The organism is Candidatus Thermoplasmatota archaeon (assembly GCA_038884455.1).
Classification (GTDB): Archaea; Thermoplasmatota; E2; order DHVEG-1; family DHVEG-1; genus JAWABU01.
Genome location: JAWABU010000015.1, coordinates 1 through 41,388 on the forward strand (window position 1 = coordinate 1; position 41,388 = coordinate 41,388).

31 protein-coding genes, 1 tRNA gene, 1 other RNA gene and 1 riboswitch are annotated in these 41,388 nt (G+C 38.0%); of the genes, 12 read left to right on the top strand and 21 right to left on the bottom strand.

Annotation, left to right across the window (positions count from 1 at the left end; translation table 11 throughout):
- The first annotated feature begins 211 nt into the window (after nt 1-211).
- The gene (locus QXL17_03765; protein ID MEM4258254.1) at nt 212-379 is read left to right on the top strand and encodes a hypothetical protein; all 168 of its coding nucleotides are present in this window, start codon (nt 212-214) and stop codon (nt 377-379) included.
- Here QXL17_03765 and QXL17_03770 read toward each other — a convergent pair.
- Nucleotides 374-1,426, bottom strand: a complete 1,053-nt coding sequence (locus tag QXL17_03770) for a low specificity L-threonine aldolase (protein ID MEM4258255.1) — start codon at nt 1,424-1,426, stop codon at nt 374-376. The two genes, QXL17_03765 and QXL17_03770, sit on opposite strands and share 6 nt — an antisense overlap.
- A gap of 403 nt (nt 1,427-1,829) precedes the next feature.
- On the opposite strand from QXL17_03770, the gene QXL17_03775 reads away from it, so the two are divergent.
- Entirely contained in the window at nt 1,830-2,348 is a 519-nt protein-coding gene (locus QXL17_03775; protein MEM4258256.1) for an Hsp20/alpha crystallin family protein, read from the top strand.
- A 364-nt stretch (nt 2,349-2,712) separates the two neighbouring features.
- Here the strand turns inward: QXL17_03775 and QXL17_03780 are convergent, their stop codons facing one another.
- Together QXL17_03780 and QXL17_03785 are read right to left on the bottom strand one after the other, a co-directional pair.
- Nucleotides 2,713-3,207 (bottom strand): transposase, encoded by a 495-nt coding sequence (locus QXL17_03780; GenBank protein MEM4258257.1) that lies wholly within the window; start codon nt 3,205-3,207, stop codon nt 2,713-2,715.
- A complete protein-coding gene (locus QXL17_03785) occupies nt 3,149-3,430 on the bottom strand; it encodes a transposase (GenBank protein MEM4258258.1) in 282 nt (93 codons plus the stop codon). The genes QXL17_03780 and QXL17_03785 overlap by 59 nt, the downstream gene beginning before the upstream one ends.
- Before the next feature lie 640 nt (nt 3,431-4,070).
- On the opposite strand from QXL17_03785, the gene QXL17_03790 reads away from it, so the two are divergent.
- From QXL17_03790 to QXL17_03800, 3 genes are all read left to right on the top strand, one after another.
- Nucleotides 4,071-4,141 (top strand) — tRNA-Cys (locus QXL17_03790).
- Nucleotides 4,142-4,166: 25 nt separating this feature from the next.
- On the top strand, nt 4,167-8,036 hold the full coding sequence (locus QXL17_03795; GenBank protein MEM4258259.1) for a phospholipase D-like domain-containing protein: 3,870 nt from the start codon (nt 4,167-4,169) through the stop codon (nt 8,034-8,036).
- Complete coding sequence (locus tag QXL17_03800; GenBank protein MEM4258260.1) at nt 8,027-8,977, top strand: rhomboid family intramembrane serine protease; 951 nt, start codon at nt 8,027-8,029, stop codon at nt 8,975-8,977. The genes QXL17_03795 and QXL17_03800 overlap by 10 nt, the downstream gene beginning before the upstream one ends.
- Here the strand turns inward: QXL17_03800 and QXL17_03805 are convergent.
- Together QXL17_03805 and thiC are read right to left on the bottom strand one after the other, a co-directional pair.
- Nucleotides 8,974-9,909: a presenilin family intramembrane aspartyl protease PSH gene (locus tag QXL17_03805; GenBank protein ID MEM4258261.1), complete on the bottom strand. Its 936-nt coding sequence runs from the start codon at nt 9,907-9,909 to the stop codon at nt 8,974-8,976. The genes QXL17_03800 and QXL17_03805 overlap by 4 nt on opposite strands.
- Before the next feature lie 75 nt (nt 9,910-9,984).
- Entirely contained in the window at nt 9,985-11,268 is a 1,284-nt protein-coding gene (gene thiC / locus QXL17_03810) for a phosphomethylpyrimidine synthase (GenBank protein ID MEM4258262.1), read from the bottom strand.
- Nucleotides 11,269-11,571: 303 nt separating this feature from the next.
- Between thiC and QXL17_03815 the strand changes: the two genes are divergently transcribed.
- From QXL17_03815 to QXL17_03835, 5 genes are all read left to right on the top strand, one after another.
- The gene (locus tag QXL17_03815; protein MEM4258263.1) at nt 11,572-13,242 is read left to right on the top strand and encodes a DNA-directed DNA polymerase II small subunit; all 1,671 of its coding nucleotides are present in this window, start codon (nt 11,572-11,574) and stop codon (nt 13,240-13,242) included.
- Nucleotides 13,243-13,344: 102 nt separating this feature from the next.
- Complete coding sequence (locus QXL17_03820; protein MEM4258264.1) at nt 13,345-16,773, top strand: DNA polymerase II large subunit; 3,429 nt, start codon at nt 13,345-13,347, stop codon at nt 16,771-16,773.
- Nucleotides 16,774-16,839: 66 nt separating this feature from the next.
- Nucleotides 16,840-17,121: a hypothetical protein gene (locus tag QXL17_03825; protein MEM4258265.1), complete on the top strand. Its 282-nt coding sequence runs from the start codon at nt 16,840-16,842 to the stop codon at nt 17,119-17,121.
- A 31-nt stretch (nt 17,122-17,152) separates the two neighbouring features.
- An RNA gene (gene ffs / locus QXL17_03830) (signal recognition particle sRNA) lies at nt 17,153-17,467 on the top strand.
- Nucleotides 17,468-17,537: 70 nt separating this feature from the next.
- Complete coding sequence (locus QXL17_03835) at nt 17,538-19,643, top strand: minichromosome maintenance protein MCM (protein ID MEM4258266.1); 2,106 nt, start codon at nt 17,538-17,540, stop codon at nt 19,641-19,643.
- Nucleotides 19,644-19,772: 129 nt separating this feature from the next.
- On the opposite strand, the gene QXL17_03840 is transcribed toward QXL17_03835, so the two are convergent.
- The 5 genes from QXL17_03840 to QXL17_03860 form a co-directional block, all read right to left on the bottom strand.
- The gene (locus tag QXL17_03840; GenBank protein ID MEM4258267.1) at nt 19,773-20,129 is read right to left on the bottom strand and encodes a hypothetical protein; all 357 of its coding nucleotides are present in this window, start codon (nt 20,127-20,129) and stop codon (nt 19,773-19,775) included.
- A gap of 81 nt (nt 20,130-20,210) precedes the next feature.
- The gene (locus QXL17_03845) at nt 20,211-22,409 is read right to left on the bottom strand and encodes an elongation factor EF-2 (protein MEM4258268.1); all 2,199 of its coding nucleotides are present in this window, start codon (nt 22,407-22,409) and stop codon (nt 20,211-20,213) included.
- A 59-nt stretch (nt 22,410-22,468) separates the two neighbouring features.
- Nucleotides 22,469-23,065 carry a 30S ribosomal protein S7 gene (locus QXL17_03850; GenBank protein MEM4258269.1) on the bottom strand — a complete coding sequence of 199 codons (597 nt, stop codon included), beginning with the start codon at nt 23,063-23,065 and terminating at the stop codon, nt 22,469-22,471.
- Between the two features lie 2 nt (nt 23,066-23,067).
- On the bottom strand, nt 23,068-23,499 hold the full coding sequence (locus QXL17_03855) for a 30S ribosomal protein S12 (protein MEM4258270.1): 432 nt from the start codon (nt 23,497-23,499) through the stop codon (nt 23,068-23,070).
- A gap of 146 nt (nt 23,500-23,645) precedes the next feature.
- Nucleotides 23,646-27,404 (bottom strand): PKD domain-containing protein, encoded by a 3,759-nt coding sequence (locus QXL17_03860; GenBank protein MEM4258271.1) that lies wholly within the window; start codon nt 27,402-27,404, stop codon nt 23,646-23,648.
- A 305-nt stretch (nt 27,405-27,709) separates the two neighbouring features.
- Here QXL17_03860 and QXL17_03865 point away from each other — a divergent pair, with 305 nt between their 5' ends.
- Entirely contained in the window at nt 27,710-29,566 is a 1,857-nt protein-coding gene (locus QXL17_03865; GenBank protein ID MEM4258272.1) for a C25 family cysteine peptidase, read from the top strand.
- A gap of 307 nt (nt 29,567-29,873) precedes the next feature.
- Here QXL17_03865 and rpl12p read toward each other — a convergent pair whose 3' ends face one another.
- From rpl12p to QXL17_03885, 4 genes are all read right to left on the bottom strand, one after another.
- Nucleotides 29,874-30,185 carry a 50S ribosomal protein P1 gene (rpl12p, locus tag QXL17_03870; protein MEM4258273.1) on the bottom strand — a complete coding sequence of 104 codons (312 nt, stop codon included), beginning with the start codon at nt 30,183-30,185 and terminating at the stop codon, nt 29,874-29,876.
- Nucleotides 30,186-30,200: 15 nt separating this feature from the next.
- Complete coding sequence (locus QXL17_03875; GenBank protein ID MEM4258274.1) at nt 30,201-31,085, bottom strand: 50S ribosomal protein L10; 885 nt, start codon at nt 31,083-31,085, stop codon at nt 30,201-30,203.
- A gap of 23 nt (nt 31,086-31,108) precedes the next feature.
- On the bottom strand, nt 31,109-31,753 hold the full coding sequence (locus QXL17_03880) for a 50S ribosomal protein L1 (GenBank protein MEM4258275.1): 645 nt from the start codon (nt 31,751-31,753) through the stop codon (nt 31,109-31,111).
- Between the two features lie 128 nt (nt 31,754-31,881).
- Entirely contained in the window at nt 31,882-32,841 is a 960-nt protein-coding gene (locus tag QXL17_03885) for a transcriptional regulator (GenBank protein MEM4258276.1), read from the bottom strand.
- A gap of 41 nt (nt 32,842-32,882) precedes the next feature.
- Here QXL17_03885 and QXL17_03890 point away from each other — a divergent pair, with 41 nt between their 5' ends.
- On the top strand, nt 32,883-34,223 hold the full coding sequence (locus QXL17_03890; protein MEM4258277.1) for a tRNA(Ile)(2)-agmatinylcytidine synthase: 1,341 nt from the start codon (nt 32,883-32,885) through the stop codon (nt 34,221-34,223).
- 10 nt (nt 34,224-34,233) lie between these two features.
- On the opposite strand, the gene QXL17_03895 is transcribed toward QXL17_03890, so the two are convergent.
- The 7 genes from QXL17_03895 to QXL17_03925 form a co-directional block, all read right to left on the bottom strand.
- Complete coding sequence (locus QXL17_03895; protein MEM4258278.1) at nt 34,234-36,522, bottom strand: DEAD/DEAH box helicase; 2,289 nt, start codon at nt 36,520-36,522, stop codon at nt 34,234-34,236.
- A gap of 112 nt (nt 36,523-36,634) precedes the next feature.
- Nucleotides 36,635-37,750, bottom strand: a complete 1,116-nt coding sequence (locus QXL17_03900) for a glycosyltransferase family 2 protein (GenBank protein ID MEM4258279.1) — start codon at nt 37,748-37,750, stop codon at nt 36,635-36,637.
- 50 nt (nt 37,751-37,800) lie between these two features.
- Nucleotides 37,801-38,229, bottom strand: coding sequence for a phosphate-starvation-inducible PsiE family protein (locus QXL17_03905; protein ID MEM4258280.1), 429 nt, complete (start codon nt 38,227-38,229; stop codon nt 37,801-37,803).
- Between the two features lie 74 nt (nt 38,230-38,303).
- Entirely contained in the window at nt 38,304-39,110 is an 807-nt protein-coding gene (locus QXL17_03910) for a prenyltransferase/squalene oxidase repeat-containing protein (GenBank protein MEM4258281.1), read from the bottom strand.
- A gap of 21 nt (nt 39,111-39,131) precedes the next feature.
- Nucleotides 39,132-40,385, bottom strand: coding sequence for a cation:proton antiporter (locus QXL17_03915; GenBank protein ID MEM4258282.1), 1,254 nt, complete (start codon nt 40,383-40,385; stop codon nt 39,132-39,134).
- Between the two features lie 90 nt (nt 40,386-40,475).
- A riboswitch (Fluoride riboswitch) is annotated at nt 40,476-40,551 on the bottom strand.
- 99 nt (nt 40,552-40,650) lie between these two features.
- Nucleotides 40,651-40,848, bottom strand: coding sequence for a helix-turn-helix transcriptional regulator (locus QXL17_03920; GenBank protein ID MEM4258283.1), 198 nt, complete (start codon nt 40,846-40,848; stop codon nt 40,651-40,653).
- 6 nt (nt 40,849-40,854) lie between these two features.
- On the bottom strand, nt 40,855-41,241 hold the full coding sequence (locus QXL17_03925; GenBank protein MEM4258284.1) for a DUF2178 domain-containing protein: 387 nt from the start codon (nt 41,239-41,241) through the stop codon (nt 40,855-40,857).
- Nucleotides 41,242-41,388: the final 147 nt, after the last annotated feature.

The window sequence follows — 41,388 nt, forward strand, 5'->3', positions numbered from 1 at the left end:
GATGGTTTTGTTGAAAAAATCTGTAAAAAAGCTTGTTGAATTATGATTTTTTCTGTTTGCTGTGCGTGATTCTCACAGCAAAATGAGACGTTATGCTGAATTTATGGATTCATTTCGGGATGTAGCCAGATCAGTCGATAATTATAAATAGCATCTCAACATACCGCGTTAAATCAAAACGATATACTCTTTTGTCAATCGAGGTGATCGGATGCATACGATAGATAACTATAAGAAAATTAAACCAGAAAACTGCGCTTGCTGCGGAAAAAATTTTGAAAGCAACGAGATGAAGGTCAGCTATGATTTTGAGCATTTCTACTGCATTCAGTGTGATGATAATCGGCAAACACTAGCAGCACATGCTACTTGTTCATAAAGTAGAGCAATTACCTTTTTTAATTAAAGCATGGACTGTTTGTACAAGACGCATTACATCATCTTCTTTGGTCTGAAATGAACAGACAAAGCGGATCTCTGATGTTCTGCTGTTGAACATATGGAAAAAATATTTTTTTTGTAATACGGTTATGATTTTCTTTGGAAGCACTGCAAAGACCATATTTGCTTGAATTTTCTGGGTGATTTTTACAGAGGGAATTTCAGCTAATTTTTCTCCAAGAAGTTGTGCCATCTTGTTTGCATGTGTCGCATTGTGCAACCAGAGATTATCGGTCATGAGTGCATCAAATTGAACAGCGATGAACCTCATTTTTGAAGCAAGTTGCATACCTTGCTTTCGGATATATCCAAAATTTTGAGCGAAATTTTTTTGAAAAAAAATGACAGCTTCACCAAACATTAGGCCATTTTTCGTGCCGCCAAAAGAAAGGACATCTACACCAGCATCACCAGAAATTTCAGCAAGCGACGTTTGTAAAAAAGCAGCAGCGTTACTAAGTCGTGCCCCATCCATATGAAGAATCATCCCTTTTGAATGGATAAAATCAGCGAGTGTTTTGATCTCATTAGATGTATACACAGTTCCTTGTTCTGTTGCCTGAGTTATCGAAACAACATGAGGTTGCGCCATATGGACATCATCATGCTCAACCAGATAAGGTTTTAGTAGATCGACGGTGAGTTTTCCATCAGGTGTAGGAACAATCGTAAGTTTACAACCAATGAAATGTTCAGGACCACAACATTCATGAACGTTAAGATGTGCGGTTTCCGCGCATAGAACACTCTGAAAGGATTGTGTTACATTTTTTAATCCTAGAATGTTTGCTGCGGTTCCATTGTACACAAAAAAGATATCAGCTTTTTGTCCCAAAATTTTTTTTAATTTTTTTATTGCCCTCTCAGTATAAGGATCATCACCATAAGCAACTGCGTATCCGGTATTTGCAGCATGCAGAGCTGATAGAATATTGGGATGAACTCCTGCGTGATTATCGCTTCCAAAACCATCAAATCGAGTCATACATCCTGCAAAGATACTGTGTTATAAAAAATCTTCTTAGCTAATTATTCTTTCAAAAGAAATTAAATTCTTTTGTATTCTTTTCTCAATCTAGATGTATAAAGAGGATCTTTCTACAAGGATCAATTTCTTTACCTCATCTCGGATGCGTTGATATTGGACTGAAGATGCAGAAACTGGGGTAATGATCAACGCCCGGGGTTTATGACTGAAATACTGCCAGTTTTTATTTATGACATCAAATAAACCACTCGTTAGATATCCTAAAAAAGACTACGCGAGACTAATTGATTCTGATTCATATTTAAGAATTATTGATTAACAAAGTCAAGCAATGGTAAAGTTTTTATAGAAGTGTATATATATCTATTTTATATAATAACAAAAATGGAGGTAGGAACCTATGGCAATAATTGGAAAAAAAGACAAATTAGCTATTCAACCAACAGAAGGAAAAACACGTGAAATTAGTGATCGAAGACCATATGATCTTTGGGCAGAAATGGACAAACTCTTCGAACAATTCCGCAGCAATTTCGACGACCTCTTCTGGAGACCTCATACTAGCCTATGGAGTTCAGGAAGTAACCAGCGACTACCTATGATGGACGTTGCAGATCTTGGCGATAAATATGAAATGAAATTAGAATTACCTGGAATACCTAAAGACAAAATCAATATTGATGTTTCTCCAACAGGAATTGAAATCTCAGCCCAGCATGAAACAAGTCACGAAGATAAAAACAAAAACTGGCTCAGACGTGAACGCAGTAGCATGAGTTTCTATAGAAACGTTGAGTTCCCAGAAGAAGTAAAAACTGATACTGTCGAAGCCGAACTAAAAGACGGGGTACTCCACTTATCTATTCCAAAGATGGAACCCAAACCCGAATATAAAACAACAAAGGTAAAAATAAAGTAAAAATTTTCTTCTATTATTTTTTAATGTGAACCCCAGGATTTTTCGACCAATACAGGTTCATCATCAATTTTATTGGGGTAATACTTAGAATTTTCTATGGTTTTTTGCCTATGATTTTTCATATACCATCTCACCATACTAATTTGTTAAAAATCATCTATTTATAGATATGGTGTAAAAATATCATAGTGAAAAAGTATCATCAATTTAAATACCATCAACATAAAGAAGAATTTTCCTTCATGTTATCAGTTTAAAACAAAACAAAAAAAATGAATTGAAAAATAGTATGTGATAGATATGATGTTCCCTACACCCTCTTTTACGAGCCTTTTTCTTTTTAAAGGGCTTGATTCATAATTCATCATCCTAATGAAATTCTCCTGATATTACAGTCCCGATCTTTGTAATATCTTGCGATGGCAATCGCAAGACGCAGAATCAAAATAATGAATACGTGGATCTTCACCGCATTCCATCCTTTCACGTGGAGATCTTCAAGTCCCATTTGTTTGAGGACATTGTTGGTGTTTTCAACAGCTGCTCGTTGTTTGTATGTGTTATCAAGTTCTTTCTGGTGCAATGTGATCTTGTTGGTTCTTCTGCGAACAAGGTCTTCAACTCGGTATTTGATATCGAGTGGTTTATCAGTATTCCTTGGATTGTAGGAGATGACGGGTAGCACATGTTCGTCGATGAGTTGCTCTTGCATCTCAACGATATCCAACCCAGAATCACCAAGTAATACGGTTGGTTTTTTCACAAGCATTCCTTCCCTAATAACCATTGACCATTCCTCCTTAGATGCTTGTTTCCGCTGCACGAATCGTGCAAGCGATGGGCAGCTGCGTTTCAACATCTACAACAAGCAGCAGACCATACCCAAAGTAATATTCTTTCTTGGTTGCATCATAGCTCCATACCGCATCAGGGTCATCGAGGTATGGTGTGGAGATACTCGTACTGTCTACTGCTTGAACGGTTCCGAGTATCCCAAGACTTTTGACTATCTGTGCAAATTCTTTGAACACCGATTCTGCAACAGTAGCAAATTTGATGCCAGAATCGTTCCAAGGTGGCATAGCTCATGCCACCTTGTTCAAATCCAAGAAAGACTTGATCCACAGATGTTTGAATAGTTCTTGAAATCCCTCGTAGCGTGTCTTTTCCTTCAGCAAGACCATAAAGCAATGCCTTTAAGTTATCACTAGGAGGATATACTCTTGGTCTTCCTTTTCTTGTCTTCTTGCTCTGTGCAAATAGTTGATCTACATAGGATAGATCAAGATGTTGGAGAACTGCCTTGCCCTCATTTTTCAAAATATCTAAAACCTCTTGCATGATAGGGCTTTCGAGCAAGAGCTGAAGTTGCTCTTGCGAGTGCATCCTTTTGTTTCACCAAAATAAATGGATGCACTCATTCCATATTAATGGAAATCCTCCTGAGTGGAATTATGAATCAAGCCCTTTTTAAAATTAAAAATCCACATAAATAAAGCATAATCCTTAAATATGATAAAAGATACTATAAAAATAAAAAATTGTATGCGAGAAACTCTAGCGGAACAAACATCCCTCCGCTACGATTCAGCAGGTTATTGGTACCAAGAATCATCGAACGAATAACTTTCTAATGATGAAAGAGCACCTCACTAAAAATATCAAAAACTATGGATATTGAAAAACCTTTAATTAATGCTGTCTTCATTACACTTCAGCTGTGGGCGGGTAACAAAGCGGCTATGTGGCGGACTGCAGATCCGTATACGTGGGTTCAATTCCCACTCCGCCCTCTTCTATATATGGAGTAGGAGTCTTATGAAACAGATAATCACAGGAATAAAACTCTTTGTGATTATTTTTATTTTATTTTTTATATTTATATTTATAAATGAAAAAATAGTTGTATCTATAAACGACCATACCTTACCGTGTATATTCATTAACGAAGTTATGTACAATCCCATCTATGATGACAATTATTACGAATGGGTAGAACTCTACAATCCAACAAACCAATCTATCAATATATCAGGATGGACAATAACTGATAATTACTCAGAAGATCTTCTCGAAGGAGATAGAGATCATGGAAACGGAACAACCATCATTCCTCCAAATGGATATGCACTCATAACAGATCATGGAACAATGTTTTATGAAAACTGCACTACCCCAGACAACACAGTACGACTCTATGTACATGACAATAGCATCGGCAATGGTCTGAGCAACACAAAAGATAAACTCATATTAAAAAATCAACAACGAATCATCATCGATGCAATAGAATGGGGAGAAGATTATCCAGATATACCTGGAACTCCTTTTCACCTCATTGACGAAAACCATTCCTTATCAAGGTACCACCTCCAACACACTAATGATACTTCAATCGATTTCTATGATGAACTAAACCCAACACCCGGAAGCCAAAATAATAACATACCATTTGTAGAACCAGAGATTGCCTGCGAGCTCTATCCACAGTATATTGCAAAAATACCAAGAAACAAACAATATAGTTCGCCATTCCTCATCAAAATTACCCTTAAAAACATCACGCTTCTATCACAACTTCAATTGAAAGCCTACGTTGTAGGAAATGTCTCCCACAATTATCCAGCAACACAAATATACATGAATCATCTTTGGCAATATGCATATTACTATCAAAATATCACTGTCGATAACAAAGATAAATATACACTCTATGTACCACTCAGATTTAAAAAAGATTACCAAGAATATCAACAATACATCAGAGATAGCACAAGAGCATATCTGGTCATAAAAATAAAAATCGACCTGAAAACATACGAACATCTAACTACTGTTACTCTTATGGACCTGGATAATACAACAACCAACGGAACAGCAGGGGGATACATTGTCGGTATCGCAAAAAAGAATGACACAATTCTTGAAAATACACTCATCTGCGTAAAAAACAGTTTAGGCCAATGCACCGGTTTTTACAGAACTGAAAATAATGATATTGACGATAATGCAATAATCTATAATGGATACTACAAAATCCCAACACCAATTGGAACTAATTATTCACTCCAGTTTATCGACGACAATAATAGTATTGTCTACGAGATAACAAATATCACAGTAGAACCAGGAGAATACGATGTCCGTCTCAGCAGTTCCACAACTTTTTATCAAGTACTGCGAGGAAAGAACATAACAATACCAATCAACATTACAAATACAGGAAAATTTCCCGATAACTATCTCATAAAAATTAACGATATTCCTCCTGAGTGGTCGGTACTCATACATACCTCACTAGTCTACCTTCATCAAAATGCTACCTGCGAAGTAAAACTTACTGTATTTCCGTCTCTAAAAAAAGAGTATTCATTAGGTATCATTACGCTTCATGCAACATCATCAACAGATCCAATTATGACAACATCATTACAGATAACAATAGAGGTGCTTGCACCAGATCTGGTCATACCAACAATTAAATGTCTCAATGAAAATAATAAAGAAAATTACACCTACAATCATGGAGAAATAATCACTATTAAAGCATTTACAAAAAATCAAGGAAATTACAATGCAACCAACGTCACGGTAACGTTTTATTATGACCAACAAGACCGAAATCATTTTCTTGGGAGGAGATCATTCGATTCAATCGGAAAATATCAAAAATATCCATCCCTTGAATGGGACACCCAAAATGTTTCTCCTGGGCTGCATACTCTACTTGTTGTCGTTGATGAAGAAAACAAAATCGAAGAATTTAACGAAACAAATAACAATAACTCTGTTCAAATACTTCTCCATAAAACACTACCTGACCCAGGCAAAGATATCCTCATTACTGAAATTTATTATCATACACATCCATGTATAAAAAATGAGTTTATCACCATCTACAACCCAACAGAAAAATTTATCGACATATCGGGTTGGTATCTCACAAATAATCCACAAAAGCCGTATCAAAAACAAACAAAAATTTTTTTCCCAAACAGAACTATTCTTTTTAGCCAATCAAAACTCCTCATAACACAAAATGCTACAGATTATCTTTTTGAAACAGGACTGCAACCTGATTTTGAATATCTCCATGATTCGATTTTCAATATTCCAAACATGATAGCGCAAAAAGCATTTAGTCTTAGTAATATAGGAGAAGCGCTTGCGTTAAAAGACCCGTGGAATCATACTATCGATTTGATCATATATGGAAAGAGCAACCTGACGCTTGTTGGATGGAGCGGCCCTCCAGTAAATGCATCAGGTGCTGGCGTTATTTTAAAACGAAATTTTAAGAATAATAGACCGTGTGATACTAATACCTCCGTAGATTGGATTCACCCTCGCCGATATGGGATAGGCCAATCAGATTTTCCGCTTGTATCGTATAATGTTTCAGCATCGGTCACAACTTTCGTTTCACCTGATTGTAGCTATTTTGCAGTATGTAATGAACTTCGAAATGCAACAAAATCTATTGTTTTGAATATGTATGAATTTACCAATCCATCTCTGGGTGATGAGCTACTAGCAGCATTACAACGAAATATATCAGTTCGTATTTTTATGGAAGGATCACCTGTAGGAGGTATCGACAACCAACAAAAAATCATTTTACAGAAACTGCATGACCTTGGAGCAGAGATTCGCTTTATCGTTAGTGACCCTAAAAACAATGTGTATGCGCGGTATCCCTATAATCATGCAAAATATTGTATTATCGATGATCAGTCAGTTATCGTTCAAAGTTGCAACTATGTAAAAACAGCAGTTCCGTGTAATCCAAGTTTTGGTAATCGAGAATGGGGAATTATAATGAGAAATACAACTATTGCTAATTCTTTTACTTCTGTATTTAATGATGATTGGAATCCACAACGCTGCGATAGTTACACCTTCGAGGCAATGAATTTTTCGATATCTCTGGACGACATTGATCTTGATACCTCAATTCCAACAGGTCGTTATACTCCTCGATTTTCACCAAAAACCTATATAACTCACTGTACAATAACACCGATATTTTCCCCAGATACAAGCGAGCAAGCAATATGTCATCTCATCGATTCTGCTCAACAAACTATCTATATTGAACAACTCTATATCTACAAAGACTGGGAGGCAACAATAAATCCTTTTGTTCAAAAACTTATCCAAAAAGCACAGGAAGGTGTTGACGTAAAAATTCTTTTAAATTTCAACCCAAAATATGATTCAGGAAATTCACAACAAATGAAAGTAAAATCGTACATTGAGCAATTTGGCATACAAGTACGTTTCTTTTATACGAATTGGTCGATTTTTACGAATATCCATAATAAGGGCGTGATTGTTGATAATACATCTGTACTCATTTCAAGTATAAACTGGAATGAAAACTCTGTACGAAAAAATCGAGAAGCAGGAGTAATCGTTGAAAATCAAGATATTGCAACGTATTATGCTGAGGTTTTTTTCTACGACTGGAATTACAATCAGAAAAAAAATCATCAAGAAATAAAACAACAATCTAAAAATTTTGAACGTAATACATCATTTGACATCTTTGGGATATTATTAGATCGAAGCAATCAAAACCCGCAAGAAACTACAGGAGAGTATAAAAACATCTTAGCTATTGTCTGTATATTTATTATAACGGTCGTTATCATCATGAATGACTGGAGAAAACGTTCATGGAAATAATCATTAACACCCTCTCAGCAGCGTCGCTCATCTGCATAGGAATCATTATCATATCATTACTTATCACTCGCTTAAAAAACATAAAAATAACTTTTGGTCTCATTATTGCAAATATTGTTGTTTTTATTGGTTCTTTTTTTATTGATCGTGGCCTTATTGCCGAACTTGGATTCCGACCGATGTACTTTTCTTTGGAACAAGCACCACAACTGTATACCTTATTTACCTCTATGTTTCTCCATGCAGATCCAATCCATATTTTTGGAAATATGCTCGTTTTTTTCTTCATGGGAATTGCATTGGAAGACCGTATCGGATGGAAACGATTTTTCATAATATATATCATAACTGGCATGTGTGGAGCGTTGGCTCATTCGCTACTCGATCTCACCTCGACAACACCACTTATTGGGGCTTCAGGTGCAATCTTTGGCATTCTCGGAGCATTTGCTGCTGCCTACCCACATGATGAAATCGTTATGCCTGTACCCATAGGAATTATGTTTATCATGCGGATTAAAGTCATTTATGCAGCAATGCTCTTTGCACTTATGGAAACTTTGTTTGTTTTTATGGGAGGACAAAGTAACACGGCACACTTTGCGCATCTCGGTGGTTTAGTTAGTGGTATTGTTCTTGCAATGATACTTCTAGGCGGACAAGGGCAGAAAATTAACGACGAAAAAATCAAAGTATCGTATGCTTCACGGTATGTTCCAAAAATAAAAAACATTAATATCTCAAATTTAAGAAAACTTGCAGTCACGCCACAGCTTCAAGAAATGATTCATCGAATTGAACACGAATCAGTTCCACAAGTACGAGATCTCTGGATCGAACATTTCATCGAAAAGACTCGATGTCCAGTATGTCAAAAGCCATTACATCATTTTGATCGGAGAGTCTGGTGTGAAGATAATCATTTTCGGACAGAATATTAAAAAACATATGAGAGACCTACAAGTTCTCCAAAAAAAAGAAAACTTCCAACAATATAGCCAAAGATAGCACCGCCACACAGACACGGAAGTCCTGCTTGCGGTTTCCCTTTTATTACAAAGATCATAAGAACAGCAAAACCAACGAGAGTTCCTGCAATAACTGACAACGCAACAGGTAATGCATATTCTACAGAATGATACACTGAAACAACTAAGATACCAGGCATGACAACATCACCTAGACCCATAAAAAATGCATCGCGTTCTTGATTTTCTTTTAATTTTTCCTTCAAACTTTTTGTTTCTTGGAGCAGAGAATAACGCCATATTTTTGGTACAACTAACAAGACCGGGAGTTTTAAATCCATAACTGTATCTGCAAGATCAATCATATGTTTGGTTTTATAGACCGATATTGCATCATACAGCGCTAAAATGATAAGTAAAATGATAACCAAGAAAACAGTCAGTGACATACCTAAAATAGCAATAGCGCCTGCACCGACAAGAACCCCACAGATATCTATGATATACCATTCAGGATATTTATATAATACAATGAGAAGAGAAACAGTTATAAGAACCGCTAAAAGAAACGCAATCAGGTCAAGTGTCTCTCCGAAAAAAAACAAAAGCAAAGGATACAGAATAAAAAACGATGTATATCCAACAGCTCCAAGAATAATAATCTGGATCACTTTTTTTTTCCAAAAACGAGCAATCAGAAGGATAATCCCTGTCGTCGCAAGGAGAAGAGTAAAAATGATAACAAGATTCATCGGATCGTTAGGTTCCTCAAAAGCAGGTTGAACACCAACATCTTGAAATGGTCTAATAACAAGTAGACCTAAACCATGAATTATTAGGAAAAAACAAGCCATGAGAACAATCGGAGCGACCAGATGTCTATTGCAAGCAGTTTCATCATGCATAAGAAACCAAGAATAGCAGAGGTGTATTTAATGCAATTGATATTCTATCCAACAATACACGAGCATAAAAAAGCATTATTGTTTCTTTTCAAGATGTTTTTGCACAAGCTCAAGTGCACAAAGTGAACCACACATAGAACACGCATTTGTATCTTCACAGGGGAATCGCTTTGTCCGATACTCCCGAGCTTTAACAGGATCAATACAGAGCTTAAACATCTTCTCCCAATCAAGCTTCTCGCGAGCAACACTAAAAGAGTGATCAATATCTCGATCAAGACCCCGAGCAATATCAGCGGCATGTGCAGCAATTCTCGTTGCAATCACTCCTTCACGAACGTCATTTTTATCTGGTAATGCAAGATGTTCAGCTGGAGTCACATAGCACAAAAAGTCAGCACCATAAAAACCTGCAAGAGCACCGCCGATACCGCCTACAAAATGATCATAACCTGGCGCTATATCGGTCACGAGTGGCCCGAGAACAAAATACGGAGCGCCTTGAGTAACAGCTTTCATGACTTTGATATTTGATTCAATATCTGATAACGGCATGTGACCAGGACCTTCCACCATGCATTGGACACCAGCCTCTCGACAACGATCAACTAATTCACCTATAATCAAAAGTTCTTGGAATTTTGCCCGATCATTTGAATCATGTATCGCACCTGATCGCATTCCATCACCAAGACTTAAGGTAACGTCATATCGCTTAGCCAGTTCCAAAAGGTATTCAAAATTCGAGTACAACGGATTCTCTTTTCCATGATGTAGTATCCATGCCATATGAAAAGAACCTCCGCGAGAAACCATGGGTATTAATCGCTTTTGTCGCTGAAGTCGAAGTATACTTTCCTTGGTGATACCAGCATGAACAACAAGGAAATCAACTCCCTGTTTTGCATGTTTTTCAATATTGTTAAAAATATCATCCTCAGACATATCAACAATTGCACCGTGTTTCTCAACTGCCTCGATACCTGCTTGATACACAGGAACTGTACCAAAAGGAATTTGTATCTTTTTTAATATAGAACAACGGATACAATCAAGGTCACCTCCTGTTGATAAATCCATTACTGCATGAGCACCTGCCTCTGCAGCAACTACGGCTTTTTCAATTTCTTCATCAATATTACAATGTTCACGAGACGAGCCAATATTTGCGTTAACTTTAACCCGTAAACCTTGCCCAATACCAAGAGAACAGGGATCATGAATCGGATTATATGGAATGACAATACGTCCTGCGGCAACACCTCGGATTATATCATCAATCTCAATATGTTCAGATTTCGCGATTTGTTTCATCTGAAAAGTCGATTTTCCTTGCTTTGCAACAGTTAACTGAGTCATAAGGACTCCTATAATCAACTTCCCCTTTATATCTCTTTAACCATACCTTAAAAAAAACAAAATACTTGATTATGGCCCAGGGGTACTTTTGATATTCTTATAACTTCGATTTCAAGATAAGAATCAAAATAAATGATATAATAATTCAGATAACAAAATAACAGCAGTACTCCAAATAAAGTTTAGCTGTTTGAGAACTATTTGAATCATATTTGGTGATTGATCCTAAAAAAACCAAGATAGACCATAATGCTAAAAATATAAACTTCGATTCAGTATCAAAAAAAATAATTGGGGCAAGATATGAACAACATTCTAAAAATATTCTCAGAACATGGAACTTTCATTCAACCAGATGCATTTGAGTATATTTCATCAAAAGAAAAACCTGACGAATTTGCCTCAATTTTACTTCAAAATCTCAAAGAATATCCTTTGGTTCTAACCGTTGAAACAGTAAAAGATCTCGAACAAAATCTTCAACCGTTCAGATCCCTAGATCAAAAAAAACCAGAAGAAAACATTATTTTAAAGAAAGAAGTACAAAAAAAACTTCTTTCTGAAGTGTACGGTGGTAAAATAAAAATTGGTGAACTTTCTGAAGAACTTGAAGAAGATGAAGAAGATTCTGAAGAACAAAGCTCAGAAAATGACAAACCAGTAATAACCCATCTGCAACCTTTAAAAATATCGCCAAGCAGAGGATGGAAACCCCTTGCTCAAGAATACGCCCCTGAAATCAATATCATCAAAGACATCACAGGAAACAGTATGTGTGAAGGAACAACACAAGATTTCGTTAAACTCTTCAGAGATCGATATGAATCTATATGTAAAATTATCCGTTCACAACGACGGGAAATCTCAAATATTCAGCCCATCGGTAGAATCAAAAAAAATCAAACTGAAATACAGCTTATCGGCATGGTTAAAACGGTTAAAACTACGTCAAATGGTCATAAACTCATCGAACTTGAAGATGAAACAGGAACTGCAACACTACTTGCGTTAAAAAACAACCCTGAAGCATTCTCCCTTGCATCTGAAGTTCTTACTGACGAAATTATCGGTGTAGTTGGAAAGATCAGTAAAAATGGTGATTTAATTATTATTCAAAATATTATTTTTCCTGATATTAGAATCCATAACGAAAAAAAGAAAATAGAACTGCCACTCTGTGCTGCATTTCTTTCAGATATTCACATCGGAAGTAAAATGTTTATGCACAATGAATGGACGCAGTTTCTGCAGTGGATCAACGGAAATCTGGGAAACTCTCGACAAAAAGATGTTGCAAGTAGAATTAAATATCTCATCCTTCCAGGAGATCTTGTCGATGGCATCGGCATTTATCCAAATCAAGAAAAAGAACTCGCCATAAGTAATATCTATGCGCAATACGAAGCATTAGCCCAGCAGCTCAGTCTCATTCCTGATCATATTACAATCCTGCTTCAGCCAGGAAATCATGATGCTGTACGGCCTGCTGAACCTCAACCCACGTTTGAAAAAGAAATCCGTGATCTTTTCCAGGGAAAAGATTTCCGATTTATTGGAAATCCGTGTTACTTCACCATACATTCTGTTGAAATACTGTCGTATCATGGGCAAAGTTTGCTTGATTTTGCAACCCAGATTCAACACGTGAATTACAATGAACCAACTGAAGCTATGAAAATCATGCTGAAAAAAAGACATCTCTCACCAGTGTATGGAGGGTACACCCCACTTGCCCCAGAACATATCGATTATATGATTATTGATCGCGTTCCCGACATCTTTGTTACCGGACATGTTCATACTGCAAAAATAGACACGTATCGAGGAGTAACTCTTATCAATGCTTCTAGCTGGCAGGCACAAACAACTTATCAAAAAATGCTGAACTTTGTCCCAGATTCTGCTAAACTTCCAATCGTCGATCTGAAAACAGGAACTGCAACAACTATGGATTTTAGTAAAAGTATCTCTTGAACACCAAAAGAAAAATTAAAAAGTTATAACAAAACGAACGCAAAAGTTTAAACATATGCTTTCTATTTCTACTATCAATCATTTTTTCGGGCGAGAAAAGATATGGATGGGGAGTTAACCAGCAACGTCGTGGCAAGTTCAACGATGCAACAATATTTCTCAGAGTTGCAACAAGAGATCAACCGATGCTATTCAATTGCACAACAAGCAAGAAAACAAGGAAAAGATCCGACGTTTTCAGTAGAAATTCCACAAGCACTTGATCTTGCAGCTCGTGTTGAACAACTCGTCGGACCTGAAAATATTGCACCGCTTATTAGAACCATCACAAAAAAAATTAACAACCGTGAATTAGTATCACTAGAGATCGCAAAACAAATCGCAAGTGGAACAATCTATACATTCCATTCCACTGAAAAAGCTCTTGATCAAGCGATTAGAACCGGTCTTGCTATTCTCACAGAAGGTGTCCTTGTTGCACCTCTCGAAGGAATCGCAGAAGTAAAACTCGGAACAAATAAAGATGGTACAAAATATGTTGATCTATATTTTTCAGGTCCAATCCGAAGTGCAGGTGGAACCGGACAAGCGATGAGTGTACTCCTTGCTGATGTTGTCAGACGGCAACTTGGTCTTGCTGCATACCAACCAACAACTGGTGAAATTGAACGATATAAAGAAGAAATTCCTCTCTATAAACGCGTTCAACATCTTCAATATTTACCAACAGCAGATGAGATCGAATTAGTTGTGAAAAACTGTCCCATTTGCATCAATGGTGAAGGAACAGAGGATGAAGAGGTAACAGGATACCGTGATCTACCTCGAGTCGAAACCAACCGTCTTCGAGGTGGTGCTTGTCTTGTTATTGCTGAAGGACTCTGTTTAAAAGCTCCAAAAATCTATAAACATATTAAAAAACTTAATCTGACAGGTTGGGAATTTCTTGAAACCTTCGTAAACAAAGGCGTAGAACCTGATAAAAAAACTTCTGAAATCCCTCCAATACCACCATCGTCAAAATATATTGGAGAAGTGATAGCAGGACGACCTGTTCTTTCACATCCTTCACGAAAAGGAGGATTTCGACTTCGATATGGACGTGCACGAACTGCAGGTCTTGCATCTACTGCAATAAACCCTGCAGCTATGTACATTCTCGATGGTTTTATTACAGTTGGAACACAGATGAAAACAGAACGGCCAGGAAAAGGAACAATCGGGACCCCCTGTGATAGTATTGAAGGGCCTATTGTTCTACTTACAAATGGTGATCTCGTCCAAATCAATAATATAAGCAACGTGCCAAAAGATATAAAAAAAATTATAGATCTTGGAGAAATACTCATTCCGTTTGGGGAATTTATTGAAAACAATGCACTCTTGCCTGATGCAAGTTACACCTATGAATGGTGGATACAAGAACTTCAAAAATCATTATCGATCCAGCCGCCACAATACACGTATCATCATATTCTCCAGGCAGATCAAGCTTGTCAGAAAAAAATTCAAGGAGATCTTCAAAAAACTATCAATCTTGAGCATCCAACTGCAGAAGAAGCATTTCTCATTTCAGAACAGTATCGCATCCCCCTGCACCCTAAGTATAATCTTTTTTGGCATGATATCTCATCGGAAGACATTGTACAACTTGCAACATATATCAAGCAGCATGGAAAACTCAGCAAAGAAGAAAACATACACCATCTGGTAATTCCGCATGATGAAAAAATAAAAAACATCCTTATCGAACTTGGAGCATTACATCGTCAACGAGAGGGAAAACTTATTTTTGATACCTATACGTATTCATTGTTGAGATGTCTTGGTTTCGATATCCAAGATAATACGATTGTTGAAACAAAACGATTCTCTTACCTAACTGAATCAACTGATAGTATTTCTCTTGTTTCAAAACTCAGCGGCGTCACAATCAGGCCACGAGCGCCAACACGTATCGGGACAAGGATGGGACGGCCAGAAAAAGCAGCAGCGCGAAAAATGCGCCCCCCACCTCATGTACTTTTTCCACTTGGAAACTACGGTGGCAACCAACGATTGTTCTCAACTGCTGCTGAAAACGCAGTAATTGAAGTAGAAGTAGGAAAACGAAAATGTACTCAATGCCACGCAACCACCTATAAAATATCGTGTAGCTGTGGAGGACACACAGAACCTATTGAAGGACGTATTGAAACCCACCAAATCAATATCGGTGAAGAACTAACAATTGCCAAAGAGAACATCAAAGAACGAAACCTGCCCGAGACAATCAAAGGTGTCATCGGCACAATATCAAAATATAAAACACCAGAACCTCTAGAAAAAGGTATCCTTCGCGCAAAACACGATGTTCATGTTTTCAAAGATGGAACAATCCGTTTTGATATGACCGACGCCCCGCTTACACATTTTAAACCAAAAGAGATTAACACTCCAGTGAAACGACTACGAGAACTTGGATACACTAAAGATTATCTAGGAAATAATCTTGAACATGATGAACAAATCTGCGAGTTAAAAGTACAGGATGTGATTATCTCCAATACTTGTGCAGATTTTTTCATTCAGGTTTCAAAATTCATTGATGATCTTCTGGCGAAATTCTACGGTTTAGATCGATTCTATAAAGTGAAAAAACCTCAAGATCTCACAGGTCATCTTGTTGTAGGACTTGCCCCACATACCTCTGCAGGAGCTTTAGGAAGAATCATTGGTTATACCAACGCTCAGGTCTGCTATGCTCATCCTTTTTATCATGCAACGAAGCGCCGGAACGCAGATGGCGATGAAGATGGTTTAATGCTTCTTATGGATGCTCTGCTCAATTTTTCTTTATCGTATATCCCTGATAAACGGGGGGGAAAAATGGATTTGCCACTTATTCTTACAACCCGTCTTGATCCCTCAGAAGTCGACAAGGAAGCGCATAATCTTGACACCTTATCTCGATATCCATTAGCATTCTATGAGGCAACTCGAAGACATGAACAAGCAAAAAATCTGGAATCAATCATGGGATTAGTGTCTTCACGACTCGGTACAGAGCTACAATATGAACACTTTGGATTTACTCATGATACTACAGATATTGCTGCTGGTCCTAAAGAATCCTTGTATAAAACATTGAAAACGATGATGGATAAAATGAATGTTCAACTCAGTCTTGCTGCAAAAATTCGTGCTGTCGATGAAGCAGACGTTGCCTACAAGGTGATAGAACGTCATTTCCTTCCAGATATCCTTGGAAATCTTAGAGCGTTTAGCAAGCAATCAGTTCGCTGTCCAACCTGTAATATAACCTACCGGCGGATGCCACTCCAAGGTTCTTGTTTGCAATGCAACGGAAAACTTACCTTAACTGTCCACGAAATGTCGGTGAAAAAATATCTAGAGATTTCACGAGAAATCGCTGATCGGTACAATCTTCCCATGTACGCGCGCCAGAGAATAATTCTGGTTGAAAAATCAATCGATTCTTTGTTTCAGAGCGATAAAATAAAAAACACAAAACTAACAGATTTTTTCTAAGAAGGTACGAAGCACAATGTTGATATAGCTATTTTTGAATCATCTTTTAGAACGGAATGGATTGTTATGATTGAAACAAAACCACAACAAATCGATAAGCAGACGTGGAACAAAGTATCATTTTATGTTGACATTATTGTTTTTATTGTCATCGCAATCTCAATTTATCTCTTGATTCTGAATGCTTATGAGGCCGGTAAACTTGCATCGACTCAATATGGTGGTGATCAATTGTCAAGTGCATGGATTAATGTTGCTCGAGATATCGCGTTTTTAGCTTTTGGTTTAGCATGGATATTCTTTCGGTTGTATTCCTATCGAGGTATTGTTGCACGGAGATACTGGTAAACATATACGTTCATAGTCATAGTGGCGAAAGGTGTAGAATAGACTGGGGAGTTAGGCGTTCCCTGCAACCAGAAATCGCCGATACGCTGGGGTCGAATTCAAAAGGCGGTGTTACGAACAACTATTGATCCGTTTGTTGACGATGAAACCTTGTCCTTTGGGATCAGAGGTGATGATCGCATACAGCCGGAGGGTTGTATGCTCATCTTTACTGTGGGAACCGGGTCAGGCACGGAAGTGAGCAGCCTTACCACAGACTGCCGATGCTCAAGGGGTGAACGGGGTTAAGAATACAGACGGGGCGTCAATGGTATGTCACGTGCACCCACTTGCGAAGCTTCTACACCCGCTAAAACTTATATAGGAATTATTGGTTATCAAAAGTCCGGCTAACTCAGGGGAGTTGAACTTGATCTATGGTTCGATTACTAAAAGATGAAAATCTCGTTGCATCTTGGAAGAATTTCCTCGAGGAAAAATATCGCTCTGAGATTGAAACAGTTGCCCTTGAATATCCTGAGAAAAGAAGTGTCTTTGTAGATTATTGGGATGTCGATCAATTTGATTCAAAATTATCTGAATTACTCGTAAAACAACCATACAAAGCATTATTTAATGCAGAAGCTGCATTAAATAGTATTGACGTAGCTGTAGAACATAAGGTAAATTTACATCTCCGTATCAAAAATCTATCTGAAGAACATAAAATTGCTATTCGGAAAATACGAGCAATGCATCTCGGCAAACTTGTTGCTGTAGAAGGTCTCGTCAAGAAAAGAACCGAAGTCCGTCCGAAGTTACAGGTTGCTGCATTTCAGTGTCAGAAATGCGGTGCAGTATTGAAAATTGAGCAGGATGAAGATATTTTAAAAGAACCTGCTGAGTGCTATGAGGATCAGGGTGGTTGTGGCCGTGTTTCCTCTTTTAAACTCTCGACGAATCTTTCAACATTTATTGATTCTCAAAAAATTGAAATACAAGAGAACCCAGAGGGCCTTCGCGGAGGAGCTCAACCTGAACGTATCAGCTGCTTTCTTGAAGATGATCTCGTCGGTGAGATTGCACCTGGTGATCGGATTATTGTCAACGGTATTTTACATTCATTGCAACGTCGTGTTGGTGCACTTCGATTGACTTCCTTTGATAAAACCATGGAGGCAATCAGTATTGAAAGCCAAGAACAAGCTTTTGAAGAAGTAGAGGTCACCGAAGAAGATGAAAAACTGATTTTAAAAACAAGTAAAGATCCAGAAATTTACGAGAAGATGAAACAAAGTATAGCTCCAACCATTTATGGTTTGGAAACTGAGAAGGATGCATTGGTGTTGCAGTTGTTTGGTGGTCTTTCAAAAGAGATGCCTGATGGTACCCATATCCGTGGTGATATCCATATGTTGCTGGTTGGCGATCCAGGTACTGCAAAGTCCCAGATGTTAACGTATATGTCAAAAATCGCACCGCGAAGTGTGTATGCCTCAGGAAAAGCATCGTCAGCTGCAGGTCTTACCGCTGCTGCGGTCCGAGATGAATTCGGTGAAGGTCAATGGACGCTTGAAGCGGGAGCTCTTGTTCTCGCAGATATGGGTATTGCCTGCGTCGATGAAATCGATAAAATGGATGAAACAGATCGAAGTGCTCTCTATCAAGCGATGGAACAGCAAGAAATCTCTGTTGCAAAAGCAGGGATTAACGCCACGTTAAAATCGCGGTGCTCTCTTCTGGCAGCAGCAAACCCAAAATTGGGTCGTTTTGATGATTTCAGTCCAATCCATGAACAGATTAACATGCCGCCTGCGCTTCTTTCCCGTTTTGATCTGATTTTTTCAATTCTTGACAAACCAAACAGAAAACAAGATACAGAACTTGCAAGTCATATTCTTCGTTCACATAAAGCCGGAGAAATACGAGAAAACATTTTAAAAGCAAAAAAATCAAAATTTACAAAGGCAACTGAAAATGAAATGATGAAAATTGTTATGCCTGTTTTTGAACCAGAGTTTCTCCGGAAATATGTTGCTTACGCAAAACGCAATGTGTTTCCAGTGATGAGCGATGAAGCAATGGAGATCCTACAGAATTACTATGTGGACTTTCGAAGTTCCTCTGAAGGTTCTGTTCCGTTTACTCCACGTCAACTTGAAGCTTTTGTTCGTCTCTCTGAGGCAAGCGCACGGATTCGACTTAGTCAGGAAGTTACTGTGGAGGACGCAAAACGTGCGCTCTCGATTATTGATCAGTATCTCCGTCGCGTCGGTATGGATCGTGAAACCGGTAAATTTGACATTGACATTATTGCAACTGGTATCAGTCACAGTCAACAGGAACGCATGCGTTCTCTTATTGACATCATAAAACGATTAAGTATGGAATCACCTGAACAGAGTGCTGCAAAAAGTGATATTATTACAGAAGCAGAACTGCATGGTCTTGAATCTCGAAAAGTTGAAGAAGCGCTTGATCGATTGAAACGAAACGGTCAAATCTATGAACCAAAGCAGGGAAGATATCGGATAGCAGAATAAGAGACCGTCGACTTAAGTATTTTATGACGTGTTTCTTCTTCTGTTGATTTTAACTACAAGAATCTTTAAGTTGACATTCCCGCAGAATAATACGACAAAACTAAAAATACTATAACCTGTAAAAAGAAATCATAACTTTGGTGATAAAAGTTTTGCCACCGCTTTTTTGATATCATTTTTATTTTGAGGACCTGTTTCTGCGATAAGTACTTGAGTAAAATTTTCTTTAATGTCGTTCCAATTTAGAGTGGTTACCCCGAAATAAAGTTTTTTTGCTACATTGTCTTTTTTATGAATGTGCGGTGCCCATTTTCCATCGGTTGTATCGCAGTTGTCCATATGCAGCATGTAGCTTCGATGCATACCGTTTCGTTGGATGAGGTAGATTTCAAATTTCCGGTTAAAATATCGATACTTTTGATCTTTCTCATAATACCGGTATTCAAGTTCATAGTCTTTGTTTATAGGGATAACTCCTCGATTCACTGTGCATCACCACGGTGTATTGGGTGAATTCTGATTTTCTATTTAAAAATTTGGGAAAAATGAAAAATTTGATTTTCCTAGTTAATCCATGTAGTATTCAGGTGGATATGGTTCTGGTTTGAGTCCTTTTCGTTCTCGTATTGACTTAACAATATTTGCTTGGAGGTTTCGTGGTAATGGCTCAAAACCTTTGTTTTCAGTGTTCCACAGTACTCGCCCACCGGTTGCAGACCGTATTGCTGAAGCAAATCCAAACATTTCAGCAACAGGTGCTTGCGCCTCGATAGTAACCATATCTCCTTCAGTGGTCATATCCTTAACAACAGCTCGGCGGGTGTTAAGCTCTCGTGTCGCATCACCCATAAGTTCTTGAGGGGTGCTGATAAATACTTTTTGAATGGGTTCTAACAGTATTGGATCTGATATCGTAATAGCTCCGTAGATGGCATTGCGAGCTGCTGGTATAACTTGTGCAGGACCTCGATGAATTGCATCTTCATGGAGTTTTGCATCAACGAGTTTTACGAGCAATCCTTGGCATGGTTCTGCGGCAGTCGGTCCGTTTTTCATAACCTCATCAAACGCTTCTTTTATAAGTTCTCGTGTTTCAAAAAGATGTTGAATACCTTTTGTTACATCAGTAATAATATTTAATCCTTTTATTCCAAATACTCCTTTTGCGACTTCTTTATCAAGCCCGAGATCTTGGAGTTGTTTTGCTACTTCTTTTTTAAATTTTTTAACATTCTCAGGGATTTCATTGTTATAGATGGCTTTGACAACTGCTTCTGGGAGCGGTTCTACTTCAATGTAAAAACGGTTGTGCTTGTTTGGTGATTTTCCTTCGAATTTATACGGGCTTTTCTTCCCAACGGTTTCACGATAGACAACAATAGGTTCGGAGCAGATAATGTCGAGTTTATGATCATTTCGTATTCGATACTCAGTGATTTCAAGGTGAAGCTCACCCATACCTGACATGAGGTTTTCACCGGTTTCTTGATTGATTTGAACTTGGATGCTCGGATCTGCCTTTGAGACCGATTTTAAAACCTCGACAAGCCGAGGGAGATCTTTGGTGTTTTTTGCCTCGACAGCAACTGTAACAACCGGTTCTGACACGTGGACGATCCGTTCAAACGGCTCAGCATCAGGATTATCGGTTATGGTGCTTCCGGCGATTGCATCTTTTATACCGGTTACAGCAACAATATTTCCCGCACTAACAAATTCAACAGGGATACGATCCGCGCCAACCATCAAGTTGACTTGCTGGACACGGTTTTTATTCGGCATACCTGCAACAACTACTTCTTGACCTCGGGTGATTTTTCCGCTAAACATACGTCCAACAGCTACTTCACCTGCATGAGGGTCAAGAATAATTTTTGTGATCATGAGCGCAAGAGGACCATTTGGATCACACGTCAGCATACTTTTTCCAAGAGGACTTTCAAGATCTCCACGCCAGATATGAGGTATTCGATATTGTTGTGCAACTTTGGGTGAGGGAAGATGACGGATAACCATGTCGAGAACAACTTCATGGATTGGGGCTTTCTTTGCAAGTGTTTTCTGATCATTGTTTTTACAGTATTCATAGATATCTTTGAAACTCATCCCTGTTTTTTTCATAAATGGAACTGATATTGCCCAGTTATGAAATGCTGATCCGAAGGCAACACTGCCATCTTCTACTTTAACATTCCATTTCCCTTTGAACTCTTCAGGAACCATTTTGTTGAGAAGTTCATTGAACTTTGTAATAATCCTAATGAATCGTTGTTGCATTTCCTCAGGAGTTACTCGGAGTTCGTTAATCAGGCGGTCAACTTTATTGATAAAGAGTACAGGCCGTACCTTTTCTCGAAGTGCCTGTCGTATCACTGTTTCTGTTTGCGGCATTGCTCCTTCTACTGCGCACACAAGAACAATACAACCGTCAATTGCTCTCATTGCTCGAGTGACGTCACCACCGAAATCGACATGACCTGGTGTATCGATAAGGTTAACGAGGTATTGGTTGTTTTCAAAAGTGTGAACCATGGATGCTGAAGCTGCATTGATTGTAATACCACGTGCTTGTTCCTGTTCATCAAAATCAAGGACAAGCTGTTTTCCTGCGAGATCCTCACTCATCATCCCACAGCCTGCTAGAAGGTTATCTGAAAACGTAGTTTTTCCATGATCGATATGCGCTGCTGTTCCAATATTTCTAATAAAATCAAGCTTATTCATAAGGCTTGTCGCTTTTTGGATGTTATCTTCTTTTCGACCCATAGATGATTACCTCGAAAATATTCTCATATTCTCCTTGAGTTAATTTTAAGAGACAAGTATTATCGAGCTGATTTTGCAACTCGTTCAACATCGTTTTTCTTTGCAATGGCAAAGGATGCCGGATCATTTTTACTTGCTTTGATGATTTCATCTGCAAGACATTCTTGCATCGGCTTTGCACTTTTATGACTTGAATTCATAGCACCAAGACAGATATTCCTCAACGCAATGTCAAGACGTCGTTGTGGTGCAACATCAACTGCTTTTGGAACCATGATGCCGCCGTAGCGAAGACGTGTTGTTTCTTCTTTTGGTGCTGCGTTTTGTAATGCATCAACAAGGATTTGCATCGGGTTTGTTTTTGTTTTCCGGTCGATAATGTCAAAAGCATCTCGAACAACTTTGTAGGCTTTGGTTTTTTTTCCAGTATACACTTCGGTTTTCATAAGTATATTCATAAGTCGTTCGATAATGCTGATTTTTGATTTTCCAAACCATTTATTCGCATGAGGTGCACCAAGGAAGAAATCCTTATTTTCTAGGTTGATGTATCGTTCAAGGCCCTTATCTTCAATATGAACCGTACTCATGTCGTATTTTTCCAGGCTTGGAAAGAATCCAGAACTGATCATTTTTGTTTCTTTTTTATCAGTCATAGTTATCGTCTCATTGGTTTTTCAATTTTCTTTTTAACAAGCATATCAAGTGACACATCGTTAACTTTAATAACCTTGTAGCGAACACCAGGGATATCACCATAACTTCGTCCCATTCTTCCACCAATTCCTTCAACAACTACCTCATCGTGTTCATCGATGAAACCTATTGCATTGTTTCCTGGAGCAAATGCAGTTATCTGTCTGCCGTTTTTGATCAGTTGTATCTTGACGCATTTTCTAATGGCTGAGTTAGGTTGTTTTGCCTCGACACCGACTTTTTCAATGACAATGCCTTTCGCCTGAGGGACACCTCCAAGAGGATCTGATTTTTCTTTAAGGTGAAGCACTCGGCGTTTATAGTATCGATCGCTCCAACGTTGTTTTTTCTTTGTTTTTTTTATTTTTCTTGCTGCGTTTAATCCTCTGCCCATTCATTCACCTATTCAGATGGAAGTGAGCCAGTATATAGCTTTTAATATTTAAACCCATCCTATACTTTCCTCGAGAAAAACAAACATATCTCTGAAGGAGAAAAAAGTGGTGTATCTTAAAATACCATTTGTGCTGGCTGTTCTCACTATATTTTATTATAAATATCAGCGAGGTATTTTTGAAATCGTAAAAACGTAGAAGCATCTAATGTTCGTGATTCCTCAAGAATTTTTAATTTGGCAAGATGGTAATATTCAGCTGCTTTTTTTGGATTCCAAGAATATTGAGATGCAAGCGACAACAATTGTTCGATTTCCTGCCGAGCATTCGGTTCTTTTTGAGTATTCTGTGAAGAAGAGCAACAGGGTATTTTTTTGGATGGAGAAAGAATACCAAAACTCCGCGAAATATACAATCGACGATAGAAGTACAATGCTATGAGAAAAACACTAATGGACGATATGAATATGATGCCGCCGTACTGTATCTCATCCAATTTCGGCAAAAGAGATGCCTGATCTCGTATGGCTTCGTAATGTTCAGGATGAACAGTTAGTGTGAATTTTCTTATATACGTATTTCCCTCGATGTCACTAATGGTTAACGTAATTGTATACGTCCCAGACAGCGTATATCGATGTGTGGTCTGTAACCCATATGCTATAGTTCCATCGCCGAAATCCCAAGAACATGACACAATTTCACGATCTGGGAAATAATCTGTTGCGTGAAAGACAACCGACTGATTCACGGTGCTGTTGAACGACGGAATTCTGGAGATGTTTGATTCTTGCGAATCGTCAACGTATGCAGAGACGACAAATTGGAATGAATCTGACCAGGTACTATTGGCCCCATGTTCGTCTTGTACCTGAACTGAAATATTATACGTCCCTGGGGAATTCCAATGATATGTTGCTGAATAGGAGGTATTTGACGGAAGAAGAGAACTCCAAGAACTGATTATCCCATTGCCCCAATTGAAACGGTATCGAATCATATCGCCATCAGGATCTTCTGCTTTTGTAGTAAAAGTATAGTTGATATTTTGTTCTCCGTAGTTCGGTCCTGCGGGTCGTAATGGTCGATAGGGGGCTGTATTCTGAGGAGGTACTGCAGGTGGAGGTAGTTGCGCTGGTGGTTGATTTCCGTTGAAACCCTCTGATTCAACGGTCTGTTGTCGAATAGTGATAGTCACTTGTGCTATGTTTGTGTTGTTATAGATATCAGAAACGGCATAGGTGAAACAATCTGTTCCACTGTATCCTGAAGTTGGTGTATATGTAACAAATTGCCGATTGTCTGAAATTCTTGCTGTTCCATGGTGCGGTTCAGTGATATACTGCAGTTCAAAAAAATCTTGTTCAGGATCATCATCATTTTCTAAAATCATCAATTGATTATTGGTACTGTCCTTGTTTACAATATATTCGTCATTGCGCGTCTGAGGTGGTCTATTTTGTATAAGGATAAATGGTCGTTCACCGGTCAACGCAAAATACGGCTGGATTGTTTCACCGAAACGGATGAGTACATTTCCAAATGTTTGTCCTTGCGTGAGTGGTTTTGTTACGGTGAGTCGCCAGAGAGTGTTTCGTGCGTTTTCAGGAACTGTGATGCTTAGATTTAGATAATAACTTGTGATGTTTGTCTCTGCAGATGTTACAAGAGTATAGTCACCTTTATCAGGTTGGTAAATGCTTGCTGTAAAGCCTTGGGTTTTTGCTGTCTTTTTGAAATCGATACGAAACGATGAAAGATTATGAACCCAGAAATATAAAGAATATGCTCGGTTGAGTGAATCTGCATACATGTCAATAATCGGAATATAATCAGTATCTGTTAAAGGTTCTTGGATAGTTGGTTCTCGAAATGGTTTGTATACTACAAAGGGGACATTTGTATGAGTAATCTCAAAAAGACTATATGATGGATTAATTAAAAGGAAAAATATTCCTTCGTAGGGAGCAGTGAAGCTGATATTTCCTGATAATCCAGTATACCCGCTATACAGAGGATCTGATGGTCGCGAAAGTACCCCATAGCAGAGTTCGGTTCCATTAAGATGGTATATTGCGTAGGTTATCCCTGCTTTCACTTCAGAATACTTTGAAAATAGATAACAAAGAAGATGAATTTTAACGGTTTGATTCTCAGAAGCATACAGAAGAAAACTTTGTTGATATCTGAAGCGTACTTTATTTTCAGGTAATTCAATCATGGTTTCTTCTGGTGATTCCAAGGGATTGATTTTCATCGTCGGTGGATTCATATACTCTGGATGTTCAACGTAAATGGTTGGTTCGCGTGGTGGAGAAAGCTTCTGCAGAGTTGTTTGATAATTTGGATAGTTGAGAAAATACTTGGATAACTCGGTATTCATCAGGCTCATTTCGGTATAGTAATCATGTACCCCTTGTTCGTAGGTCTGCTGATTGTTACATGGGGTATACGGTGAATTGTATTTCGAGGGATACACAGTGTTGTTGTTTCGATCAAAGTAGGGTACAATATACCCTACTGTGAGGTTCTGAAGTTTTTCTGTGAAACCATATGTGGTGAAGATCCAATACCCATTCGTTTGGGTTGCAAGATGATAGAGGTGGTATCCCCAGTTTCCTGAAAAGTAATACGAATTGAGAACACCGCCTACATAATAAGCATACATATCATTATTACTACTTGTTGCAGATGGGAAAATAGACGATAGATTGTAGTAGCCATCATCAAGAAGATTTTCACTGAGATTTTCTGGGATATTTTCTGCTCCTCCGCCACCATACATTTCTGTTGCCCAGACAACTGCAGGATGAGTTGGTGTGCTCCACCCGCTGAAGATTTCAGGGAGATATAATCGTGGGTTTTTGACACTGAGATATTTGGGTGAGGGATATGCTCCGATGAGAAAAGAGGGATTAATTGCATGGACTTGCTCTCGCATTGTTGTTGCATATGATTTGATAAGTTCACTTAGGAACACGTAGTAATCCCCCTGAATGCTCTCATCAGGGTTCTCGATGATTTTTCCTTGAGCGCGTAACCAACTATATCGTTCAGAAGGCAAAGGAATTGGATCGGGAGTTAAATGTCGACTTTCGAGATATGAAATGAAGGTTTGATTTTCAAAACCCCAGGTGTAATCAAAATAGCTGCCACCTGTAATGCTGTAGAGTTCAAAATCAAATAAGACACCGTCGATGCGGTAGATTTCTGGGTTATATGTACTTAGGTATGCTAGCGATTTAACCATTTTGGTGAGGTGATTCCAATACGCTTGGCTAAATGGACTTACATGCGAACCTGTTTTCCCATTGGAAAACACAACAGGAAATGTTCCTGGGACAATAAGGTTCTTATTTGGAAAGGAGGCATAATTGAATGCAATAGTTTGGATGTAGCAAAAACCATACTGTTGTGCCAGAACTGCTTTTTCTTTGATGGTTATTCGTGCTGAATGGGGATATCCATTAAGAGAATAGGTGATGATATAGGGAGCATTTGGATCTGGACCAAGTAAGTCATACACCGTTTCGTTTTCTGAAAAATTTTGATAGGGGACGTACACAGGGTAATCATTAAGAATGAAGGTGTTAATGCCGTTGTTCATTAAGGTTGTGATTTTTTCATGCGTCATTTCTCCAGGGAACGGATAAGTATATGTCCATGCTGCTTTTACCCGCCCTCCTGAAAAAGGAGTTGTTGGATTTGTGTCTGCAAGACATTCGTAGAAGTTATTCATCCCATCATGATCATAATCATCTTCTGGTTTTTGTGATAAATTGCCGAAATAATGGTGCTCCCATTCATCCGGCAAATTGTCATTGTCTTCGTCAATAGCTTTGCAGGTTGGAAAAGAAACCAACGAAAAAACGAATATTAGTATTAGCAAGAACGTTAGTCTCATTTTCACCCTACCTTTGGACGAAATGCCCGTTGCCCGCAATTTAAATTTTGTATAATATATCATATTTAATTTAAATATTTATATATTTTTTTATATTATTTTATTATTTCTTCTCCTAAAATGCATTAAACTCTCCTACTCCAAACAAGGCATAATTACAAACTAAACAATATTTCTTATAACACAAAGTAATAAAGTTAACGAGAAAAAATGCCAAAAAGGAAAAATAACAACTTTTAAATAATAAAATCACTCTATGTTTATCTACTGTATATCCGTACAAAAATGTATTTTAAGGTGATACCATGCGAAAAAATCACATTTGCATTCTCAGCAGCATAGCCATCCTTATTCTACTAAATATCAATATTCAATCAATACCTGGATTACAACATCAACCTTTGCTACAAACGATTCAATCAACAGAATATTTTTCACCGCCAATAATTCATCAAAACGATGAGTATACCACCATTACACTTGCTGAGTCAAACTCAGTATTAACACAGGACAACAAACCGATGCTCCCAGTTGTGGTTAAAACCTTTGAATTTCCTGTAGGTACAAAAATCCTCGGAATCGAAGGTATTCCTTCCAACGGTAAGATGATCTCAATCCAGAAAAAAATCCAACCAGGACCAATCAAGCAAAAAATAGATTCAAAGATCATCCTCTTGCAAGAAAGTGGTGATCAAGAAACGTATGCCAGCCAAAAATTTTATCCTGAAGCATGGTATCATTATACCGTTGGACGAGGACTCAATAAAAAGAATGATCCTACTGTTTTTGTATCGATCCATATCTATCCAATACGATATTGCGCTGCAGAAAATCTCATAACAACAATCCAGTCAATACAACTTATAATTACCTATGAACAACACCCTGTAGGTATCCTCTCTAAAGAATCCTATGATCTATTAATCATAGCACCTGCAGAGTTCTCAGCACATCTACAACCGTTACTCACCCATAAAAATAGTTATACTATGCGAACAATTCTTCAAAATCTTGAAGATATTTATACTAATTTTCCCGGCCGAGACAATGCTGAACAAATTAAATATTGCGTAAAATACGCCTATGATACGTGGAACATACAGTATGTTCTTCTCGTCGGGGATATGAAAAAATTGCCGATACGGCATACGTATGCATCATGGTGGGAACCAGACATCTTAAGTGATCTGTATTATGCTGATATCTATGACGAACATGATATTTTCTGTAGTTGGGATGGAAATAATAACAATAAATTTGGTGAAACGAATCATGATAACGATATCGACGGTGTTGATTTGTATCCAGATGTTCATATTGGACGACTTGCATGTTCGAATATACAAGAAGTTGATACTGTTGTCAACAAGATCATTACTTATGAAACGACAACGTATCATCAATCATGGTTTAATACCGTGATTGTTGCAGGAGGAGATACATTTCCACCAGGATGCGGAGCACCTCCAAATGTTTTTGAGGGAGAGATAACAAATGCAAAGGTGTTAGAACAGCTTCCCTCGTTTTCTCCTGTGAAACTGTGGTCATCAACAAAGAATCTCAATGCACAGATGTTCAACAAGGCGATTAACCAAGGCGCAGGTTTCCTAAGCTATGCAGGACATGGCTTTGAACATGGATGGGGGACCTATCGGCCGAACTCATTACGATATAAAATGGGGTTTAGCCAACCGTTGTACTATACACCATTTATTAAAAAACTATATAATCAGAATCAACTTCCGGTAATGTTTTTTGATGCATGTCTAACGGCAAAGCTTGATTTCAATGTTTCTGATCTCATGCGATATTATCCTGTTTTTACCAATCTTTTAATAGCTCTTTCTCAAATTGAAAACAATCCATCAATCTTTTATCCCTGTTTTGCATGGAGTTTTGTTGCCTATGAAAACGGCGGTGCTATAGCAACTATTGGTGCTACGAGAACAGCATATACTCATGTTGATAGCAATGGTGTTTATGCTGGTGCAGGATATCTTGACGTACATTTCTTTCAAGGATATGAAGAAGGAGTCCATCTTGGACAGATGTTAACGAGAAGTCAGAATGATTATATCAACTATGTTGGTCCTGATTACTTTACAATCGAAGAATTTATTCTACTTGGTGATCCTAGCTTAAAGATTGGTGGGTATCCATAAACAGTACAATATACCTATACAATTGTAATCGTTAGTTGGATCTTTATGATTTCTTATATTCATCACCATATATACTTGGAGTAAAAACAGATGATGGAAAACTATTTATTTAAAAAGAATATTGCATAATGGGGGACAAAGAGTAATACTTGGGGAGGCTGCTTTGAGTATCTGCTTTCCACGAAAGGCACATTCCTCCTATCCAACGCATCCCGTCCCCCACTTTTCTGAAGAAAAGTTAAAACTTCATCGTTTATCCAATAAAAAAAATTTTTATAAAAAAGAGTGAAAAAGGGAAAAAAGTTTTTTAGTCAAAAAGTGCGCTGAGACCGGCTGCAGCTTCTTCCTGTGACACTTCTTCTTTTTTCTCTTCCTTTTTCTTTGCATCTTTCTTTTCTGCAGGTACATCAGCAGCTGTTTGTGCAGGTGCAGCAACAGGTAGTGCTGCAGCGGATTTTATTGCTTCATCTATGTTGACACCTTCAAGTGATGCAACAAGTGCTTTAATCCGGGCTTCATCTGGTTTCACGCCAGCTGCAGTAAGAACCTTTTTAACATGTTCTTCAGTAATTTTTTGTCCTGCGGAGTGGAGAAGCATTGCACTGTAGATATATTCCATTCTTTTTTCCTCCTTTTATGTTAAATTTTTCTTTAAATCTTCATCAAGGGCAGCATCTTGTGTTTTTTTTGCAAGAGTCAGCATCGTTCTATGTGCCTTTGAGAGTAACGGTGGAATCGTATCTTTTGTTAGAATATTTTGTTCTAATGCGAGGTAATACGCATCGCGATGTGCTTTCATAATGAGCTGATTGATTGTTGCTTTCGTAGTCCATGCTGTTTTCATTGCAACAGCGAAAGCATTCGAAGATGCTGTAGCAAGCTTACCCATGAATTTGTCCATATCGATATCTAAAACATCAGGTTTGTAGATATTTCCGAGTTCATACACTGCATTTAACGTAAGACCAATTTCTAAAGGATAGATTTCCAACCGGGTAAGCATCTGTGCAACGTCGGTCGGAATTTTTTTGCCAGCAGGAACAATAACCTTGTCGGTTTTTATAACGACTTTTCCTTCTTGAATGGCAGCTGGTATCCCTGCCTTCTGAAGTTCGCCAACAATCGGACCTGGTTTGAAAGGAGTATCTCCTGCCTTGACAATGATATCGTTTTGTGCGATTTCACCACCTTTGGCAGGTGCATGAGTTCGTGTCGCTTTGATTTCTTTATAAAGATGAAACGGGTTGACATCTGCTGCGATAATCGCTGCTTGACCGTTGACTTCTGATTTGAGTTTACTGATACCAGGAACTTGTTTTTCTGCTTCGTCTAATGCAATTTTAATTAAGCTGTTTTTTGCAGCTCGAATCTGCGCTTTAGATCGAATATTTCCTCGCATGTTTTGTATTTGTGGACCTGGGATTCCAGCAACATTCACAATTCCAATCACTTTTCTCGTGGTTAGAATCGAGGTAAGTTCTTGAACTTCATTGTTTTTCCAGCTTGCAACATGTGCCATATCAGTTTGTCACCTAAATTTTTTTATGCAACACGAATGGGAGGCCCCATCGTAGTCTTAATATATAAAGCGCCAATGTTTTGCGATCCGCGTTCAAGTTTTGATTCAAGTCTTTTTAATATCGCTGCAATGTTCTCAGCAATCTGTTCAGGATTCATCTCTTCCCGTCCAACTGTTGCATGACATGCATAGCTTTGTTTGGATCGTATGCGGATACTTTTTCGAAGATTTTTTACAATTGGTGCAACATCAATCTGTGGGGGTACTGGTTTGGGCATTTTCCCTCGAGGACCAAGAACAACACCAAGGGTTTTACCTATGGTTGGCATCAGTGATGCTTCTGAAATAAAGAAATCATATTCCTCAGCAATTTTTTTGAATTTCTTTTTATTTTTTGCAAGTTCTTCAATTTCTTCAGGTTTTATGAGAAGATCAACATGCTGTTTTGCTTTTAGTGCAAGTTCTCCACCAGCAAAAAGAGCTATTTTTGCCTCTTTACCTGGCCCATGGGGAAGTAGTATTTCTTCTTCGATACGATTTTTGGTGTCACTGATATCAATGTTTTTTAGATTAATAACTAGATCGACGCTTTGTTTGAATTTACGGTCAAGTTTTTTTGACTCGTCTAATGCTTTTTGTATTGCTTCAACGGTTTTTTGATCTGCCATAGTACATCAATAATGTATCTGTTATTTTAAAGAACCCCATAAGGAGAACGTAGTTTTCGGGAATAAATACCTTATTTATATATCTTTTTGTTAAAGGTGCCCTTCTACTATTTTGGGTTGGATGCTGCTCACCGACAGATAATCATCCGTTCGATGATCAAACGGAGTACTTCTTCGGGATCTCGCAGTTTCTTTAATTCTTTTTTCGCTATAACCGGTGTTCCATGGATATTTTGTTTGTTGTCTTTATCGGTGATTACCACAGCGTGTTTCTCGGTTATTTTTGAGATACTGTTGATGATTTGTGCTCGTTTTGACAAGTTTGCATTATATTTTTGGATGCAGGTAAGAAGGATTTTTTCTTTTTCTTTACTTACCGCTTCGAAAGGAAATTTATCAAGGGGAAAAATCTTATATCCTGCTTCTTGGAGAAGGAGGAAGATTTCACGTTGAAAACGTTCGAAATGATGTAATGCCTGGTTGTAGAGTGAACAGATATCTGCATCAAAATCAGGGTTTTTAAAAACATCAATAGGAGTGATAACTGAATTTTCCAAGAGTTCCTCGATACGTTCTGCAACATCGACTCGTGCATTCATCCCTTCTTCATACATTTGAACTGTTTTTCTTGAGACATTAACATGACGGGCAAATGATCCAAGTGATATATTTTTCTCTTGTCGGAGTTTTTTAAGTTTTTCTTCATCAAGGCGAACATATAAACCACCAGGTCCTGCATAGATCCTGATTGAATCTTTATGATAAAGATAGTTTTTCAGAGTGTTAATGGTTATTGCTTGTACACCGAATCGAAGATAGACAACATCGTCTTCTAATTTATTAAAACCATTATGTTCTCCGATGAGAAGGGGAGTTGCGTGGAGTATCGAGCATAATGTTCGAAGCTCTTGTGCGACATCTTCTGAGAATGAATCAATATTGGTTAATACTTTGATGATAAGCAACGTATCATCTTTCCGAGCAAGGATATCAAAACCACTGAGACGTATATTGTACACTTCCGAAACAGTGAAACCAGCAGTGCCCAGGGTTTCCCGTATTTGAACGAGAAGTTCGTTTCGTTCCATAGGAATATAAAATAAAGGAGTTCTAGTATTATAATTTTGTGATGAAAACCATTTGGATTGGCATTGATGATACTGATTCAACCTTGGGTGGTTGTACTACATTTGTTGCTCGAAAAATCATAGAAGATCTTGGTGAGCAGTATACACTTATTGGATACCCTCGGTTGATTCGGTTAAATCCCAACATCCCCTGGAAAACCAGGGGTAACGGTGCCCTGGCACTGCATATTGGGAGAAGCGATGAACGAGTACTCCACATAGGTGAGATAGAAAAGAAGGCTTGTTTTTCATCGCCATCTGGAAAGTATAGTTTAACTTCTAACGATGTTACAAAGATTCAAAAAACAGTTCATGAAATCGTAGAACACTATGCACAAGTTCAAGACCCGAATACAAACCCTGGTGTTGTCTTTTTTAGTAAACAACCTAGTTATTCAGTCTATAAGAAAACTGTTACCTCGTTAGTAACTATCCAAGAAACCATGCGCGTATTGAAACTTATGCATGCAACATATTTTGGTTTAAAAAACCGGCGAGGTCTTATTGGTGCGACTGCTGCAGTTGCTTGGAAACCAAAAACAGATAAAACATATGAAGTAATTGCATACCGTGAAAAGAACCGATGGGGTACTCCTCGCAAGGTCGATGCATATTCTGTTCAAAAGATGGATGCAACCATCATCTCAACGTTTGATAACTATGATTATCGCAATAAACATAATCGTATTGTGCCGAATTCACCTTGTCCAATTCTTTTTGGCATCCGTGGCGACAATTCTTCTGATCTTATCGCTGCACAAAAGATGATTATTTCTGAAAAAAAAGAAAGTTGGATTCTCTTTGAAACAAATCAAGGGACTGATGATCATATACAACGAAAGAAGATAGATCAAATTAAACCCTATGATTCTGTGATCGTGAGAGGTTGCGTCTCTCAACGGCCATGGACCTTCCTTGGGGGGCATGTTTTTTTCGATATCCAAGATACGTCAGGTTCGATAACATGTGCAGCTTATGAACCAACCAAGGAATTTCGAAAAATCATCCGCGAACTGCTACCTGGAGATGTAGTAGACGTGTATGGTGGTGTTCGAAAAAAACCATTAACCATTAATATTGAAAAAATTCATGTTCATAAACTTGTACAATTTTTCGTAAAAAGTCAAAATCCTGTATGTCCAAAATGTGGTAAACATATGAAATCTCAAGGAACAAATCAAGGGTACAAGTGTATCCGCTGTCATACAAAACGAAAAAAAGCTCTTTTTTCCGAACAAGAGCGGAAAATTCAAAGAGATTTGTACGAAGTTCCAGTATGTGCTCGTCGGCATTTAAGTAAACCACTTAAGCGCATAAAAGCTACTTCTCAACCCAGATCGTAAAATATCGATTTTACTGTTTTTTTAGGTATTCGGTATTCAGGATTTTGACAATCTCTGAGGCAATATTTTTTCCGATACCTGGGACTTCACATAGCTCTTCTTCTGTCGCATTTGCGATCGCTCGTATTGTTCCAAATTGCTGTAATAATCGTTGAGCAAGAACCGTTGATATATGTGGAAATCCTTCAACAATGTATTGTTGTTGTTCTGCAACTGGCATGATCCATTTATCTCCGCGGACTACAACCGGTTTTTTTCCATCTTTTTGCTCACGGCATGCCATGATGTATAATACATCTGCTGTTTCTTGTGGTGTTTTCGTCATAAGAATTGGAATTCCGAAATCAATGATAATTGATGCAAAACTACCGTAAATTGCATTATGGTTGATGTTTCGTTTGGTAAATAGTTCTTCTCCTTCAAGAATGAGCAGAGGTCGTGAATATGCCTCCCGAAGTTTCCTGAGTTGTAAAAACAGTTTTCCTTCGAGTAACGAGGTAAGATAATCGTCAACTGTTTTCCGTTCGACTCCTAGTCGAGATGAAAGGACATAATCGCCGACATCAAGTTGTTTCGGTTCGATTTTTATTTTTTTTTCCACGAGGCGTTTGATAACTTCTGAACGTGATTCACGGTGATCCACAAAAATCTTTAAATCATTATTGGACTCGGATTTCTGCAAGATTGACTCATCGAGTTTTCTTTGCTGATTATCTGTTGGATGTATCATTTGAGTGTAGAATGTTTTCGGATCTTCGAGTTTTTTTTTCAATGAGGTTCGCAGTGTTTCAAGTTCACTATGCATGAGGCGTTCTTTTCTTCGAGCTGACCAGTAATATCCTTCATCAGGTGTTCCTTTCGTGATAAGGATGATGACGTTACCAGGCATTTTTCGAGCGGTTCGTCCTCGTCGTTGGATCGTTCTGATTTCTGAAGGAACAGGCTCATAGAATATGACAAGATCAGTGGATGGGATGTCAAGTCCTTCTTCTGCAACTGAGGTTGCGATTAAAACATTATAGATTCGATTTTTAAACTGTTGTATGATTTCCATTTGTTTTTTTTGAGAAAGACCTTTATCCCCCTCTTTTCCTGATTGACCGATGAATCTCACGGGCCGCACATCAGGTAACCCTTCAAGATTTTTTAAAACGTAATATGCGGTATCTCGATAGTGTGTAAAAATGATAATCTGTGATTGTGGGTGCTTGGTGAGTTGTTCAATAACTATCTTTTTTATTTCAGGTATTTTTGGATGTTCTAAAGTGAGTGATTTTGCATACGCAAGTGCTTCAAGAACATTGAGATCTTTCATGATGGTTCGTGATGCTTTACTCCCGCCTTTAGATTGTGCTTCTTCTTGCATTCGTTGAAAATAGGTTAAAAAAGCATTAACTCCTTGTGTTTGTAAGAGTTCTATCGCATGATATAGTTTTAATGCTGCATTTTGAGCTGAGGCTGCATCAAATAATTCTTTCGGAGGATTGAGTGATGATTTGAGCTGTTGCTGGATGAGCTGTTGTATTTCTAATAGTTTTGTTCTGTTGATGAGTTGAACTGATGCTGATTGAGTAACACCGATATTTTTTAAAACTGTTAAATATCCAGATAATGATTTTTTCAAGAGTTGAAGAACTTGTGAAAATTCCTGAGGCAATGCAATTTCTTTCCATTGGATATGGACATCGTAGACATACGGCCGAACGTCACGATCATATTTTGTTCTGATTTCTATATGTTCGATTTCCAAGTTTTTGCATACTTCAACAATTTTTTGCAAATCGTTTCCTGGAGATGCGGTCATTCCAAGAACAAGTCGGCCTTCGCGTTGTTGTTGATATTGGTTAGAAACAAAAACATATGAATAATTTCCAACAGCTCGATGTGCTTCATCAAAGATGATCAGTGAAACTTTTTTAAGATTGACCTGCTGGGTGATCAGATCATTTTCGATAACCTGAGGTGTTGAAACAATGATTTTAGATGTATCCCAAAGTGCTTTTCTTTTTTCTGGAGCTAATTCTCCGGTAAAAACAGCAATAGGTATTTCAGAAAGTAAGGTTTCTCTGAGGAATTGTGCATGTTGGTTAACGAGTGGTTTTGTTGGTGATAAAAAAAGTATTTTTTCGTTGGTTGTCGTAAGTTTTTCTGCGATGACAAGTAATGCAATGATGGTTTTTCCGAGACCTGTTGGTAAAACAACTAACGTACTTTTTTTGATTGCCTGTGCTGCAATGTTGGTTTGATAGATACGTTGCTCAACACAGTCTGGTTTTATCAGAGGATGAGAGATATACACAAACCCAGGAAATAGTATTGGTATTTTAGTATATTTGGGCGATACGTGAAACGGCTTAGAACATAATACCTATGTTCTGGTAATGCTGTCAGGTCTTTTGAAGAATTCCTTTTTAGTATAGGTTTTTCCACACCAGGTTATCGTATTTTTGATACTTGATACTGCCATGTTGATGGTAATGAGCACAAAAACGACAGGGGTGAGAAGGGTTGGTATCAATGCTGATTTGAATTGAGGTTTGGGATACTGCATTGATTTCAGTATCATTTTGAATCCGGCATATCCATAGATACATTGAAAAAAAATCGGTAAAAGGAAGAGGATGCCGAAATGTAGCGAGCCGGTAAGTATACAAAAAAGACCAAGAAGATTGAGAAGTTGTAATCCAATAAACATCATAAAAGAGAAAAACCATAAGGATGGATAGTACCATCGCATCCAGGTCATTTGTTGATTTGCCCCATTTGAAAAAGTGTCCAACGGTCTCATCAGTTGAGGTTGTTACTATACTTTGCGGAACGAAAAAATCAGATACCCGTTTTTTCAGTTCTTCTGTGAGAAGCAAATCATCAGATAGCCCGTTTTTCCAGATATCTGCAATGTTGAGCTGTTCAAAGGTGGTTTTTTTGATTGCAGTTGATCCACCCCAGGTATAATTCGTGACGCGGTAGTATAAGCCTACCATGAAAACCATGTTCCATGTTGATATCAGATATGATGTTTTTAAGATGGGAATATACCAGCGATATCCTGTTGTTGCACCGATTTCGTTATTTTGGAGTGGTTGAACAAGATGATACAGCCAGGTGTTATGAGGGCGAATATCTGAATCTGCAAAAACATAGACTTCTGATGCTGGCGCCATAGATATTCCGGTGAGTTGTGCTGCTATTTTACCGCTACAGGTTTCTCGTGGTATAGTCTGATGGACTGCTATGTGCGGATTTTTATGATGTACAGTTGCAATAATTTGATATGCAGGATCATCGTACGAATCGACTATGAAGAGAACCTTATACTGTGGGTAGTTTTGTGCACAGATTGCTTGAATATTTTCTTCAAAAAACTTCGTGATTCCTTTACAGGGAACTATAATTGTAACAGTTGGTGTATACGTCGGAAAAGTTTTTTTAGTTGTGTGAATACCGCCGTAGTACCATAATGCGATAAGGGCTAATTCTCCAGATATTGCGAGACTGCACAGGAAAAAAAATATGATCTCAAGCATCGGCAAAAAAGAAATGCAGGTTTACTTTATAGATATTTTGATAATTTGCTTTATGCTTTAATAGTTGCAATCCATGTTTTTTTCAGTAAATAGTACGCTGTGCCGATCGAGATGACTAAAGCAGATAAGCCGAAGAAAATGTCACTGGTGATTTTGTTGTAATCAAGCAGAATGATTTTTCGAGAAATCGCAATCAACGCTACTAGGAGCATTGCTTCGACGTGAACTACATGTTCTTGTGTATATAATTTGAAAGTTTCAAATAATTCGAGGCTGACGAAAACAAGCAGGAATAAACCAAGGATGTCAATGATAACATTTGAAATGGAGCTTGGATCAAAGTGGATTACAAGTTTATCGATTATGGTCCATCCAACATAACCTGTTGAAACAACGATAATAATCGCCAACATCAGCATTAGGAAATTGACAATGATCCGTTTAAAAAAATTAAATGGTATTTTTTCTTTCGAAATCATAAAAGATTATCAGTGAGGAATTTAATAATCTTTTTGAGAAACAATGTTTTGTACTTTGGTGTGAACTTTCATTTTCATGTACTATTGCATTGAGCACTTGGTTTCGCATATTTTTTTATTTGTTCAATAAGTTTTAAACTCATCACCGCGTAAAATGAATATTCTGGTGTAGGTAGTGTTATCGTCTGTCGCCCGAAACCACCGATACGTGTGATACATGAATCAACAAAACGTTCACATCGACTAACATGAAGCAGGGGTGCATGTAATTCTTTAAGGCAAGTAAGTGCATAATACGTTGGTTCTAAATACGATGTTGAATAGGGAACAATTCCAAAACCACCATCTGGGTTCTGACTGTTTTGAATGACGGTTATATATTCTTGCGATGGAAACGACAATCCAAATTTTTTCATTAAAAAAATGAGTTGTTGATAGTCTACTAATGCCTTTTCGTTTTTCGTTTGTACTGATACAAGAAGGTCATGTTCTTTTGTCGTAAGTCTGGCTGGTTTGATCTGGTACAATTCTTTGATCAGTACCATATAATAGACATCGGATAGTGTATTCAACATGACTGCATCCTCCATGATTTTACTATATAAATCATTGAATAAATCTATCTGATGCGTTAGTCTGTAGATTGTTGCTACTTGGTATATTTGCTTTGGGGAACGGAGCTCAAGGTGATTTAATTGTGAAATATAACCGATGGTTTGCTTACTAACCGAAATTTCGTTGAATTCAGCGAGAAGCTGAAGTGCAAAATAAGTGTCCTCAACTGTTGGAGGTGCGGTATGCGAAGAACTAAAACCCCCAAGTTCTTGCTCGCGGGAATAAATAAAACTGATTAGTTTTTTTTTCTTCTGTTCCGTCAACATAGGTGCTCAGAAATATATTTTTTAGTTATGTTCATTCGCATCATTTCTTCGTGAGTTGTCGTTTTCGCAGATGCGACTACCATTAATGGTATCTTCTTGAGGTATCTCTTCATCAGTGAGGGGAATTTCAAGGAGATGTTTTGGGAGAAACCGGAGATTTGCAATCAATGTTGGGATGACTGCGCTCCCGATTACAACGGCAACGAGATATGAATATTGTTCTTGGGAAATAATGCCCTGGGTTAAGCCATAGATTGCTGAAATTGTCCCAAACGTTAGACCTGTTGACATCAGAAGAGTGTAATACCATCGTTCGCGTTTATCTGTTCTAAATTTTCCGATTACTGGATATAAACCAAAGATTTTAGAAATTACTTTTCCACTAAGGAGGATAATAAAAATCAATGGTGCAGAGACAAGCACGGGGAGCGAAACAAGAGATCCTGCACGGAGGAAATAAAACGGTGTTAAAAACCCTATGGTTAACGTTCGAAGTCTTCGAATAAAAAAATCATCTTTGCTCACGGTACCGGCAAGAACCATACCAAGAAGATATGCCGGAAGAACTGCTTCGCTTCCAGACCAAAGAGCAAGAGCACCTAACGAGAATAGAACAAAGAGGATCCATTTTGTTCGTATAGCTGCAGTTTTATAGGCATACCGTTTGATTAGTACTTTCGTTATCTTCGGCATCGCGATAAAAGCAACAATCACCAAACCAATAAAAATTCCAGTTTTATAGGTAAATGGAGCAAACAGCAGACCTAACGCAACTACCGTACCAATGTCGTTAATGAAGCATGCACCAAGAATTCCTTTCCCATATTCAGTTTTGTTAAAACCGTATTCTAACATAACAGCATACACTACGGCCATTGATGTTGTTGACAATGCTACCCCGGTGAGAAGACTTGCAGGGATACTCCACTGCAGGATGAAATATGCGATCGCTGAGCAGCCAAGAAACGGCGCAAAAAAACCGATGACACCAACAATAATTACTTCCTTAGTTTTTGATTTTAACGAGGATGGATCAAGCTCTGCGCCTGCTAAAAACGTAAGTAAAATTGCCCCGGAACTTGCAATAAAAATCAACCAATCCTCATTTGCATGGAGCGCATCTGGTCCGATATACTGTGTTGCAAGGTATCCTGCAATAACACCAATGCAGATTTCCATAAGTGCCATTGATATTTTTAATTTGTAGGCAAGAATTGTTGAAATGAGTGCAAGTCCAAGCCATACCGCAGCAATCGAAAATTGTTCTAATCCCAAAGTTGTAACCTCCTAGAATATAATAGAAAAAATATACGCATAATTTTGAAGATATCGTTCAACTGCTGAAGGATCATCGTGTACCTCCTGATATATCTAGAAGTCATCAGCAGTTGACTGCAGTTTTGGGGCTCGTACCAAGGTGGACTTCATCACCAGTGTACCGGTAATTTTTTATCGTTTATTTATAGGTTCCTAAAAATAGTGCAGGAGAAAGGATTTGAACACAAAATACCGAAAAAATGAATGCTTTGTCCTGTATGTCTCAATTTTCTTTATATAGAAAAATTTCTTCAATTTTTGTTTCAAAGAGTTCCGCTATTTTGAATGCCCGTTCCAACGATGGATCGTATTTTCCTTTTTCTATCGCCAGTATAGTTTGTCTTGTTACCTTCAACCGATCTGCAAGTTCCTCCTGTGTTAAATCATGCATCGCCCTGTAAACCTTGAGTTTATTTTTCATATTTTGCTACTCTCCAAGTTTTCTTGAATAGTAGCTATAGAATATCAGATATACTATTATTAAGACTGATGCAAAGTATGCCAACGAAGAACCAACGTCAGTCAACTTTAGATACCCGCTTTTACTCAGTCCAATAAGAGCAAGACCAAGTAATCCCATTGTTGTACCAACAACTTGTATTGTTCTACGCGATGCTTTTTCGCTTATTCTATAAATTCTCTCATCTTCTATTACCTGGTTGATTCTGCTTTTGAGCGCATAAAGCACTATCATCCCCATAACCACTGCAGCTATTGCTGTTATAGGTTCTCCCCCAATTGCAGACAATCCAATGACAAATCCCACAACTAATGTTATTACCAGCCCATATAGTATGAATTTTTTTCTTTCCATAGAACCACTTTTATGTATATTAGACCTTTTGCGTAATTGTAAAACAAGAATAACTACTCTCTTTTAACCTCCCGATTTACTATTTTTTACTCTGGTTGTATGGTAAAATTCACTAGACCACAGACGATAGACGTCATACGATCGTAT

Bases quoted from the DNA above. Each gene is read 5' to 3' on its own strand.
- QXL17_03765 (MEM4258254.1), top strand. From the start codon at position 212: ATGCATACGATAGATAACTATAAGAAAATTAAACCAGAAAACTGCGCT.
- QXL17_03770 (MEM4258255.1), bottom strand. From the start codon at position 1,426: ATGACTCGATTTGATGGTTTTGGAAGCGATAATCACGCAGGAGTTCAT.
- QXL17_03775 (MEM4258256.1), top strand. From the start codon at position 1,830: ATGGCAATAATTGGAAAAAAAGACAAATTAGCTATTCAACCAACAGAA.
- QXL17_03780 (MEM4258257.1), bottom strand. From the start codon at position 3,207: ATGTTGAAACGCAGCTGCCCATCGCTTGCACGATTCGTGCAGCGGAAA.
- QXL17_03785 (MEM4258258.1), bottom strand. From the start codon at position 3,430: ATGCCACCTTGGAACGATTCTGGCATCAAATTTGCTACTGTTGCAGAA.
- QXL17_03795 (MEM4258259.1), top strand. From the start codon at position 4,167: ATGAAACAGATAATCACAGGAATAAAACTCTTTGTGATTATTTTTATT.
- QXL17_03800 (MEM4258260.1), top strand. From the start codon at position 8,027: ATGGAAATAATCATTAACACCCTCTCAGCAGCGTCGCTCATCTGCATA.
- QXL17_03805 (MEM4258261.1), bottom strand. From the start codon at position 9,909: ATGCATGATGAAACTGCTTGCAATAGACATCTGGTCGCTCCGATTGTT.
- thiC (MEM4258262.1), bottom strand. From the start codon at position 11,268: ATGACTCAGTTAACTGTTGCAAAGCAAGGAAAATCGACTTTTCAGATG.
- QXL17_03815 (MEM4258263.1), top strand. From the start codon at position 11,572: ATGAACAACATTCTAAAAATATTCTCAGAACATGGAACTTTCATTCAA.
- QXL17_03820 (MEM4258264.1), top strand. From the start codon at position 13,345: ATGGATGGGGAGTTAACCAGCAACGTCGTGGCAAGTTCAACGATGCAA.
- QXL17_03825 (MEM4258265.1), top strand. From the start codon at position 16,840: ATGATTGAAACAAAACCACAACAAATCGATAAGCAGACGTGGAACAAA.
- QXL17_03835 (MEM4258266.1), top strand. From the start codon at position 17,538: ATGGTTCGATTACTAAAAGATGAAAATCTCGTTGCATCTTGGAAGAAT.
- QXL17_03845 (MEM4258268.1), bottom strand. From the start codon at position 22,409: ATGGGTCGAAAAGAAGATAACATCCAAAAAGCGACAAGCCTTATGAAT.
- QXL17_03850 (MEM4258269.1), bottom strand. From the start codon at position 23,065: ATGACTGATAAAAAAGAAACAAAAATGATCAGTTCTGGATTCTTTCCA.
- QXL17_03855 (MEM4258270.1), bottom strand. From the start codon at position 23,499: ATGGGCAGAGGATTAAACGCAGCAAGAAAAATAAAAAAAACAAAGAAA.
- QXL17_03860 (MEM4258271.1), bottom strand. From the start codon at position 27,404: ATGAGACTAACGTTCTTGCTAATACTAATATTCGTTTTTTCGTTGGTT.
- QXL17_03865 (MEM4258272.1), top strand. From the start codon at position 27,710: ATGCGAAAAAATCACATTTGCATTCTCAGCAGCATAGCCATCCTTATT.
- rpl12p (MEM4258273.1), bottom strand. From the start codon at position 30,185: ATGGAATATATCTACAGTGCAATGCTTCTCCACTCCGCAGGACAAAAA.
- QXL17_03875 (MEM4258274.1), bottom strand. From the start codon at position 31,085: ATGGCACATGTTGCAAGCTGGAAAAACAATGAAGTTCAAGAACTTACC.
- QXL17_03880 (MEM4258275.1), bottom strand. From the start codon at position 31,753: ATGGCAGATCAAAAAACCGTTGAAGCAATACAAAAAGCATTAGACGAG.
- QXL17_03885 (MEM4258276.1), bottom strand. From the start codon at position 32,841: ATGGAACGAAACGAACTTCTCGTTCAAATACGGGAAACCCTGGGCACT.
- QXL17_03890 (MEM4258277.1), top strand. From the start codon at position 32,883: ATGAAAACCATTTGGATTGGCATTGATGATACTGATTCAACCTTGGGT.
- QXL17_03900 (MEM4258279.1), bottom strand. From the start codon at position 37,750: ATGCTTGAGATCATATTTTTTTTCCTGTGCAGTCTCGCAATATCTGGA.
- QXL17_03905 (MEM4258280.1), bottom strand. From the start codon at position 38,229: ATGATTTCGAAAGAAAAAATACCATTTAATTTTTTTAAACGGATCATT.
- QXL17_03910 (MEM4258281.1), bottom strand. From the start codon at position 39,110: ATGTTGACGGAACAGAAGAAAAAAAAACTAATCAGTTTTATTTATTCC.
- QXL17_03920 (MEM4258283.1), bottom strand. From the start codon at position 40,848: ATGAAAAATAAACTCAAGGTTTACAGGGCGATGCATGATTTAACACAG.
- QXL17_03925 (MEM4258284.1), bottom strand. From the start codon at position 41,241: ATGGAAAGAAAAAAATTCATACTATATGGGCTGGTAATAACATTAGTT.